This is a genomic window from Treponema sp. J25, from assembly GCF_004343725.1.
Taxonomy (GTDB): domain Bacteria; phylum Spirochaetota; class Spirochaetia; order Treponematales; family Breznakiellaceae; genus J25.
In genome coordinates, this window is the sequence record NZ_PTQW01000009.1 from 1 (window position 1) to 57671 (window position 57671).

Sequence of the window (57671 nt, forward strand, 5' to 3'; positions counted from 1 at the left end):
TGCCGTACACCCTCGCTCCCGGCTCCTATTAATCAGCCCCAACGGGGTCATGGCAGCGGGTACTCTGCAAAAGCTAAAGTGTTGTATTCCTGAAAGAGGAAGTAATTCTTCCGGAGAATATTCTTTTTTCATGAATACTCCTAGAGCCCCGCCTTTTGGCGGGGCTACTCCTTAAATCTTTTCAATGAGCTCTATGCCATTTGGTAAGCCGGAACGATTTACATTTATTTCATAGTCATTGAAATTTCTCGGGGGATTAATACCTTCCTTTTTCTTTACTGAGATAAGATCGAAAAGAATGTGGGCTGGTGCATTTCCTAATTCACTCTCATGTTTGAATACAAATAGTTTGCGGGTTGCCATTTTTCCCCGAGATGCAGACCTGTCATGTTCAAACATATTAATCAATGCTTCCCAGAAAAGTTCTAGGTCTTCTTCGGAAAAACCTGTCCCTTTGTTTGGGTCATTGGCAAGTCTTGCAGAGACATAACCTTCCACCCGGTATAATCCATAGGGGACGATGTGTTTACGTCCGATGGTTCGCTCCTTTTCAGCTTCTTCTTCACGGGTAACCGTTAGTCTTGTAATAGTAACTTCTTGTTGAACAATAGGATCAATGCTTCGTGAAAAATTTAATTGAACAGGGCCACGTACTTGTCCGCAGTTGTCTCCTACACTTAACACAGCACCAAAAGTACGAATATCATAAAAATTTCTGCACATCCATGTACGAGCTCGATTAATGCCATCGAGATCTGCTTTTTTACCAGGTTCAAGACCAACAGCTAGATATGCTTGTCTATGGTTTGTATTTAACGGAATGCCCTCTTTAATATAAATACGGTATCCTGTTGCATCTCTTCTTACCATTTCTACATAATTGCGAATTTTACGTTTTAAACACACATCGGTGACGATACCGTACCCTGTCTCAGGATCAATGCGCGGCATGTTTCCTGCATCTGGATCTCCGTTTGGATTGCCATTTTCTACATCATACAACAACACAAACTCATAGCGATTCCTCAAAATTCCCATAATACACTCCTTATATTCAATAAAATATGTGAATAAAACTATTCACTTACTCATTAAGATTACTGTTTGTTTTATAAAAGGCTGCCTTTTGGTGATAGTAACCCAGCACAAAAATGCCTTGTTCTTCTAGGTTAAGTCTGGCAGGGAAAGGTGCAGCATCCAACATATTTAGAAGCGTTTGGATCTTTCTGTCAGAAGCTCCTCCATATTCTGCTTTTGATGTCCAATAGTTTGAAAGACGTAATAAGGTAGGAAACACGCTAGCGGGAGTGGCACAAGCAGCAGTAAAATAACGATCTTTAATAGTAGCATTAATAGTATCGCCTATTGCTTCTTTCTGTACCTTTTCCAGTACTGCGAATAAGCGTCCTAATACATAGGGCGTATTCTTGTAAGATTCATTTAATGACATTTGTAACACCTCCTGGTATGGATTTTTGCCATAACGGCGATATTTACGGATTAAGTGGGCTTTTATATAGGCTGTACGAATATAGTTAATTTTTACACTACGAACTCTGTTATTTGCTGTTGTTTCCTCCCCATCGTGGCGTATACGATTTAAGATCGCGTTATACAAATTTTCAGGGTAGGGTGTACCCATGAGAATGGAACGCATAAAAGCTCCGCCTAACAAAGACCAGGATTTTTTTACCTCTTCATCACGCTGGGTTACTTTGGGCGAAACACATTCGGCAAGAATGCGGTAGGGTGAGATGTACGTCGGCTGGTTAGCGTATTCTTTTTCGATTTGAAGGTCCTCGTAATGTTGCATAATTCGTTCAGCAAATACCCCAAATGGCTCAGTAAGGAAGAATCGTACGGCGAGTCGTGAGGCATTTGGCGCTAGCCCAAGCACATAGAAACGTGTATTGTCATCCAAATCTTCGCGCAATTTAGCTAAGTCTATGGCTCTCCCCTGTTCTACCGATTTCGCCACTTCTCCTAGCATTTTTTCTGCATTGTTGGCACGCTTACGCTTGTTTTTATCATGGGCTTCTTCTGTTTTGCCTTCTTCTTGTTCCTGCTGATATTCTGGATTCAGAAACGAATAAAATGCACTGGCGTAACGTTTGTCAGGTGCGTCTGCCCAATAAACGACAGCGGTATCTCCGAGAAAAATGGGCTGGTTCGGATTTTGCCTTGAAAGCAAATAGTTTAGTGCAACGCCATAGCCAGAAGCTACACGCTGACTGATGGGTGAATTAGCCCCCTGTTCTTTCCCATAAGAAGTAAAGGCATCCAGGTTGAAGCTCACCAATGATGCACCTTTTGTTTGTGCTCCTGGAACTCCTTTAATGTCAGGATGCAACCGTGCAACAAGTTCCTTTTGTCCCGTGACCAAGCACTGCATTTCAGTAGTCTGTTGTCCTGTTCTGGAGTTTTCCCAAGCACGCCGAATTTCAGTGTCATCCAGTGCGTTTTTACCCTCTACCTGAAAGATGAGATTACCACCTTCCAATAATCCTTCCAGATGACGGGCAATCACAGAATGTTGAGAAGCCGTTTTGGGGTTATACTTTTGTAGAAATGCGATAACCGCGTGCGCCGCTGGAGAGTCGGCTTTCTGAAGAAGTTGGACGTTACGTTCTCGAAACGCCTCGAAACGCTTTTGGGCATAATCTGGGTCTTTGGCTTCTTTCCCCGTTAGCCCAAGTACGTAAGTTGCGTTGTCACACAAAAAATTGGCAGCGATGTTCACGCTGCGTTTGACCTGTTCAGGAACATTCATGCGCTTGGGGAGCTCCACGGTCTTCTTCCCTTGCTGAACAGGAACAAAGAGCGGGATAATGTCCAACAATTCGCCTTGTTCGGACAAATTGAGCGCATAACTGACCGGCGCATTGCTGTAGCCTGGTTCGGCAATCTCTACGCCCTCTGGCGGGTCGTTCAGCAAAATCTGGTAGTAGTTGTAAAGCGCCTGCAAAATCATCGCCGCACCTCCTCAGGTTTTGGCACGGTAATCTCGCCGTCTTCCATGACAGCGCGGAAGAACATCGGCTGAATGTCGCGCGGGTTGGAGAAATCCAGGTCGTAGAGCATGTAGCCCAAGTCACGTTTACCTGTCAGCGGGCTTGTGGGAATGCCGCCTTTGTCTTCGATGAGCATCACTCTGGCAGGGAACTCGCGCGTCCCCAGGCAGGGGGCGTGGAAATGCTGCCCGTTCCGCAGGCGGCGCAAGACCATGTTGTAGTGCTTCTCTTTCGTGTCATCTGGTCCCGCCTTTTCGGTCAACTCGAAGTGCGCCTCGATGACGTAATCCACATCCTTCAAGACCATCGCGGCGCGCTGCTGGCGGGCTTCGGTGGCGGCGATGTAGAGCGGCTTGTTTGCGCCCTTCATCACCTGCAAGGCGTTATCCACCGACGCCTTGTCGCTCACCTCGTTACGGCGGATGTTGGTGAACTGGATTTCCTTAAGGACGTGGATTTTCTCTATCACCCAGCGAATGGCGGGTTTCCAATAGACAGCCTCGATAATACCGCGCGCCGCCGACGGGGTGATAACATCATAGCTGACGCGCTCCACTTTCATTTCGGGACGGGTGAACAGGGCATAATCACCCTGTACTCGGATGGTAATACCATATCCCATTCTGTTGGGCCTCCTTTCAAAATGGGTAAAGCAAATCTCCGATTTGCTTGAATCCTGATCACATAACACAAACCTTAGGTTCGTGCTATTAAAACAACAACCCCTCGCCACCACCATTGTCAGGAACGAGTAGGCCACGCTGGGGATCATAAAAATCGTTCATTGCCTCTGGGTTAAGAAAGTGATACGTGTCTTCGATAGTCTGAATCACCCCTTTCGCACTGAGCCTGTCAAACTCATTCTCAAAAATTGAAACTGTGTAGGGCTGAAGTTTTCGTAATGTAGATAATGGATAATCGGTATATTTTAACTCATCGATGAGTATTTCTGCCTCCTTGTTATATGGAATGATTACTGTTACGGTTGGGTCCTCGATGATGTGGAACGCCTGTGCCGCCGTCTCGAACTTGAACCTGCCGTCTGTGTCATCGAAGCATTCCATGATGTGCTTGAAGTCAAATGCCTGCGGCTCTTGAAGGTTGTACAACTGTCCGAAAAACGCCTGAATAGCAGGAATAGAAATTGGCGCTTCTGCGTGTTCGCGTAAAACCATCCGGGCAACTTCGGCGGTTTGTTTCAGGAAAAAGGGCATTTTCTTGATAAGCTCCGACTTCGGTTCGAAGACGAACATCTCGCTCACGCTGCGCTTCATTTCGCGGTTGATGCGTCCTGCTGCCTGATTGATGGAATCCAGTCCCGTCAGGGCGCGGTATCCAACAGGGAAGTCTAGATCAATGCCCGCTTCCATAACCGTTGTCGATATGACACGACAGAGCTGCCCCTTTGCAAGTCGTTCTTTGATTTCTTCCAGTCTGATGCGACGATGGGCGGCACACATCAACGTTGAAAGATGATAGTTCCCCTCGCCCTGCAAACCGACGAACAGTCCGCTGGCGTGGCGGCGGGTGTTGACAATGCACAGAACTTGCTCGTGTTTGTTCAGACGAGTAAGCAGATCTCTATCGGTAAGCTCGCCGAGATGTTTTACTACCACGCGCTTGAAGAAATTGAACAACTGCTGCGGATTGGGTGCGAGTTCCTTAACTTCTGTCTTTTCGGGCAGGAAACGTTCCAGCCCTGGCTGAGTAGCCGTACAAAAGAGTACGCTTGCGCCGTAGTTGACCACCAATTCCCAAATCGCCGCCATCGACGGGCGCATGTACTCGCGGGGCAGCATTTGGGCTTCGTCAAAGATAATCACGCTTCTGGCAATGTTATGCAGTTTGCGGCAATGTGATGATTTGTTGGAAAATAACGACTCGAAGAATTGCACGTTGGTCGTAACCACGATAGGGATATCCCAGTTCTCCGTAGCCAGTTTTAGTTTGGTAAGTACGCTGTTTGTGCGGTCATCAGGATTGTCTTTCCTCTTACTTTCCCAGTCGAAGTGGGAGTGATGCTCCAGCACGTTCTCTTCCCCAAAGATATCTTTGAACACCCCGGCATTCTGTTCGATGATGGTCGTAAACGGGATAACATAGATGACGCGCTTTAAGCCATGTTCAGCGGCGTGATGGAGCGCAAACGCCATCGAAGCCAGTGTCTTGCCGCCACCTGTGGGTACAGTCAGCGAGAAAAAGCCCGGCGATTCGGTCTTACCTTTTTCAATGCAGGCATGGAGTATCTCATTGCGCTTGCGGTTGATCTCGCTGTTCGGATTTTCGAAGCGTTTCAGGTATTTGTCCAGTTTATCGCGCAAAACTGGGATGTTGTCATGTCCGCCGCGCGGCTTTGCGCCTTTCATGTAGGTTTCAGTTTCTTGAAAGTCGGCGTCTACCAGTGCAGAGTAAATCATGCGTGTCAGGAAAGAAAGCGAAAATCCGAGATAGTCTTTGGACTGTTTTTCATAAAAAACGGGTAGGCGCAAGGGGCGAATAGGCAAACGTTGCGGAAATTCCAAAGAAGACAAGTCCAACTCGCTTTGGTATTCGTTGTAATCAGAAATGTGGTTTTTTAGCCGCCCACAGACGGTACTGCTTTCCAAATCAGTTTCACTGCCATAATCGGGCAAGCCTGCATGATGTCCCAGAATGGGATATGCCAGTAGTTGAGCAAAGACTTGTTGGGGTGTGCCTTCGAGCAGCTTTTTGAGTTCCTTTGCCCCTGCTGTAGAATGGTCTACCCGTGGGCCTATACCTTCTAACCGCTTTTGAAACTCGGTGGAGTATTTGCCCAAATCGTGAACCAATCCCGCAATGTATGCTAACTCTGCGACGTTGGCGTCCGCCCCGAACTTTCGGGCAAGTTCAGCTGTGTTTCGCAAGTGTTCAATGAGTGGCTGCCAGTATTCGTGGACTTCCCCTTCGCGACGGTGAGCGAAGAAACGGGTTTGCGGTTCGTTGAGAACTGCTATCCCATACAGTTTTACTAGTCGCTTTGCCTCCTTCACCAGAACTTCACGCAGTTCTGGTGGTTCCAGTACTTCCACATCCGCTCCCCAGCCACGAATCCAGGGAAGCATTTCAGTAGTCTCAGCTATGTCTGCCTGCCATAAAAGATAACCATTTTCCTGTTCCTGAATTTTTTGGGATAGATGCCATCGGCTTTCTTTTACCCGTTGAGCGACTCTTGGATGAAATCGCAACACCACATGCTTTGGTTCTTCTTCGGTAGTCCAAATTGCCCAGGCATTTGCTAAATGTTCTCGTAGATTAAAATCTGTGGGAATAGTATACTTTTCTGTCGTTTTTTCAGCCCGTTCAATCCGTTCAATCTTGTAGGTACGAAGTGCTCCTGGAGGTTCACTAAAACATATAAGTTGGGTGGTTTGTCCTGTCGCGTATGGTTCAATAAAATAAGGACTTACAACGTAAACAAATACTTTATCCAACTTTTCACTTCGATGCCAAATTCTGACCTTTTGAAGGTTAGCCCAACCTTCTGTTAGGAGTTCTAAAATACGTAAATAATTGGGATCGTCTATTTGGATATCACTATCCATTATATCGGCTGCCACAAGAATTTGCTGACTGAGGCGGTCTGCCCAAAGTTTCATGGCCATACCAAGTTTTCTCAAGGCCGATGCTGCATGAGGGTTTTTCTTATCTGATCGTGTTGCAAGAAGTCTCGACGACAAATGCAGGGCCATCGCTTCATGGAGGTTTAACTGAAGATTGATTAGATCTGCCTTCCGATCTATTTTCAGCGTTCTATCATCATCTTCATAAATGTAAGAAGGAAGATCTGTGAGGTATCGATTGATAGTGGAGCGATCTACCTGTAATCGACGAGCTAGTTCTGCCTGGGAGAGTCCTTCGGGATGAGCTAGAAGGAGTGTTTCAATCTGTAATAAACGACTTGCCTTATTTTCCGCTCTGTTCATAGTACAATACCTTTGTTGAATGTAGTATACACTTACTTTGTTGCAGGTACTGCAACAAAGTAAAAAAAAATTAATTTTTATGTTAATTAACCGGGGGTCTATTTTATTTTGTTTCAGGTCGTCATAGAATATTATCTCCTGAAAGGATAGCGAGATGGTTTATTGTTTAGGAGAAACAGAATGAAGAAAGTATACCAGAATTGACACAGGAGATAAAAATAGAGGAGATACTGCAAGGCCCCCCTTACCACCTGTTATATACATGCTCGGTCATGCCGAGGGTGGGAGGGAGGTCTAGCCGTTCTCCTGAATCTAAAATGAGGGAACCAGAGAACTCGCCGAACACCTGGTGCTGGCGGGATTGCAGAACCCCAAAGTTGAAATTCGATTGTCGGTCAATACGGGGGTGGAGTGTTAGTTCTACCCTGCCATCGGAACTGGAGAAGTGCCAGCCTTCCATATGATTCTGGGGGTTAAAATGAAAGGTAACTTCTTCAAGCTTATGGATCCGGCCATCATACAGGATGGTGTTTTCCGAAGCAGGACTGCGGTCAGAAAAACCGTACCCTAAGTTAAAGCCTAAAGAGGTCCCCTTATATACGGTGGAAAGGGATGCCCAGTACCAGGTGTTTTTGTAGGTCCAGACCCCGCGGCCCCAATCAAGGCTTCCCCTGTCGGTTTCTGGGTTCAATGTATATGTGTGGTTTCCGATGCGAAGATTCCCCCGGGCGGGCATGCAGTTTACCTTTTGGTTATAGTAAAAGGCCCGCCGGTTTTCTTTCCAACTGGTGGCAATTACTGTACTTTCAAGGTTTTCAGGCTGTTCAAGTTCGATGGTCCCTTCAATTCCTCTGTTCCCCTGGGAGTCCTGGACCAGGGGACTTGCAAAGGCAATGGTCCGTTTGCCTCGCTGGTAGGTATACTTCAGGGAAAGCTTTCGAGAGGAAACATTGATTTCCCCTTCCTGGGTAGAGGACTCTGGAAGACCGAGGCGCCCTAAAGGAAGGATGCTAAGATTTTCTACTTGATGATAATAACCCTGCGTAAAATCTAAGAAACAAAGGGCCGCAAGACCCAGGTACCCCAAATCGCTCAAGGTAAAACTGATTCCCCACTGACCGTGGTGGGAAAAAACCATGTAATAATCCCATTCTTTGATGCGGAGGGAACTTGCCTTGATGTCATCCCGTCGATATTCCCAGTAGGGGAAGCGGGCCCAGCCTTCGCTGGTAAGGTGTCCCTCAGGGGTGAGGAGCCTCAGGGGCTCGGTTATTTCTCGTTGCATACCCTAAAGTATAGGCGGGGGTAGATGATTCTTCAATAAAAGACATGCCAGGGGATATAAAAAGCGAGCCCCAGCCAGGAGGAGGAGACCGGCTGGGGCTCAAGAAGGAAGCTTGTGAAAGCCGCACGCCCTCGTCACTAATAAAACAGAAACAACCATCAAAGGTTACATCGAAGAGGCATCGTATCGGCAATGGATGCGCCCCTCTCTTTGTGCTACGGACTTGGGGGCCGGGATGGGTGCCAGGGGCCTCCACCGAGGAGTCTCTTACTCACCCCTTGTGATTTCTTGCGCCTTTTGTCGAATGTTCTCCCGAATTGCCGTATCCCGAACCTCTATAGAACCCTTAAACGAAGCAGAACGGGACACCCGGTGTGCCTCTACAGCTTCCTGGATGGTTTCTACAAAGACTGAACCGGCTACCACCGCATGCACCAGCGGAGCCACGGCTCGGGCCTGGGTATGGGAACGAATTCCGAATCCCCCGAGAACCTTAGAACCGCCAGCGGCACAGGCCTTTAAGAATTGAAGGGTCCCTTCGCCGATAGTGGTGGTAGTTCCGGTAATCCCGGTACGGAGCGCCGCGTACAAGTAGGCGCGGCCTAAGTGGGCCATCCGTTCAAGCCGTTCGGAACGCATGGACGGGGCCGCCACGGGAATAGAAACAAGGCCCTGGTGTGCACAGGCCTCCGCAAGGCCTTCATCTCTGTCAAAGGGTAAATCCGGCACGATGAGCCCCATCACCCCTCGTTGAGCCATCATATGCACAAACTGTTCTACCCCCGGGGTTACCACGAGGCTTGCGTAGGCCATCACAAAAAGGGGCACCTGGGGAAAGTCCCTGTGAAGGGACTCAAGAAAATCCAGAGCCTGGCTCACCGAATACCCGTTGGCCAGGGCTGCAGCGCAGGCACTTTGAATAACCGGACCATCAGCGCTGGGGTCACTAAAGGGGATTTGTATTTCCAGGTAGGATGCTCCCCCTTCGATAAGCCCTTCGGCGGCGGCCCGGCAACCAGAGGCGTCAGGGAAGCCCGCCACAAGGTGGGCCATAAGGCGAATCTTATCCATGATGAACCTCCCGGGATGTGGGGGATGAGATGAGCTTCGAGGTAGTAGAGTGGGCGACCCCTCTGGCATTTTCAAGACCTGTTCCCGAGGAGGGGGGTGGGGCGATTCCGGAAGGGTGCGCCCTGAGGGCCGCGAGTTCCCGTTCCAGGAAGGCGGCCCACGCGGCGGGTCTGAAATAGGGGGCGGTGATAAAGAGGTCCTTGTCGCCCCGACCAGACATGTTTACCACCACCACCTTTCCTTTTGGAAGGGAACGGGCAAGATTGATAGCCACCGCTCCCGCATGGGCGCTTTCCAGGGCAAAGACTACCCCCTCGTGGCGGGCAAAGAATGTCAGGGCTTCCAGGGCCTCTTCGTCACTGGCCCGGCGAAATTCTAGGCGACCGCTGCGGCCCAGGGCCGCCAGCTGAGGTCCGATGCCAGGGTAATCCAACCCTGCCGAAATAGAATGGGTGGGGGCCACCTGGCCTTCTTCGGTTAAAAGGAAGCGGCTCTTGTACCCATGCACAATCCCGGTACGGGCCCCTTCTCCGGTCATGCGGGCCGCATGGTCCCCCAGGGAGGTTCCCCTTCCGCCGGCTTCTACTCCAATAAGGCGGGGCTTTTCTGCTTCAAGGTAGGGAGAAAAAAAGCCAATCGCATTTGAACCACCCCCTACACAGGCCACCAGGGCTTCTGGTTCAAGTCCCCGGGAAGCAAGCTGTTCTTTCACTTCCTTCCCAATCACGGATTGAAAGGTGCGAACCATATCGGGATAGGGGGCGGGTCCCAGGGCAGACCCGATAATGTAAAAGGTGTCCGCAAACGAAGCGGCCCAATCCCGGAATGCTTCGTTAATGGCATCTTTCAGGGTCTGGCTCCCCGCATAGACCGGCACCACCTGGGCGCCAAACAGTTCCATGGTGGCCACATTAGGCTGTTGCCGATCCACATCCACCGCCCCCATGTAGATGGTGCAGGAAAGCCCCAATTTGGCGCAGGCCGCGGCGGTGGCAAGACCATGCTGGCCCGCCCCCGTTTCGGCGATTACCCGGGTCTTCCCCATCCGCTTCGCCAGGAGGGCCTGACCCAGGGCGTTGTTTATCTTGTGGGCCCCCGTGTGGGCAAGACCTTCCATTTTTATGTAAATATCTGCGCCTCCCAGGAGGCGGCTGGAATTCTCTGCATATAACAGAGGCGTAGGTCGACCAATAAAGTCCCGCTGGAGCAGCGCCAATTCATCCTGAAATGCCCTATCGGTACAGGCTGCTTCAAAGGCTTCTTCTATTTCTTCAATGGCCCGCCCCAGAACCTCTGGGACGTAGCGTCCTCCATAGGGACCAAAGTAGCCCTTTTCACCCATGCTGGTACTCCTTGTGTTGATTGCTGGCCCTCGCCGGTGCTTCTTCTTTTCCGCCCTCGGGGTGCGCTATGGCAGCAAAAAAGGCCCGCAGTTTTTGCGGATCCTTTTTTCCCGGCTCGGATTCCAGGCGGCTTGAAGCATCTACCAATTCTACTGGATATCGAGATAGAAGAGAACCCACCGTCTCTGCCGAAAGGCCTCCGGCAATCCAAAGGGGAGAATAGAAAGAAGAGCCGGCAGGGCCCTGAGTAATGAGGGTATCCAGTACCTCATCTTGAATTGGTATTCCCGTTCCGCCGCTCTGGTTTCCCACCCGTCTGTCTAAAAGAATTCGCACCTCCCCGCGTTTTTGAAGAACCTGGTACGCCTCTCTGTCGGCGGGCTGACTTACCGGCAGTACCACATACCGCCCCACATCATCGGGTAGCTGAGCAAGGACCTCCTCATCCAGGGGGCCATGGTATTGGATACCATCCAGGAGTCCTTCCCGTACCAGCCGAAGAGCCTCCTGGGCCGCAGGACTCTGCACATCACTGATAACCCCGATGAAGAGGGGGTGGGGCACATCACGGGTATTGCCTTTCCCTTCGGGGAAATAGAACGAAGAAAGAAGGGCCCGGGCCTGGCGGACAAAGGCTACATCTGTTTTTCGGGGACTGGGGGCGAAGATAAAACCGAGGAGGTCCGCCCCTAATGTAAGGCAGTGCTGCACATCTTCGAGCCGGGTAAGTCCACAGATTTTAACAAGGGGCGGGGCGCCCAAGCGCCAATAGCGGTGAGACTCGATGGGCACCTGACTCTGACGATAGGCCCGCCGTTGGGCAAGGCGTCGCCACAGTTCTCCCGCCGCAGGAAGGGCGCTGTTTTCCTGTCTATTTCCTCGTCCCGTTCCGGGCCGGAGATCCCCCAATGAAGAACCAGAAATCCCTTCCTGTGGGCTTTCTCCGCTGAGTCCAGAAGACCCCTGAAGCTGATTTCTGGTTTGGGTAAAATGACGGATAAGCAGAGAAATCTGTTCCTTCTGGCGGACCGCCCCTTCTCCTACCAGGATGCCTGTGTATCCCAGGTGGGCCGCGTAGGAAGCCTGAAAGGGAGTCTGAACCCCCGATTCGTAGATGGCGGGGACGGGAAGTTCGGTGATTCTCAGGGCTGGGAGGAGGGGATCGATCGTAAAGGTTCGCAAATCCCGGCTATTGACCCCCGCAAGACAGGGAAGACGCTCCGCCACGAATCGTAGTTTGGGGAGGTCCTCCTCTTCCCGTACTTCGATAAGGGGCTTCATCCCAAAACGGACGGTCTGTTCGGCTAAGTGGAGAAGGGTGTCTGTATCAAAGAGGCGGGCGATTAACAGCACCCCATCCGCACCGGCCCGGTATGATACGGCGATATCATCATCGGTAAGGATAAAGTCCTTCCTCAAGAGGGGGTGATGAGGAAAGGCTTTCCCTACTTCGAGTAGGTCCTGCAGGTTCCCCTTGAAATAGTGTTCTTCCGTAAGGATGGAAATAGCCTTCGCTCCCGCCTCGATATAGGTTCTGGCGGTTTGTACCGCATCAAGGTCAAGCGCAATGGCCCCCCGGGAAGGGGAGGCCCGTTTTATTTCGAGGATTACCCCCCCCGCGGACAGGAAGGGGTTCACCGGTCGTTGCCGCTCCAGAGGAACGGGATAGCCCAGGGCTGGCCCCCTGCGGGCAAGGTCCTCCCGGCGTTGCTGGACAATCCGCTGAAGAATGTCATCCATGGGAAGCTCCCACCGCTTCGGTAATATCCTTGCCTACGGAGATGATTTCCTCCAGTTTTTTGCTGGCCTTTCCGCTGGCAAGACAATCCGCGGCGATACGGGCCCCCTCGCTTACCGAAGCCGCCCGGCCGGATACATACAGGGCGGCCCCCGCATTAAAGGCCACCGCCGCTTCAATGGCCGGTCGACCGGCCCCGGCCAGTAGGTCCCGGGCAAGGCGCACATTTTCCTGGGCCGTACCACCGGCGAGTTCTTCCCGGGAATAAAGGCCAAACCCTTCTTTTACGGGATCAAAGGTAAGATGGGTAAGGTTCCCCTTTTCATCGATTTCTACCATGTCAGTAGGAGCCGCGGGGGAAATTTCATCAAAGCCGTCGTGGCTATGAACCGTAAGCACCCGCTGTACTCCCAGGAGATGGGCCGCCCGGGCCACCACTTCCAGAAGGTCCCTATCGTATACGCCGATGACCTGATAGGTCGCATTGGCGGGGTTTGAGAGGGGCCCCACCAGGTTCATGATGGTCTTTATACCCAGGGCTTTTCGGGCCGGGGCCGCATGTTTCATTGCGCCGTGATAGAGGGGCGCAAAAAGAAAGACAAAGCCCGTGGTTTCAAGGAGCTTGGCCGCCTGCGAAGGATGAAGGTTGATGGGAATCCCCAGGGCTTCGTAGAAGTCGGCGCTCCCGGCCTTGCTGGAAACGGCCCGGTTCCCGTGTTTTGCGATGGGAAGCCCGCAGGCGCTTGCCACCAGGGCAGCCATGGAACTGATATTGAAGGAACCCTGCCCATCTCCACCGGTGCCGCAGGTGTCGGCCAGGGGTATGGGAGTTCCCAGAGGGAATGGCGTTTTTTTCCGTCGGAGAACCGCGGCGCACCCGGCGATTTCTTCGGGGGCGGGCTTTTTTATGGCCAGGGCGGTGAGAAAGGCCGCTACCTGGGCCGTTTCCATGGTACCGTCGGTAAGTTCCTCCATAAACGCTTCGGCTTCTTCCTGTTTCAGGTGAATTCCCTGGATAGCCTTTTCAAAGGTCTTTTTAAAGGGGAAAGGTTCCCGACGATACTGAAGAAAGGATCGAATAAGGGCTTCCCCTTCGGTACTGGCGATCGATTCAGGATGAAACTGAATCCCTTCTATTAGATAGTGTTTGTGGCGTACTCCCATGATGTCCCCATCGGAACTCCGGGCGGTAATCTCCAGTTCTGCTGGAAGGGTCTTTTCATTGATTACAAGGCTATGGTAACGGGTAAAGGTTCCTTTTGTTCCAATAGTCCTGAACATGCCCCGGCCGTCCAGGGTAATTTCCTGGGCCTCCCCATGACAAATCCGCTTTGCCTGGACAATGGCCGCCCCGAAGGCGTAGCCAATGGCCTGATGACCGAGACAAATCCCGAGGAGGGGGATTTGTCCTGCAAAGTGGCGAATTACCTCCACCGTAATCCCCGCATCCTCTGGACGGCCGGGGCCGGGAGAAAGGATAATCCGACTGGGGGCAAGCCGTTCTATATCCTGTATCGAAATCGCATCGTTGCGGACGACCCGCACTTCTTCGGCCGAAAGCCGGCTTACCATCTGATACACGTTGTAGGTAAAGGAATCGTAATTATCAATAATAAGGATCATGATCGACCTCCTGAAATAGTCTCTGCCACTCCTTTCACAGGGCTGGTAGCGGTCCCCTGCAGGGCCTGGCGGAGGGCCGCCAGTTTTTCGTTGGTTTCTTCCCACTCCCGTTCCGGCCGGGATGCGTAGACTATCCCGGCCCCCGATTGCAGGTACCAATAACCATCTTTTACCAGGGCGGATCGAATGGTAATGCAGGTGTCGAAACCGCCATGCACATCCAGATATCCTACCGCACCGGCGTAGAAACTCCGGCGATACCGTTCCTGTTGGGAGACGAGTTCAATAGCCCGAAGTTTCGGCGCCCCCGAAACCGTGCCCGCAGGAAACGCCGCCCGAAGCACCTGGGTGTAGGGAATCGCCGGATTGGGCTTTCCTTCCACCTCTGAAACGATATGCATCACGTGGCTAAAGTGTTCTATTTCCATGTTGCGGGTTACCTGAACTGACCCGGCAAGGCACACCCGCCCCAGGTCGTTCCGGGCTAAATCTACCAGCATTAGGTGTTCCGCCCGTTCCTTGGGGTCCGCCAGCAGTTCCGCCTCTAAGGCCCGGTCTTCATCGGCGGTTCTTCCCCGTCGCCGGGTCCCCGCAATGGGACGAATAGAGGCTACCCCATCCCGTAGTCGGACAAGACTTTCCGGCGAAGCCCCTATCAGGGCGTAGGATCCAAAATTGATATAGAACATGTAAGGGGAAGGACTGGTGGAACGGAGCCGTCGGTAGCCTTCCAGGGCATCCAATTCAGAACGGCAGACCAGACGACGGGAAAGGACTCCCTGAATGATATCTCCTGCAACGATGTGCCGTTGTAATTTTTCTACCCCTTCACAGAAGATGAGTTTGTCCGCCCCTTCGTCACTCATGATTTCCAGGGGAACCGCCGCAGCCGGTGGTGCCAGGTAGGTAAAATCCAGGTCATCCAGCCGTTGTCGAACCTGATGAATAGCCTTTTCCAGATCGATCTGGTGTTGTTCGTAGTTAAGGCCCACCAGGTGCAACATATCCGTGTAGTGGTCCACGATAAGATACAGGTGCCCAACGATGAATTCCGCTTCGGGAATACCAAGGGGGTCCTCTCCGGGACTCAGGGTTACCGTATCGCAGCGTCGCACAAATTCGTATCCTAAAAAGCCAATCCCCGCACCGGGGACCGGTAAATGGGGGACGGCGGCGCTATTTTGCCCTGCAATTGTAGCAAGGGCGTCCAGGATATCCCAGCCTTTTCCCGAAGGCGCTTCATGAGCAGGACCTGGCCATGACCAGCGGTGGCGTTTCCCATCTATTTCCAGGATGACATCATTCTCTTCCTGGATGACGCGAAAGGCCTCGTCCAGAAGAAGGATAGAGTACCGTTCCCGTCCTTTTTTAAACGAGGCCGATTCCAGAATGGCCCGGGCCCCCAGTTTCTTAGCCAGCGTAAAGGGGGTAAATCGTTCTCCCGGAATGGAAAGGATAAGGCATCGGTCGCCGCTGGATTTCATGGTCCCTCCTGTATGATTCCAGGGCCTTCGAAAACCTGTCCCTGGAGTATCGTCGAGTCCCGCCCCCATCGGCGAGCGGTGTATCTATACATAGAAACACTCGACAGGGCTTACTATATCCGGCGTGTATGTTTCTGTCAATAGAAACAACGGGGAATTTTTCAAAATTTTATCAAAAAAATAAAAAAATTCCTTTGCAGGTCTGGGGGCTAAAAATCTTTTTCTGTAGTGTTGAAAATCAGGAAAAATAGCCGGGGAAAAGAACTTTTGCCGGCGATCGGACTTGAACCGATACGACCTTGCGGTCAGTAGATTTTGAGTCTACCGTGTCTGCCATTTCACCACGCCGGCAATCAAACAATCACCATTGAAGAAGTTTTTTAATTTATCGTGGACCCAGAAAAAACCCCGGCGACCCTCTTTTGAACAGCCAGGACTTTGCTCCGGGGCCCACTATATCAGAAAAGTCTGCGGCATTCAAGATAGAAACGCTTTTCTATCCCCTCTCCCATGGAAAAACTTTTGCGGGGAAGGGGCCCGGAACGGGCGACGGTGGCAAACAGATTCTCCTTCCCCAGGGGCGGTAAAATAATACCGATGGGCTGGGAAAGGGATTTCTGCTGGCTTCCAGAGGACGGGCCTTCCTGTCGAGAGGAATTCTGTACAATCCGCAGCACCTCATCACTGCCGTGGATGTAGTCGAGGGTGGCCCCCGTCTCTTTACAGAGGCGGTCCAGGGCCTCCTGGAGGGGAACCGTGGCAATCCCTTCAAAATCGATGGAAAGGATGAACTGTTCCCTCCCGTACACTATCCCATACCGGGTTTTCCCTGGCACGCCTTGCCCTATCCACTCTTCGAGGCTGGAACCGGGAGGAAGGCTCTGCAGGGTTGCTCCCGGCAGTTCCCGCAGGTACTGGAACAGGCTTTCCCGGGAACCTCCAAAAACCAGACGATGGATGGGTTCAAACTGGATTCCTTCATCGTAGAGGTTTTCAATTTCTACCAGGGCGTAGCGGGCAGGGTGCTGCATCAACCCCGGTTCTCCCTGATGCTGGGCCTTGTATTCTTCCCACACCGCCTTGGCGGTGGCAAGGGAGTGATTCCCATCCCCTACCGCAAATAAGAAGGGCTCTTCCTGGGCGCTCAAGGGGCCATATTTAGTCCTGGCCTCGGTGTAGAGTTCCCCTAAGGTGGTAATGACAAATTGCCAGTGCTCTTCCTGGTCCAGTTTCCAGCCCGTGACGGCCCCCGCCCCCAGCATGAGTTCTGTGTGATAGGTGGGATTCTGTCGCGGTATCATACCTTCCAGGCCTTCCACAAGTCGGCGTTTTTCATCATCAATCAAAATGATGATATGGGGAGCTTCGAGGGGGGCCCCCCGTCGGATGGCAATGCGGGGAGGGAGCCGCTCTGCCACGGTTCCCTCGGTGGCCCGAATAAGGGGGCGCGCCTGGGGATGCCAATCGTAGCGTTCTAGGTCAAGGGCAAGGATGAGCCCCCGGCGTCTGGGGTGGTAGGGGGTTTCCCGTTCGATGTACATCATACCCCGAAATTCGGTAAGAAGTCGTTGTGCCAGGGTTTCCTCCATGGCCCTGCGAATAGCCTTGATGCGGGTCTCCTGAACGGTCCCTTCCAGGTACACCTCCGGGTAGATAAGGGAAAGCATGCTGGGACTTTCCCCCACGTACTGGGCAACCCTTTCCCAATAGGAGGGGTCCTGGGTAAATTGATCGCAGGCAATAACGGCCCAGCGAGAAAGGTCTATATCCGCCCGGGGAAGGGCAATGGTGGGAATGTGAATCCCCAGGGTAGCGCATTGGGTTTCCAGATCCGTCATGGAGACTCCTTATCGTCTTTTGGGGGAATATAGCCTGGAAAGAGGGTGTGCTGCAACACCAAAAGGATCCCTATTATTGACAAATCGCCATGATACCGCAATAGTTAAAGAAGAGGAGTAGGCCGTGCAGGTTCAGCGACCGGGAATAATTCAAGAACAACGATTAAAAATGAATCCCCAGCTCTTTCAGTCGATCAAGCTGATGGCCCTGCCGGTGGTGGAACTGCGGGAACGGATAGCAGAAGAGCTGGAACGGAATCCGGCCTTAGAGGTTATCGAAGATAAAAGTACCCTTTCGTTAGAAGCCGCTTCGGATTCTCCAAAAGAAGAGGACGAATATTTTGAGGCCACCTCTGATGCGGGTTTTACCCGTCGGGGGACCGACGAAGATTCGGATGAACAGCGAAAATTTATCGAAGGAGCCCTTTCCCGGCCCGAATCTCTGCAGGAACACCTGTTGTGGCAACTTCGCCTGCAACCCATCGATGAGGAAGTGCGGAGCATTGGGGAACTCATTATACAGAATCTTAATTCCGACGGGTTCCACATCGAACCGATAGAAACCCTCTGTAAGGACCGGGATCCCCAGAAAGTAGAGGCCGCCCTCGCTGTCATTCGTCGCCTTGACCCTCCTGGGTGTGCCACCCGGGACTACCGGGAATCCCTGCGGGTCCAGGCGGAACTATTACCGGATGCCCCCGAGGGGATGCTGGACGTACTGGATCACCTGGATCTCGTAGAAAAAGGGAAGGTGGCTGAACTGGCCCGTAAGGTAAAACGGAGCGAAGCGGAAGTTAAAGAGATCATCGAACGTATCAAAGAACTTTCTCCCTTTCCGGGGCGGCAGTACGATGTGCAGGAGGTCCGGTATGTGGTCCCCGATGTGCAGGTGTTACGCCAGGAGGGGGACTTTGTTATTATATTGAACGATGAGGAAATCCCCGTATTGGGGATTAACCCCTTCTTTATGAAGCTTTCCCGGGAGAAGCAAGGAGAAAAGCCCCTGCGAGACTTTGTGCGGGAAAACATTAAAGAGGCCCGCTGGTTCATTCATTCGATAAATCAGCGGAACCACACCCTTTTAAAGGTGATGCGGGCCATTGTGGAGTTACAGCGCTCATTCTTCGCTAACGGGCCCAAGTACCTTTCTCCCCTTACCTTACGGGATGTGGCCCGGGAAGTGGGGGTCCATGAGACCACCGTTTCCCGGATTGCCAACGGGAAATATGTGCAAACCGAATGGGGAATCTTTGAGATTCGCCATTTCTTTACCAATTCGATAAGCGGGGCGGGGTCTTCCGGTTCCCGTTTTTCCAAGGAGGGGGTAAAGGAAATTATCAAGGAAATCATTCAGAACGAAGAGGGACACCTTTCGGATCAGGCTATTGCAGATATCCTGGCCCGTCGTGGGATTCCGCTCGCCCGCCGGACGGTGGCCAAGTACCGGAAGGAACTGGATTTAGGGCCGTCCTATTCCCGGTAAAGTCTTCCGGTTACCCCAGACGGTGGAGCGATCGCCATAGAGCGGTTTCAATATAGCCACAGGAGGCACCTATGAACATCGAGGTTAAGGCGGTTCATTTTTCCCTTTGGGATGGTACGCGGGAGTATCTGGAAAAGAAAATTGCCCGGATCCCCAATGCGGAAAACATGATCGTGGATTTGCTGTTTACCCTGACTAAAGAAAAGGATTTTTCGGCCGAGGCAACGGTGAATTTCCGGTGGGGCCATTCCATTCATGTAAAAGAACATGATTTTGAGCTGAATGCGGCCATTGATAAAATGATGGATAAACTGGAAGCGCGGATCATTAAAGAAAAAGAAAAGATTCAGGAGAAACACGCCTAGGTTCTGCTACCCTGGCGCAAGGGTGCCGGACTGACAACAGAAGAAAAAAGAAAAGGGGCTGCCTCAGAGGGAGGAGAGCCCCTTTTTATTGGGGACCTTCAGAGGGATCCCTTTGCGGCAAGGGAACTCGGTAAGCCGCCCTGATTGTTAGCGTGAAGTATCAGAACAGGATTCTTCCACTTTGGTAAGCCAGTGTCGGTTCATCCCGTATCGGAATACGACCTCCAATTTTTCGATGACCTCGGGGGTAGGGAAAATAATGGTAAATATCCCCTGTTCCCGAACCTGGGTAGAAGAAGGGGTGCCAATCACTTTTTTAAGGAACTGCACGGGGATGCCCTGGGTCTTACACAAGGCAAGGCTCTCTTCGCAGGTATCCTCTTTTTTGCGCTGGACCACAAAGGTCCGAAAACGAAAATCCACGTGGTTTTTTTGAGCCGTTTCGTTCCATATCCGCAGGTCCTCTGGATACCAGCGGCTTGCCAGGGGGAACATGTCGCTCCCCAGAATATGGGTAAGTTCCAGGGGATAGCCTGCAAACAGTCGGATCAGGGTGTCGATGATACCGATGGTGTCTTTCCCTTCGCCAATGTTCAGAGGAACGATAAAAGGGAAAAAGACCCGTTCAATCTGACGGCGGAGAATATCGAACCGGTAGGCATACTCTGAGCGGTTGGGTTTTAAGGTGCTTTCCCCGCCCTCGGGGATCACAAACAGGATATCCGCCGGCGGTGTACCCCGGGCCATAAAAAGGAAGGCCGTCTCTAAATGGGTCATCTGGAAGGGATCGAAGGAGCCGATAAATACCCCCACGCGAATCATCTTACGGCGAAACACAAGACAATGGGTAGGAGTCTTTCGTGGTCGACCCCGGCCTGTAGGGGGCTGACTAAGTTCGTCTTGAATCAGGGTTAGTTCCTTTTTGGTCCAGGGCTCTATAAGCCCTTGTTGGATTCGCTCATCAATGCGCTTCAGGGCCGAAAGAAATAATCGTTTAAAGTAGCCAAATTCCTTTCGGTCCGCAGGTCGGAGAAACTTCATCTGGGCGAGGCCCGAATAAATAGTGGTAATTTCCTTTGCAATACGGAGGGTATCTTTACTCTCGTACTGCTGTTCTAGTTCTGTTCGCATAGGCTATTTCTTCTTAGGGTACAGAAACCGCTTAATCTTTTGGGTTGCGGTCTTTTCAAAGGGTTCTTCCTGAATTTCAACCCGGTGAATCCTGGAAAAGGCCGCAAGCTGTTTATTGGTAAAATTCTTGATTTCCTGGAGGAGGTATTCGGCCCCCTGCATAGCCGAATGGCCTGTCTCCTGGATGATATCCCCCGCGGCGGCAAGCATGGTCCGGGCCTTTTCGTTAAGATAGACCAGGGCGATCAGGTTCCCCTTTTCGTCGGCATACACCAGGGCATCATCCACATACCCCGACGCATTGATAAGGCTCTCTATTTCTTCGGGATAGATGTTTTCTCCCGCCGGCCCCAGAATAAGGGCCTTGAGGCGCCCCCGGATGTACAGGTTCCCCCGGGCGTCCATACAGCCCAGGTCTCCCGTCTTAAACCAGCCGTCGCCGGTGAAGGCCTCTCGGGTCCGTTCTGGATCCCGATAGTAGCCCTTCATGACATTGGGCCCCCGGGCCTGAATTTCCCCTTCGGGAGATGATTCGCCCTTCCCTCTTTTTCTTCTTTTGGGCGAACCGGCAGGGGCCTGGGTTCCCCGTGATGAATCTCTGGGGGCCCCAACAGGGGTTTCCGGTGAGGAATCCCCGGGGACTCCGGCAAGGGTCTTGCTCCCTTGCGAAGGGGCTCCACCGGAGGATCCCGCACCGACCCCCGCCACCACCCTTCCGGTGTGGTCTACGATCCGCAGTTCTACCCCCTTGAGGGCGGGACCCGTCGAACGCAGGACCTGCCGACGAGGATGGGCCCCCGCCAGGAGGGGGGCCGTTTCAGTAAGGCCGTAGCCTATTGCGTAGGGGAAACGGGCGCGGTACAGGAATTCTTCCACATCCGCTGCCAGGGGAGCGCCGCCAATCCCAAAGAACCGGATAGCTCCTCCAAAGGTTTTAAGGAGGCGGAGCCCCGCTATCCGAATTGCCAGGGGGCGGGTGAATCTGTTCTTGTACAGAGGATGGGTTTCCAGGGTGGGCTGGATGCGGGATCGGTAGGTTTTTTCGATGATGAGGGGCACGGTGAGCATGATGGTGGGACGAATCTTTTGCATGGCCGGCAGCAATACCGACGGAGTAGGGGGCCGCCCAAGGTAGGTAGTGCAGGCCCCATTCAGAACGGCGATGAGCATCCCGATGGTACACTCATAGGTGTGGGCCAGGGGAAGAATCGAAAGAAAGCGATCCCGGGAATAGATTTTGATGATGGAACGACAGGCGGTGGCTTCAAAAATGAGATTGCCGTGGGTGAGCATTACTCCCTTGCTATTCCCCGTTGTTCCGGAGGTGTAAATGATCGTCGCTACCTCATCGGCGGTAGGGGGGGGTACGGTATCTGTGGGGACCGGTAATTCTGACCAGGCATACCATCGGCGGTCTTTCCCCTGTTGAATCTGTACTCCCTCCGTGGTCATGGTGTCGATATATATCCAGGGAAAGGCCTCGCAATAGGGGGAGCCGGCCAGTTTAGGTGTCATCCGTTCGGTAACACAGAGGGCCCGTACCTGGGCATGTTCCGCAATGGTGGCGATCTGCTCGTTAATAAAGTCGGTAAGGACCGGGACGATGATGGCTCCGGCGACGGAAATACCGAAGTAGCTGATAGGCCACTCGGGCCGGTTTTCCGAAAGAAGGAGTACCCGATCCCCTGGCGCACAGCCCAGGGTTCCTAAAAGACGGGCAAGCCTGTGGCTCAATTCCCGGAATTCCTGGTAGGTAATAGGGTTCACGAGGTTCCCTTCTGAAAAAAGTTGAAACGCCCGGCGACGGGGAAACGCCGCTGCGGCTGTTTCAAGTACCGCCGGTAGGGTAAAATCCGTAAGATGTATCATGGGTTCCCTCTTGTGTTACAGGTAATACTCTCGGTACAGTATGGATATGAAATGGAATTTTGGAAAGTCCCTCCACCTACTCCTTTGGGGGAGTTTTTTGTTCGGAAGTGTGGTAAACCTCTCTGCGCAGCAGGGGACAACCCAGGAAGGGAACTCCCCAAAAGGAAAGGACGCCCGGGGGACCGCTGTGGTCTCTAAGGAGGTTGGGGGCTTAGACAGTCAAACGATGCCCCTTAATCTGGAAGACCTCGTGGGTATCGACTTAAAGGAAGCCTTTAATCGCTTCGGGGTGCCCCTTTCGGTGTATCCTGTCCGGGGCCCCGAAAGCTGGCAGGATGATGTGGTGTTTTCCTATGGGGGCTTTGACCTGTACTGGTATAAAGACCGGGTGTGGCAGGTAGGGACGAGCCGGGCCTATGGAATTCAAAAGGGAGATACGAAAGAACGGGTCCTGGCCCTGTTAGGCGAACCGATCATAATTATGGATAATGCCCTGGTGTATGCCCTTACTCCCAAGGCCTGGCCCCTCCGACTTCGCGTTGGGTTTTCTGCCCAGAACCAGGTGGAAAGTATCTATATCTACCGTCCCGATTTTTAGGGGTGTCTATGGCAAAGGTCTGTATCTGTCTTACGGGAAAAACGATCGCCCAGAACCTGGAAATCCTTGAAGCTTACCGGCCCTACATCGATGTGGCGGAACTCCGGGTGGATTGCCTCGAACCGGATGAACGTTTTTTTATCCGTCGCTTCCCTTCCCTCGCGGGGGTTCCCACCATTCTTACGGTTCGCCGAAAAATAGATGGGGGCTTTTTTACCGAAGGGGAAGGGGCTCGGATCGTTTTGCTGGCGGCGGGGCTCGCCTTTGCCGATGCGGACCGGCGGAACAACTTTGCCTATGTGGATCTGGAAGAGGACCTTAACGTTCCCAGTCTGGAAGAAGCGGCCCGGACCTTTGGTACCCGGATTATCCGGTCCTACCATAATTTCCAGGGGGTGGACGAAAATTTGCCGGAAAAAATCCGGGCATTACGGCGTCATGGGGATGAGATTGCAAAGGTGGCGGTGATGCCCCAAAACCTCCAGGATGTGGCCCGGATTTTTGTAGCTGCCGAAGAAACTCAGGATGTGGAAAAAATTCTCTTGGGAATGGGACCCCACGGGGTTTGTACCCGTATCCTGGCAGAAAAAATGGGCTCCTACCTTACCTTTGCTTCCCCCCGCCTTGATCCCACTCTGCCTATTGCGGGACCTGGTCAGTTAGACCCTAAACAGCTAGTGAACCTGTATCGATTCCGGGATATCACGAAGACCACGAAGGTATACGGAATCGTAGGATATCCGCTTACTGCCACTTCGAGTCCGGAAATTCATAATCGGGGATTTAAGAACATTAAGTTTGATGGGGTGTATATTCCCTTTCCGGCGGATACACTGGCCTCTTTTTTAGAACTGGCGGAGGTGCTGCAGATAGAGGGGGCCTCGGTAACGGTTCCGTATAAAGAGGCTATCCTTGCTCGACTTGTGGGAGCCTCGCCGGAGGTCCAAAAAATCGGTTCCTGTAACACCATCCTCAGAACACCCCGGGGCTGGTTTGGGTACAATACGGATGCCCGGGGCTTTTCGGATTCCCTTTTAACGTTTATCGGGAAAAAAGACCTTAAATGGAAGCGATGCACCATTGTCGGCGCCGGCGGTGTGGCCCGGGCGGTGGCCTACGAGATTCATCGGTTAGGGGGACGGGCCTGCGTGGTCAATCGAACGGTGCCTAAGGCAAAAGAACTGGCCGAACCCTTCGGTTTTGCCTGGGGAGGGCTCGATAGCCGGGGTATGGAACTGGTTGAAAAATATCGGGATATCATCATTCAAACCACCAGCGTGGGCATGGAAGGTCCCGATGTAGACAAGGATCCCCTGGAACAGTACCGTTTTACGGGCAAAGAGATGGTGATGGATCTGATCTATAAACCAGAGATTACGCGGCTTTTGGAGCGGGCAAGTAGGGCCGGCTGTCGGGTTCTGAACGGATACGACATGCTGTACCGACAGGCCAAGCTTCAGTTTAAGCTCTTTACCGGCCAGGAATACCCAGAGTAAAAGCTGTTTGTCCTCTATGCTTCAATGGCTTCTATCATAAGGGCGCTGATGTCGTCACTGAGTTGTCCGAAGGGATTGCGACTTTTAAGGGTCTCGTAGAGGCTTTCCAGATCCCGTCCACCGTCGGCGAAAAATCCCGTCACCCCTTCGATGCCGAAGGGCATGCCATTACTGTCTTCCGCTTCGTAGATACCGTCGGAGGCAATGAAAAGAATATCCCCCGGGTCAAGGCCGAAGGGAATCTCCTGGTAGTGGGCCCCTTCGACCATCCCTATCATGAAAGACCGTTCCCGGATAGGTTCAGGGACCAGCACTTCATGGCGCTTGCGGAAGATGATGGCCATGGGGTGTCCTGCACTGGCAAAATACCCTGTTCCCGAATGGGGATCCATCACCAGAATAGAGGCGGTAAGGTAGTACCCTTCGATCGTGATGGTGCGGATAAAATCATTATTGATGGTGCTGAGCATCTTCGCCGGAGAGTAGGTGTCCTTCAGGGTACCATGGAAAAGGGTCTTATAAATCATGGCAAAGAGGGCCGCCGAAATACCGTGGCCCGTGGCATCCGCACTGGAGGCCACGAGTATTCCCGTATCGGTGACAAAGGCTTCCACATAATCGCCACCGGTCACTTCCAAAGGATGAAAGAGGGTGCTCACCCGCAGTTTCTCCGCCGTAAAAGGGACGGTGGTCACCATGTGTTTCTGGATTTCACTGGCCAGTTTAAGCTGGGCGTACTCTTCTTGCATGTCCCGAAACATGGCGATTCCCCCGACCACTTCTCCCCGATTGTTCCTGAGGGGGTTAATGGTAAGACTGACGGGAATCTCCTGACCACTGGCGGACCGCATAAAGACATACTGGGCGTATTTCCCCCGATACCCCCCTGATATGGCCAGAGCGAGGGGACAGAGTCCCTCGCCACACAGGAAGGTGCCGGAAGAATCCCGTTTGCAGAGGGGGCCCAGGGTCATGCAGGACCAGCCACAGACTTCCCGGGCAGGGTACCCCAGGATTCGCTCCGCTGCGGGATTCCAGTAACGGATAATATACTCCCTATCTATGATAAAGATTCCCTCTTCTATCTGTTCCAGGACATCGTAATATGAGGTAGATTCCAGTAAAAAATCGTTGCAGCTCTCCACATGATAGAGTATAGTCCATAGATAGGCGTTTTACACAAGAGCGGGGATAGAAAAAGGTCCCTTTTTATAAACCCTTGAGTAAGGCAGGAAACACATGGAGCAACAGAGGCTTAAAGAACTGGTAGGACAAACTGCGGTAGATCAATTGGTTCGCAGTGGAATGAAGGTAGGCCTGGGTACGGGGTCTACTGCCATGCCGGCGGTGCGCCGTATCGGTGAATTATTACAAAAAGGGGTTTTAAAGGATATTAAAGCGGTTTCTACGAGTTTTCAAACCACCGTAGCCTGTGAAGAGTTAGGTATCCCCTTGTATACCCTGAACTCCCGGGAAATTGGGGGCGAGCTTGATCTTACCATCGATGGGGCCGACGAGGTAGATCCGGACAACAATCTTATAAAAGGCGGTGGCGGGGCCTTGCTGTTAGAAAAAATTGTGGCCTACGCTTCAAAAAACTATGCTATAGTGGTAGATGAATCAAAGCTGGTAGAACACCTGGGGCTGGCCTTCCCGGTCCCGGTGGAGGTAATCCCTGAAGCCCGAGAAACGGTCCGTCGGGCCCTTGAAAAACTCGGCGCCCGGGTTACCCTTCGTCAGGCGGTGCGGAAGGCGGGGCCGGTGGTAACCGACAAGGGGAACCTCCTCTTAGATATTTTGTTTTCCCAGCCGGTAGATGCTCGTCTCCTGGAAGCCGAAATTAATCAGATCCCCGGGGTGGTGGAGAATGGTTTTTTTACCCGGAAACGTCCCCAGGTGTTTATTGCCCGTTCGACGGGGATAGTGGAAGTTCGACCGTAAAGAAAGGGGGAAGAGAAAAGGGGCCCCTGTGTTTTGAAAAATCCCCTTTCAGGAAGTATTCAATGGCGGTGGATAAACATATTAACTATTTTGAACTCGAAAAGGCCTGCCAAAAGCCGGGCTGTCCCCTGTGCCGGATTATCCGGGATCGGAGCTGGCGATATTTAGATAACATGCTTTTTGAGCATGTGTCAGACCGGGGCTTCCGGGCTCTCCATCGTCAGGCCGGGGGATTTTGCCCTGAACATTCGGCAAAACTGGTAAACTTTCGGGATGGCCTTGCGGTGGCTATCCTGGGGCGGGATATCCTGGAAGACAGGATACGGCATTTTAAAAGCCGAAAACCCTGGCGCCCCAGGGGAACCTGCCCCATTTGTCTGGAACGAAAACGGATAGAGCAGGAATACCTTTCGTTCCTGTTAGAAGTAGGGGAAGAACGGCCGGACGATCGGGCCCTTATCCAGTGGTTTACCGCCTCTGAAGGGCTCTGCGCACCCCACTATGGGATGCTCCTTGAACTAAAAAAGCGTCCCCCCCGTTGGCTTGTCCAGTTCCAGGAAGACAAATTCTCCCGCCTCATGGAACGGGTTAATCGATTCATAGAACTTTCTGCCTATGGCAGGCAGCAGGAATTTGCGGCCCTCCCCGAAGCAGATAAGCTTGTATGGAAAGAATTGGCCCGGACGTTACGAGGTTCGGGAGATGCGGAAAAGGAGGAATAAGAACGATGGCCCAGATACGGCGAGAAATTGGCCTACGGGTAAAGGAACTCCGGGAAATTCAGGGGATCTCTGCGGAATCCCTGGCAAAGTATCTTATGGTGGATCGAGAGACCTATCTTGCCTGGGAAGAGGGACGGGATGACTTCCCGGTGGGGGTGCTCTACGAAATCGCCGGTCGCTTTCAGGTGGATTTAAGCGAGCTTATCACCGGCGAGGCGCCTAAACTGAGAACCTATTGTCTAACCCGTAAAGGGCGAGGTCCTGAGGTGTATCGGCGCAGTTCCTACCGTTACTGGAGCCTGGCTGCCAATTTTCAACATAGAAAGGCAGAACCCTTCCTGGTGGAAATCCCCGCCGAATCGGAACAGCATCCCATCGCCCTTAATAGCCATCCCGGCCAGGAATTCGACTATGTGCTCGAAGGAACCATGCGGATTACCATTGGGAGCCACGAAATGGACCTCGAGGCGGGAGACGCGGTGTATTTTGATTCTTCTGAGCCCCATGGTATGAAGGCCCTGGGAGGAAAGGCAGTCCGTTTCCTCGCGGTGATTCTTTAGTCTAAAGGAGCTGGCCATGTTGACGAAATATCTATCTACCCTCGAATTTTCCTCCTACGAAGATTTTGTTCAGAATTTTTCTGTCCGGGTTCCTGAAAATTTTAACTTTGCCTATGATGTGATGGACGAACTTGCCCGAAAACGTCCCGATGAACGGGCCCTGGTATGGTGCGATGAAAAGGGGGCTTTTGCGGAGTTTACCTACGGAGAATTGCAACAACGAACAAACCAAACGGCCAATGCCCTTGCTTCCCTCGGAATTAGAAAAGGGACGCCCGTCATGCTTATTTTGAAGCGACGTCACGAATATTGGCCAACCCTCTTGGCGTTGCATAAACTAGGAGCTATTGCTATTCCCGCCACCCATCTTCTTACCCCTAAGGATATCGTGTATCGCTGTAAAGCCGCTGACATCGAAGCCATTGTGGCAGTTGATGAGCCTGCCGTTATGGACCATGTGGACGAAGCGGAACATCAATCTCCTTCCCTGAAGCGTAAACTTTTTGTGCGCTCAGTGCATACCCCCGCTACGGCGGACCCGGCGGCAGGAAGAAAGAACTGGCTTGATCTTAAAGAACTTGTGGCAGGACAGAGCCCGGAGTTCCTCCGTCCTACGGGTAAAGAGGCAACCCAGAACAGTGATATAATGCTCCTCTATTTTACTAGCGGAACCACGGGGATGCCTAAGATGGTGCAGCACGATTTTACCTATCCCCTTGGGCATATCATTACCGCCCGGTACTGGCAAAATGTTCGTCCCGGGGGGCTCCATCTTACCGTGGCCGATACGGGATGGGCAAAGGCGGCCTGGGGTAAGATCTATGGCCAGTGGCTCAGCGAGTGTGCGGTTTTTGTCTATGATTACGAGCGCTTTGTGCCTTCCGCAATGCTCGAGGTAATTAGTCGCTATGGGGTTACCTCCTTTTGTGCTCCTCCCACGGTATACCGCTTCTTTATAAAAGAGGACCTCCGGCGTTACGATTTTTCGCGGCTCGAACACTGTTCGGTCGCAGGCGAACCCCTCAATCCCGAAGTGTACGAACAGTTCCTGGCTGCCACGGGGATCAAATTGATGGAAGGCTATGGTCAGACCGAATTAACCCTTACGGTAGGAACCTTCCCCTGGATGGAACCAAAACCTGGTTCTATGGGACGGCCTGCCCCCGGCTATGATATCGATCTTGTTCGGGAAGATGGTTCTTCCTGTGAAGTAGGAGAAGAAGGGCAGATCGTGGTTCGGACGGATCGCCGCATCCCGGTGGGTATGTTCGGTGGGTACTATCGGGATCCCGAACTTACCCAAAAGGTATGGCACGATGGGGTCTATTATACCGGTGATATGGCATGGAAAGATGAGGATGGCTACTTCTGGTTTGTAGGGCGTGCCGATGATGTCATAAAGAGTTCGGGCTATCGGATCGGTCCTTTTGAAGTAGAAAGTGCCCTCCTCGAGCATCCGGCGGTACTGGAATGTGCGGTCACGGGGGTCCCCGATCCGGACCGGGGACAGGTGGTAAAGGCGACGGTAGTGCTTGCCAAAGGATGGACCGCGAGTGACGAACTTGCCCGGGAACTACAGGAGCATGTCAAGGAAACCACCGCTCCCTACAAGTATCCCCGGATCATCGAGTTCGTGTCGGAACTTCCCAAAACGATTAGCGGAAAGATCCGACGCGTCCAGATTCGGGAACAGGACGGGCAGAGTTCCTCGAAAAACACCGAGTAGGGGGACTTTTTTCCCCTTATATCCGAAGACTCTCCTGGAGTTTCCAGAGGTCCTCCAGAACGAGGGCCGTCATGGCTTCTACCACCGGTACGAGCCGGGGGAGAATGCAGGTATCGTGGCGGCCTTCGGTGCGAATTTCCGTTTCCTTCCCATCGATGGTGATGGTCCGCTGGGGTTTTGCGATAGATGACACGGGCTTTACGGCAATGCGGAATACCAGTTCTGCCCCCGTGCTGATACCTCCGAGGACTCCCCCCGCATGATTGGAACGGAATCCCGCCGCATCCATCCAGTCGTTGTGTTCGCTTCCCCGTAAATCCACCCCGGCAAAGCCATCCCCAAACTCGATGCCCTTGACGGCCCCCAGGGACAGCATGGCATGGGCCAGCAGGGCATCCAGTTTGTCAAAAACCGGTTCTCCGAGCCCCACCGGAAGCCCCCGGACCCGGCATTCGATGATGCCGCCGGCGCTGTCCTGTTCTTCCTGAAGCTGCTGGAGCCGTTGCACCATGGCAGCGGCGGCCTCCAGGTCGCAGGCCCGCAGAGGGTTCTGTTCTATCACCGATTCATCCCGTTTTTGACATTGGATGCCCGCCGCCCGTAGGGTGTAAGCCACAATGTGGACCCCCCGCTGAGAAAGGAGCTTTTTAGCCACCGCGCCGGCGGCGACGCGAGCGGCGGTCTCCCGCCCCGACGCCCGCCCCGAGCCCCGGTAGTCCCGGATGCCGAATTTCTTAAAAAAGGTATAATCCGCATGGCCGGGGCGAAATTTGTCTTTTATGTCGTTATATGCCTCGGGGCGGGCGTCGGTGTTGTACAGCAACAAAAGAAGGGGAGTCCCCGTGGTTTTCCCTTCGAAAATTCCTGAAAGAATGTGAACCCGGTCGCTTTCTTGCCGTGGGGTGGTGATAAAATTCTGTCCTGGCTTTCGTCGGTCCAGTTCTTTCTGGATATCCTGCTCATCGAGTTCCAGGTTCGGTGGAACCCCGTCGATGACAACTCCCACAGCGCCGCCATGGGACTCTCCAAAGGTGGTTATTTTAAACAGGGTTCCAAAACTATTGCCCGCCATACCTCTCCCCTTATATAGGTCATCCTATTTGACGCCGACCTCTGGTCGCTCACGATAGGGCGCTAATTACCCGCAGACCGGCTCTTTTTGTACCTTAGCGATTTTACTATTTCTATGCAATAAGAAAATCTCCTTTCGGGAAGGTAATATTTTGTTGATTCTTACCTTTTCTTACTTTTGTAGAGCCCCCATATTTGATAATCTATGGATATGCAGCGACTCGTACTGGTGTTTCTCTGGTTTTTTGTTAGTATGCCGCCGGATTATCTTCTGGGAGCTCAAAAACTGTCTAATGAATCAATGAGCGTCAGGGGCATCTATTTTACCGAAACGGGCTGTTCCCATTGTGATGCTTTTTTGCTTTTTGAAAAACCCCGGCTTGAAAAAGCTACGGGGCTCAGCCTGGAACTCGAACTTCATGATATTTTAAGCCCTAAGGGCTATGAACTCTGTGTCGCCATGCTTGCCGAGCGGGGCCTTGTGTTTACCGCCTTCCCGGTTTTGTTTTTAGGGAACAATGTGTACCAGGGGAGCACGGCTGTAGAAGCGGGGGGCCGGGCTGAACTAGAATATTGGCTAAAATATGGGCAGTGGCGGCCCGCGGAGGGGCCTGAGGGACCCCAAAAGCCTCCACAAGGGGCTTCAAAAACAGTTCTGGAGGATATATCCTCTTTAAAGGGCCAAACCCTTTCTGTCCTTTCGATTTTTTTAGCGGGCCTCCTGGATGGTATCAATCCCTGTGCCTTTTCTACCCTTTTGTTTTTTCTTTCCTTCCTCGGTTTACGCAGACAGGACCACAAAAAGCGCTTCTGGACCGGCATAAGTTTTATTGGGGGCATCTTTGTGGCCTATGTTGCCCTGGGGCTTGGGATTTTTTCGGGCCTCCGCTACTTTTTTTCTCGCCTTGGGGTCTCCTGGTTTGTGAAGGGCGCGGTGAGCCTTCTGGGGGGCATCCTTGCGGTGGCGAGCTGCTACGATGCCTTTCTTGCCCTTCGGGGGAGGGCCGGCGAATCGATACTGCAACTGCCCCTTTTTTTAAAACAGGCAAGCCATCGGCTTATCAGAAAGGGAACCAACGTCTCCTTGTATATGCTCGCTGCCTTTGGTTCGGGGCTTTTGGTGTCCTGCATTGAACTGGCCTGTACAGGCCAGGTGTATTTTCCTACCCTGGCATACCTGGCCCAGCGCTCTGAAAGGGTATTTCCCCTTCTCTTACTGTACAATCTGGCCTTTATCACCCCCCTCTTGGTTGTGTTTGTGGTGGTACATCGGGGTGCCGCTCAGGAAGGCCTTCGACGGTGGTACGAAGGGCACCTGGTTCTTGTACGGTTCCTCACGGCCTTGTTTTTTGGGAGCCTCGCGGTGCTTGTGTGGCAGTGAGAGGGGAAGGCCTTCTTCACAGTAGGGGCGCTCCGGGCTGGTACGGTGAGGGGCGCTATCTCATCCTATGGCGATTGGCACTCATCAACTTCTAACATTTTCTAAGTATTGCAATAAAATCGAGAGCTCGATACTATGGGTACGGTGATGAGGATGGGGACCCTTCTTTTTGTGGCCCGTACCTTTGCAAAAAGAAGGAACAGCCTTGTTCTTCCCCTGGTTCGTCATCCTCAGAAGAGTTGGACGCCAGGCAAAGCCTGAGGCATCCCCGGAGGCCTTCCAAAGGGGGCAACAAGTTTTGTCAGGAAATAAGAAAAAGGACGGCCCGCCGAATTGTCCCGTACGGGAAAGGAAGCCGAAACCCAGAAAAATGGGGGGAACTTCGGCCCTGCAAAGTACGGACCGCCATAGTTTTTAAGAAAGGTAGAGGTAGCATATGCGTTCATTAGGAATCAACATTGGGTCCACCAGTCTAAAAATGGTGCTCTCGGAACATCAGCAGGTTCTCTGGCAAGAATCGATCCCCCATGAGGGTGATTTTTATGCGGTGGTTCGCCGGCTCTGCGCCGATGGCCATATTGAGCCGGGGATACCGGCCCTGGTCACGGGGAATGAGGGGCGCTTTATGTTCAATGTGGCGGGAACCCTGGAGCCCCTCTGTGTGGAAGCGGCCTTGAAGGCCCTGAACCTTAAACCCCGGGCCGTGGTTAGCATGGGGGGCGAAGACCTGGTGGTGTATTCCTTAGACGAAAACGGGAAGATCATCAATAATTTTTCAGGTAGTAAATGTGCCTCCGGCACGGGGGAATTCTTAAAACAACAGCTTGCCCGGATGAACATGACCCTGCAGGACGTGAACGCCGTTCCCGATACGGCCCAGGTGCTCACCCTTTCTTCTCGGTGTTCCGTATTCATGAAGAGTGACTGTACCCATCGCTTGAATAAGCGGGAAGCTACAAAGGAAGATATCGTCCTTTCACTTTCCAATGTGATGGCCATGAAGGTTCTGGACTTTCTTAAGCGGGCAAAACTTTCCAGTGGCCAGGTGGTCCTTGCGGGGGGCGTTACTTTAAACCGTCATATCATTCGATTCTTAAAAGAGGGGGCCCCAAATATCGAATTTGTTATCCCCGACATCGCCCCCGTGTTCGAAGCTTTTGGAGCTTCTATCCTGGCAAAGGACATGGGCAGTCCCCTGCCGGCGGTGGATAAGCTTCTTAAACCCAACACGGTTCGCTTTGGGACCCTGGGAAACCTGAATCACTGGCGAAATAAGGTTCGTTTCTTTGAGAAATCCCTGGGAAAGGTTCAAAAGGGGCGTTCCTATATCCTCGGTGTCGATGGAGGCTCTACCACCACCAAGGCCTGCCTGGTGGACATGGAAACCGACGAGATTGTGGCAAGCCACTATGGCCGGACCCATGGGGACCCGGTGCGGGCGGTAAAGGAATGCCTTAAGGTTATCCAGGATAAGGTTGTGGCCGATACGGGGAGCAAAGAAGTAGACATTCGCCTTGTGGCCACCACCGGTTCATCCCGGGAAATCCTGGGGGTGTTCCTCGAGACCCCCGGGGTATACAATGAAATCATAGCCCACTCGGTGGGTACCACCTATTTTGATAAAGAAGTGGAAACCATCTTTGAAATTGGCGGTCAGGATGCAAAATACGTGCTACTTAAAAACGGGGTTCCCATCGATTACGCCATGAATGAGGCCTGCTCTGCGGGGACCGGTTCTTTCCTGGAAGAGTCCGCCGCGGGGGACCTTTCCATCCATCGGGCAGAGGATATAGCTCCCATTGCCCTTAAGGCCGATGCTCCCTTAAAATTTGGAGAACACTGTTCTGCCTTCATCAATTCAGATATCCGCAAGGCGGTACAGCAGGGGGCAAGCCGGGAGAATATTACCGCCGGTATCGTCTGTTCCATCGTAGCCAACTACCTGAACCGGGTGGTGGGGAATCGCACCATTGGGGGTAAAATCTTTTTACAGGGTGGGGTCGCCAAAAACGAAGCAGTCCCCCTGGCCTTTGCGATGCTCCTGGATAAGGAGATCCTCGTACCTCCGTCACCAGAACTTATGGGGTGTTTTGGGGTAGCCCTTCTGGCAAAACGAAAGCAGGCAGAAGGCCTCCTGGGGGAGGTTCGCATCGATATTGATGAGGTGCTCCAGCGGGAAATTGGGTACGAACGGGTGTTTAAGTGCCAGACCTGTGACAATTACTGTCCTATCCAGGTGCTGAAAGTTAACGGCCACACCTACATGTTTGGGGGACGCTGTAACAAGTACACCAACATGCGCAAGGCCGTAAAGGATGTGCCCGTCCTTGACTATGTGAGCCGCCGCAACAAGCTCCTGTTCGAAGAGTTTGTCCCCTCAAAGGAAAGCTTTGTGGCAAAACGGAACTACACGGTGGGAATTCCCCGGGCCTTTTCGGTCCACACCCTGTACCCGCTGTATACCTGGTTCTTCCATGAATTGGGAATCCGTACCATCCTCTCCGATACGGTGGACCACGAAGGGGTGGCCCGGGCGGAAAGCGCCTACTGCTTCCCTGCGGAAATTGCCCACGGGGCGGTGGCGGACTGCCTTAAGAAGGGGGCCGACTACGTGTTGCTCCCCCATTTCCGGGATATGCCCAGCTACGAGACCTCGGTCCATGCTAATTTCTGTCCCATTACCCAGAGTTTCCCCTATTACATCACGAAGGCCTTTTCCGATGTGGACCCCCAGCGCTTTTTGCCCCTGGTGGTAAGCTTTAAGTTCGGGGAGAAAAAGGCCCTGGAACTTTTTACGGTGATGACCAGTCGCCTTGGTATTAGCGAAGAAGAAACCCGCCGGGCCTTTGAAAAGGCTCTGGCCAAGCAAAAAGAATATTTTGAAGCGGCCCGAAAATTGGGACTTGAAGCCCTGGAGGAGGCCCGGCGTTCCAACCGGCCCGTCATCGCCATTCTGGGGCGGCCCTACAACGCCTTTACCGCAGAGGCAAACATGGGAATCCCCCGAAAGTTTACCAGCCGGGGCTATTCGGTGATTCCCTTCGATATCCTTCCCCTCGAAGAACAGCCTAACCAGTTCCCCAACATGTACTGGTACTATGGCCAGCAGGATATGCGGGCCGCCCAGCTTCTGAAAAACGAAGAAAACGTCTACGTGACCTGGATCACCAACTTTTCCTGTGCCCCCGATTCATTCATGCTCCACTATTTAAAATGGATCATGGGACAAAAGCCTTTCTTGGTGCTCGAACTCGATTCCCATTCGGCCGATGCGGGAATCGATACCCGGGTGGAGGCCTTCCTTGATATCATCGATGGCTATCGGTCCAAGAAGCTAGAGGTAGAACAGGAACGGTACGATAATGGCTGGAAGTTTGAATACGGTGGTGGCGAGGACCTCCGGGTGGTCAATCATAAGACGGGCCAGAAGGTGCCGGTTCGGAATAATCCCAGGGTAAAGATACTCCTTTCTAACATGGGGAATGTGTCCACCGAATTTATGGCGGCCATGCTCCGGGGCGTGGGCCTGAATGCGGAGGCCCTGCCGGTGGCGGACTTTAAGACCATCCAGATTGCCCGGGCCCACGCGTCGGGGAAAGAATGTGTGCCGAGTCACCTGGTGCTGGGAAGTGCCCTGAAGTACTTTGCCAGCGATAAGTACCGGAAGGATGAACTGTACCTGCTTTTTGTGCCCATTACCACCGGTCCCTGCCGGACGGGCCAGTATTTTGTGTACTACGAGAATCTCTTCAGGGACCTCCGGCTCGAAAATGTGGTGGTCTTTACCCTTTCGGCGGATAATTCCTACACCGAACTGGGACCTGATTTTGCAAAGGACATGTGGAAGGGCCTGGTGGTGACGGATTACCTTAAGGACATTCAGACCGCTTTGAAAGCCACTGCCCGGGATCCCGAAAGGGCGGTGGCCGATTTTGAAGCTTCCTGGAAAAAAATGATGGGGGTCATCGAAAAAGATCCCCGGCTCCTGTGGAAGGAACTGCGACGTATCGCCGAGGACGTGAAGCGCATACCTTTAAAAAGAGCGCTTACCGAATGTCCCCGGGTGCTTATCGTCGGGGAAATTTACGTGCGGCGGGATGACTTCGCGGTGGGCGAACTGATTGACCTGATGAGTGAACGGGGTATTGTGGTAAAAGTCTCAGGCATCGCCGAATGGATCCATTACCTGGATTTTGTGCGTGAATACGCCCTTAAGAAGCTTATTCGGCTTCAGGCTCCCTGGAAGCGACCCTTCTGTAAACCCCAGCGGGATCTTATCAAACTGTATGTTGAAGAGTGGTGGAAACACCATATCGAAAAAAAGGTCCTTTCGATTCTGGAACCTACCGGTCTTATCCCGGAGACCCCCCACGACATGCACCTTATCATGAAGAACACCCAGGAACACTTTGTGAACCTGGAGCTAAACTCGGAAATCGCGGTTTCCAGTGGGGTGGCCGCTACTGCCATGGAACATGGCTATTCGGGGGTGGTAAATATTTCGCCCTTTGCCTGTCTTATTGGGCGGGTTATTGAAGGGCTCTTTACCCCCTGGGCCCGAGAACGGAACTATCCCACGATTTCGGTGGAAGTGGATGGAAACCTCCTGCCCCCCAGCATCATCAATAAGCTTAATATCTTCATGGTAAATGTGCTTCGATTTAAAGGCAATGATGATGTATCGAGCCTGGTCGATCGGGCTGGTGCGACGGGAGTGGCGGTGACAGGACACCTGGCGGGAACGAGCACCGAGATGTCCGGGGGTGCACCCCCCCTCGGTGGCGGAACAGAGGAGAACCGGCGGGTTATTACGGCGGTACCCCTGGTAAGCCCTTCCCCCAACCCTGAGGATGTGGCTGGGGGAGTGCTCCGGGAAGAGGGCCTCGCGCCGCTTGGAAGTTCCATGCCGAACCAAAGTCGGAGCATCCACGACAGGGGGGAAGCCGACCCAAATCGAGAAGAACCCTGTACAGGATGTGGTGGTTGTAGTAAATAAAAATTATGGCATATGATCGGAAGCTTCCCTGGGCCCTGGTGCTCTCGGGGGGAGGAGCGAAAGGGCTTGCCCATGTGGGGGTCTTAAAGGTTCTTGAAGCTATGGATGTGCCGTCCCCCTCGCTTATTGTGGGAACCTCCATGGGGGCTATTGTAGGGGGGCTCTATGCCTGTGGGTATCGGGCTACAGAACTAGAAGAAATCGCCTTTCGCTTTGATATTCGGGACTATCTTGATAGCAAGGTGTTCCGTATGGAAGGGCCCCTGGGGAAGCTTATGCAAACGGGCCAGATTATTGGCCGGCTTGCCACAAAACCCGGGATCGATTCGGGGAAGGCGATTTTTTCTTATCTTGAAAAACTTACCGAGGGGCGTGGGGTGGAAGAGACCCGTATCCCCTTTCGCTGTAACGCGGTGGATCTGGTATCGGGTCGGGAAATCGTTTTTTCCCGGGGACCCCTTGCTCTGGCGCTGCGGGCATCTATGGCCTTTCCGACCTTCTTTGATCCGGTCTACATGGACGACATGGTGCTGGTAGATGGGGGGCTTGTGAATAACCTGGCTATCTCCGTGGCTCGAAGGCGGGGCTTTACCCATATTCTTGCGGTGGATGTGGGTATGTTTACCCTTTCCCAGGCTACCAAGCTCCAGACCGGTCCCCAGATCCTCTATCGGTGCCTCGAAGTAGTAGGGCATCATATCTATCGGGGAGACATGGATCGGGCAAGCCTTACCCTTCAGCCCCGGGATGATACGAGCCCCTTTGCCTTTGCGCGGGCTGCCCATCTTATTCGGTTAGGAGAGCAAACTACCCTGGCCCAGCGGGAACTTCTCGAGCGCTTCTTTACGCCAGGGTGGCTCAAGCGGCTTACCCTTCAACGTCAGGTGCAACGGGTGGGGAAAATGGTCCCCGCCGGGGAGTGATGTATGATTGAACGCCTTGCTTCGCCCATAGCCAGCATTGTCTCAAGCTATGATACCTACGGTCTTATTAACCATACCTCTGGAAATAACCTGCCTTCCCGGGAAAGCATCCAGCAGATCCTCCGGGATATCCAGGGCCTTCTGTTTCCCGGCTTTGGAGAGAGTGAACTGATCGATCCGGAGAATCTCCATTTAAAGACGGCCGAACGGGTGTACCGGCTTGCCCAGGCCCTGGTAGCAGAAATAGAAAAGAGCCTTTCTTTTACCTGCAGAACGGGTACTTTCTCCTGCGATGGCAGTGCCTGCCGAGAAATGGCGGAAACTATCACCGTGGAGTTTTTTTCCGCCCTTCCTGAGATTCGGCGACTCCTTTCCCTGGACGTGGAAGCGGCCTTTCAGGGGGATCCGGCTGCGAAGAGCATCGAAGAAGTGATTGTGGCCTATCCGGGGTTACGGGCCATTGCGACCCATCGGGTGGCCCATTTCTTCTGGAATCGCCAGGTTCCCCTGATCCCCCGTATCATGAGCGAGATAATCCATGGCGAAACGGGGATTGATATTCATCCCGGAGCTACCATAGGTGAATCCTTTTTTATTGATCACGGAACGGGGGTGGTAATCGGTGAAACCACGGTTATCGGGAGGAATGTCAAAATATACCAGGGGGTAACCCTGGGGGCCCTTTCGGTGGACAAGTCCCAGGGAAACACCAAGCGCCATCCTACCATAGAGGACGATGTGACTATCTATGCGGGGGCCACCATTCTTGGGGGAGAAACCACTATCGGCGAAGGGTGTATCATCGGTGGTAATGTGTGGCTCACCGAATCGGTCCCTCCCCATCGGGTGGTATACGTAAAAACGGGGGAACACATTATCAAACCCAGAAAAAAGTAAGGCTTCTTACTTTTTCCCGAGTCGTTTCTTAAGTTGTTCCTGGATCCACTCAGGGAAGGCCTGGAGATTAGGAAGCACGAGCCGTTTAAGGCTCGGGAAAGCGTTGAGGGGTTTAAGAATCCGCCGAATTTCCAGAGGAAGCCGCCGGCGGGCCTCTTCAGAATGGGAAATAAGGTTCCCCAAAGAGAAAAAGCTGCCCCCCCTGGAAACCGCTTCCTGAAGGTCTGCCACAAAACTTTTTACGTAGAATACCAGCTTGCTCGAGTGGACGATATCGATAATGAGTACTCCGCTCAGGAATCCCGAAAGGTAAATGGCCAGGTTGGGATGCAGGGCCTGAATCTGAGAAAGGAGCAGGGGTTCAAGGATCAATTTGAAGCCCACCGCCAGAATAGCCCAATAAAGGGAAAAGCGGAGGCAGATTCTCCCCTGGAGGTTGAATTTTTGGTCCCGGTAGTCCCAGAGGGTAAGCCCAAAAAAGCGCTCTAAAAGCCAGGCTCCCACATACTCGACAATGGTAGGAGCAAGCATGATGGTCCCCCACAGGAGAGCCGGGTGGGCGTTCCGCAACCCATAACTTAAAGCCGCAATAGAAAGGGCCCCAAACCCATAAATAGGAACAAAGGGTCCGGTGAGAAATCCCGCATTAACAAACCGTTTTTCCTGAAAGGAACGGAAGATGGATTCCACAATCCAGCCGAGGAATGCGGCATAGCAGAAATAGAGAAAATACTGGACCAGGCTTAGCCATAGGTCGTTCATAGATTTCCCCCTATCGTAATTTCTTTTTCTTTATTATATTACGGATATGACATCAATTACGCAGCATAGCACGAACGAAATCAAGAAAAAAGTGGCCTTTTTGGCCCTGGTTGGCCGGCCTTCTGCCGGTAAAAGCACCCTACTCAACACTCTCTGTGGGTATAAGGTAGCTATCGTGAGCCCCATTCCTCAAACTACTCGCCATGCGGTCCGGGGCATCCTGACCCGACAGGAAGGACAGTTGATTTTCGTAGATACCCCGGGGCTCCATCTTTCAGAGAAGAAAATGAATGTCAAATTAATTGAAGTGGCCGAGCGCACCCTGGAAGAGTCAGACCTGGTGTTGTATGTGATTGATGCAAGCCGTGAACCGGGACCGGAAGAATCCTTTGTGGTGCAAAAAATACAGGAAAAGATCCCATTCTGCGAGCAAAAAATGGTGGTGGCCATCAATAAGGTTGATGCGGAGGGGGCAAAGCCCGAACGGTGCCGCTCCTTTATTCAAACGAAATTTCCCGCCCTTCCGGAGGACCGGTTTTGTTCCATTTCTGCTTTGAGGGGGGATGGCGTTGCGGAACTTACGGACCGTCTTTTTGCCCTTGCCCCCGAGGGAGAACTCCTGTATCCCGAGGACACCTACACTGACCAGGATGTGCCCTTTCGTATCGCCGAGATTATCCGGGAACAGGCCATACTGCGGCTCAGGCAGGAAATTCCCCATTGTATTTTTGTAGAGGTGGCCGATGTGGAATTGCGGGAAGAGGGTACCCAGTTGTGGATTCGGGCCTTTATTCTGGTAGAGCGGGAATCGCAGAAGGGTATTGTGGTAGGTAAGGGCGGAAGACTTATAAAGGAAATACGCCAGGCAAGTCAACGGGAACTCCAGAAAATCTTTGATTGGAAGATTTACCTGGATCTCCGGGTAAAAACAGCCCCCGATTGGCGTCGAGACGATAAGGTCTTGAAAAAATTACTGGATCGGTAAAAAGTGTGCTATTATTTTCACCATGCACGGAAATAAAAAAGGCGGTGGATGGAAAGGGGTTTTTGGGATTCTCATGGCCCTTATTGTAGGGCTGGACTTTTTTGCGGTGCAAAAAGATTTGCTTTCACCGGCAAAACTGAAAGTGGTGGTGCCGCAGGAAGGGGACCGCTATACAAAGACGGTTCCCCTCTATGGTCAGGGATGGAACCGTGATGGGATTCGTCGCTTCTTTCTTGAAATATATTCTCTCCAACAAAAGGATGCGGTTCTTTGGAAAAGAGTAACCCTCCTTCCAGAAAAAACCAAAAAACCCGATGGCTCCATTCTTGAATTGAGCACCTTCCGGGATTCGATCGAGGTACCCCAGGAGGGGGCTTATCGATTTTCTTTTATCCTAGAGGATGATAAAAATCGAGTATTGGATCGAACGGATCGGATTATCCAGGTGACTGATTCTTATCGGCCCCATCCCTTTGTTCTGTTTGGTCCAATTCATCTCGCGAGCCTTTTCATAGTCCTCCTAGGTGCAGGGGGAATTCCCTGGTTGGTGCATACTATTTCGTGGGTACGCCCCCATCAAAAAACGATTGCCCGGATACTCGCCTTCCTGATGCTCCTTAATGAAGTGATCTATCATGTGTATTGGCAACAATTGGGAGCCTGGTCTGTTTCCACCGCCTTGATGTTTCACATGTGTGGAATTTCCATAATGCTCTTGCCCTGGCTCTTTGAGCTTCCCCGGGGACGGGTGCAACAGTATCTCTTTGAACTGGTATATTTTTGGGGGATTGGTGGGGCCCTGCAGGCATTGTTGACGCCAGATATTGGGTATCTGGGGTTCCCGTCCTATAAGTTTTTTTCTTTTTTTATTTCCCATGGGCTTATTGTTACCCTTTCTCTATATGCGGCGGTCTTTTTACCCTACTGTATTCGACTTTCCTCTGTGGGAAGGGTTTTATTAATCAGCAATGTCATAGTCCTCGGGATTTACGGCCTTAATTACCTCTTGCAATCTTTGCCTCCCTACGAATTGGGGAACTATTTTGTCTTGAGTTATCCCCCGCCTACCGGTTCTGTGATCGATCTTTTTGAGCGCTGGTTTGGTCCCTCTCCTCGCTATATTCTTGGCCTTGAACTCATGGGGCTTGTCGTGTTTCTTCTTATGGTCCTTCCCTGGCGTTGGGTAAAAAAAGAGTCGCCGATACATCAAATTCATAAATAGGTTCTTGAACACTTCTCTATTGAGAAGCAGGGAGAAAATAAAAAGGCTGGCGCCTTCCGACGCCAGCCTTTCGTTGTGCAAAAGAACGGAGTGATTAATAATCCATACCACCCATACCACCGGCGGGAGCGGGATTCTCTTTCTTTTCAGGCAGTTCGGTGATGGCACACTCGGTGGTAAGCAGGAGGCTTGCGATAGAAGCCGCATTCTGCAGGGCTGAACGGGTTACCTTTGCCGGATCGATGATACCGGCCTTCATCATGTCTACCCATTCCATCTTGGCTGCATCAAAGCCAACGCCCTTCTTCTCGTTCTTAGCCCGATCGGCGATAACCGCCCCGTCGAGGCCAGCGTTTTCGGCGATCTGCCGGATGGGTTCTTCCAGGGCCCGCTTCACAATCTTGAAGCCCACCTTTTCGTCATCCGTAAGATTGGAGATATCTGCCTTTTCCAGAGCCAGGGCGGCCTGAATCAGGGCGAGCCCACCACCGGGAACGATACCTTCTTCGATAGCGGCCCGGGTTGCCGAGAGGGCGTCTTCTACCCGGTGTTTCTTTTCTTTCAGTTCCACTTCGGTAGCAGCTCCAACGTTGATCACTGCCACGCCACCGGCCAGTTTGGCAAGCCGCTCTTGCAGTTTTTCCCGGTCATAATCAGAGGTGGTTTCTTCAATCTGGGCCTTAATCTGGGCAATGCGGTCCTGAATATCCTTCTGCTTACCGGCCCCATTGATGATGGTGGTATTGTCCTTGTCGACTTTTACAGTCTTGGCCCGGCCAAGCTGGGAAATGTCGGTGTTTTCAAGTTTAAGTCCAAGCTCTTCGGAGATGAGTTCCCCGCCGGTGAGGATAGCGATATCCTCGAGCATGGCCTTGCGGCGATCGCCGAAACCAGGGGCTTTCACGGCGCAGGCCTTGAGGGTTCCCCGCAGGCTGTTTACTACCAGCGTAGAAAGGGCTTCCCCATCTACATCTTCAGCAATGATAAGGAGGGGCTTCCCGCTCTGGGCTACCTTCTCAAGGAGGGGCAGTACATCCTTCATGGAGGAGATCTTCTTGTCGTGGATCAGGATGTAGCAGTCCTCGAAGGTACAGGTCATGGTATCCCGATCGGTGACAAAGTAGGCAGAAATGTAACCCCGATCGAACTGCATCCCTTCCACATATTCGATGGTGGTTTCCATGGTTTTGGATTCTTCGACGGTAATAACCCCGTCTTTCCCCACCTTTTCCATGGCATCGGCAATGGTGTTTCCGATTTCGGAATCGTTATTGGCGGAAACACTTGCGACGTGGGAAATTTCTTCTTTATCTTTAATCTCTTTGGCGTTTTTCTTAATTTCCTCAACCGCCAGTTCTACTGCCTTATCGATACCCCGCTTCAGTTCAATGGGAGTCATACCGGCAGCTACGGCCTTAAGTCCTTCTTTTACCAGCGAATAGGCGAGAACCGTTGCAGTGGTGGTTCCATCCCCGGCCACATCGTTGGTCTTCGTGGCCACCTCTTTGAGGAGCTGGGCACCCATGTTTTCATAGGGATCGGCCAGTTCCACTTCCTTTGCCACAGAAACACCGTCTTTGGTTACCGTAGGAGCGCCGAATTTTTTGTCCAAGAGTACATTGCGCCCCTTGGGCCCAAGGGTAACCTTTACGGCCTTGGAAATTTGCTCTACCCCGGAAAGCAGCTTACGACGGGCCTCTTCATTGAACATCAACTGTTTCGCCATACTGTGTATCTCCTCTTTTTCTTACCGATTTCCACGCACAGGACACAGAAGGCTTTTCCTTGTCTGCGGGAAAACGGCATAGGTTGGTATTGGGAATTAGGCCTTCCATGAACAAAGGCTCGACCATAAGATACTAAAAAAGGAGGGCAAAAGGCAAGAAAAAAGTGATAGATAGACCTGTTTTTATGCATTTCCCTTCGTTTTCTGGCTTTTTACAGTCCGGTTCACCCACGTTCCAGGGCCTTCACGTGACGATACCAGAAAAGGAGGTCTAGGAAACTACGCTCGGTAAGGGGATTGGTAGGAAAGTAATAAAGATGGCTGTCGCAACTACAGTCTGAACAGCCAAAGCGAGGAATAGGCCTTCCACCGATACGCTCCAGGTCAGCCGCCAGGGCGCATTCTAGATTGCGGTAGGATGCGATGGGCAGGCCCATGATGCGGGCCGCCACCGACGTAAGATAATCGATGTGCCAGTGAGGGTTTTTGTGCACCTTCCGCAGGTGGTGGGCGATGCGCTGGGAAAGATTTTTTTGGGCCGAACCGGTGTATACATACCAACCGGCGTCCAGTGCAAGGGTGCCCAGGGCGCCTACGGTAAGTACCTTCGGTTGATTCAATTCCATAAGGATGAGGTAACTTCCTCGGTTTTCTTCGGCCAGAGTCCCATGGTCAAACACAAGGGGAAGATTAAAATTGATGATCCTCCCAGAACCATCTTCCTGGGCTTCGAGAACCGCCGCATGGAACTGGATCACCTCGTTGTATCGGGATACCGCTGCTGCAAAAGAAGGGTCAGTATGAAGGTTGGGGACAAAGTACTGAGGTTTTCCGTGGACCACTAGAAATAACACATGGCACTGAAACCCTGATTGAGATAAGGCCGCCAGTTCTTCCAGGTGTTTGGTGGCCCGTTCACTGGGGGCATCGGGAAACATGGCCACATCGTGTTCGACAAGGGAACAGGCCTTTACTTCTATCAAATGACGAGATCCTGTGGCGTCCTCTACCAGAAAATCAAAACGGGAGTTCCCCTGGCTGTATTCGGCCTGGATGTGCCGGGCCTCCGGGAAAAGGACCGGCAGCACCGCCTGCTGGACCACCGAGTTTGCCCGGGCGGAGAAAAGAGGAACTATGCGCTCCCCGTAACGCACCGCCACCGCGGTCCATGCTGTTTTTGCAGCCGCAAGGCGTCGCTCAAGAATCAACTCGGTGCCGGGGATCACAAACTCAAGGAGCCGCCCTGGGTTAGGACAGTGGCAGGGTATTTCTTCCCCTCTTTCAGGGTCCTCTGCGATGATAAGGAAACGATTGGGCCTTTTTAGAAACCGGGCTTCCCGGTCCGGGGAAAAGAGCCTGCAACGATATTCTTCCATATCGATAAGGTAGTGTTTCCGTGATTCTTGCGCCAAGAAAAAACGAGAAAAAACGATGGTATTCGGCAAAAAAGCGGGCCCCCTTTCTTTTTATAGGACCGTGAAAAGCCATCCCCCTCTTTCCTGAAGGGGAGCCCTCAACCGCACCGTTATATGGATAGGATCTGCTGGGTTTTTATGGCTCTGTGGCTCTGCCTTAATCTGGGGAATGTGGGACCTCGAAGGGAAAAACTTCCTTCCGAGGCCCTCTTTTAATCGGGTACCTTATTATTCGTGCCGTTTTGGCAAGGCCTCGATACAACAAGGCCCATTGTGAAAATTAGGGGAGCCGCAACATTCTTCGAAATGCCCGCATAAGGTTTCGGAAGAATGAATTAATCGTGAGGCGGAAAGAAAATTTTACCCGGTTTGTGGCTTCTTGAACAGGATCGGGGGATCTCGATAATGACATGAAAACCTCCTTTTGTGTTTGTTTGCAGCGCCTGGCGCACTATGATATATCATTTTTATAAAAGAGATTTGTTGCTTACACAAGGGACTCTTAAGTTTTTGTAAAATGATTGTTGGGGTTTGTTTTTAGGGGTTTGGCTGATTTCTTATATGTTTCCTTGCCCCATATTGACCCAAGCTAAATGTAATGTGTACAAAAATTATTTTCTCTTTTGAAAAGAAAAACATCCTATGCTATATTTAAACCAAGTTTTTCCCTGCAGGTGAAGCACCTTATCATTCTGTTTTAAAATAAGCTCTCAAACAAAAGGAGGTTTTTCATGATGAATAACCGGGGCTTGCGGAGAAGGACCCTCTCGGTGACTGTCTTTTTTTCAGCGGTCATGCTGGCATTTATGAGTTGTAGCCCAGGGGAGCCTGCCGATTTTTCAGGGCTCTGGGGATGGGAAGAAGGTTCCGATTATTTCTTTATCGACCTTCGACAAGAAGAACAATCGGTGATAGGATTTCATTCCGCTGTGGGTGGGGGTGGATCGGTTTTCGATGAGATGCTTGCGGAAACTCCTTCCCTCGAGGGTACTGTAAAGGGAAAGACCCTCAGCGGAACTATTACGGACGCCACCAACGGTGTAGAACTCCCCTTTAAGCTTTCGTATCTTGATGCGGATAGGCTCCAGTGGGAAATAACCAAAAAAACGGATAACGCTCCTTTCCCTCAAAAGGTGGTTCTACAAAAAGTTACGGATATGTTGACCTTTTACTCCAAATTTCAGCGGCCCGACGGTTCTATTGATTATAAGAAATACCGGAACTATGTAAAAATTATGGTGGATGACATAGAAGAAACAACGGCGGACCTCATGGAAGCAGGGTATTACCCAGAAACAACGGCCCCCTGGAAACACATGGATGAATTTTCAGCGGAAGAATGGGACAGACTTTCAACGGCAGTGTATGTTAAAAAGAGCGATGGAGTGCTTTACAAGGTGAACCGATTCCTTAATGAGGGGGGTGCCCTCTGGGAGGAATACTATTTTGATTACCAGCATGACGGAAAGCTCTTCTATGTAAAGCGTTATTTTGATAGCGAACCTGAAGATATCACAGAACTCTATTTCTATAACGGAAAATTCCTTTTTATGGTGGAAAGTGACGACCCTGAAGAGGAACTTGAAGAAGATGCTTCGATGTATATCAGCCGGCTTGTGGATGAGGTAAGCTCTTTTGTCGCCGAAGTTCTGCGTCGAAACAAAAATAAAGAGATATAAGCCCCCGGAGATCCGAAAGGGATGCCGCGTTTTTAAGCCGTGGGACCAGGGGATGGTGAACCCTTTTCCCGTATCAGGTCCCACTGGCTTGCAAGCATCCCCGCAAACATCAGGGCTGAGCCGGAAAAATTCCGGATTCCAAAGGGTTCCCCTAAAAGGAGGATGCCCCCCAGGGTTGCAAAGGCCCCTTCAAGGCAGAGGATGATTGCCGCGTGGGCGGGGGGAGCGTCTTTCTGGGCTACCACTTGTAGGGTGTAGGCGATCCCTACCGACCCTATACCCCCATATAAAAGGGGAAGCCAGCCTGCAGAAAGGGCAGACCACCGGGGCGTTTCCCACAGAAAAGCGGCCCCCAGAGAAAAGAGGGCGCACCACAGGAACTGCCCCGCCGCCAAGAGGAGGGGAGCGCAGCGCTTCGAAAACCGATCAATATAGAGCACGTGGGTCGTCCAGAAAAGGGCGCTGGCTATTACCAAAAGATCCCCGGGATTCATCCGGCCAAGCTCGTCGGGGGCGCTCAAGATGTACATACCTACCGTCGCAAGGCCTGCCCCCACCCAGGTAGCAGGTCCCGTATGGTGCCTTAAAAAAATCCCCCCTATGGGTACGAGGACCACATACAAGCCGGTAAGGAAGCCCGCTTTACCCGCCGTGGTATACACGATCCCAATCTGCTGAAGATTCGCGCCAAAGAAAAGCACTACCCCTGCCCCCAGGCTTGTGAAAACCAGGAAGAGCCAGTCTTTTTTCTGCATTGCCCTGAGATAGGATCGGGTAGACACTCCAAGAAGAGGGAAGAGGGAAAGGGCGCCCAGGGCAAAACGAACGCCGTTAAACGTAAAGGGGCCCATGTAGGACATTCCATTTCGCTGGGCCACGAAGGCAAAGCCCCAGATGGCGGCGGTAAGGAGGAGCAGCCCATCCGCCCGAAGTGCTTTTTTATTCATTTCTATCTATTATGCAAGAATGTCGATAGTGGTTCCCAACTGTGGGTCTTGAATCACCGCTGGAGAGGCGCTTTCAAGCAGGGTCCCCAGGGCCTGGGCCTGTTCGTTTCCCTTGCCCAGGGCCATACGGAGGACCGCCATTCCTACCTGTTCGGATAATTGCCCCTGGGCCATATCCATGGAAAGTTTTTGAATGTCCATGCTGTCACCTTATCCTGATTTCCTATGGCGGTCAAGGGGCTTTCTCCGGGGTATCGCCGTTAGAACGTATACTTCATGCCGAGGGTAAGATAATCGTTTTTATCATACTGGCCCACGAGGCCCGCCGAATCGCCTCCAAAGATACCTCCCTGGGCAAAAATTTCTCCATCACCGATGGCCCAGGAGATCTTGGGAATGATAAGGTAGTCCTTATCCTGGATGCCCCAGAGGATAGTGCATTCCCATTTCAGGGTGTCCTGGAAAAGGTTCTGGCTGATGCGGGTCGTAAGCCGATCCGTGAACGCCTTGGTTCCCGCTTCTATGTCGAAAGGCGTGGTCCCTACCTTATCGTCCATGAGGCGGTAGGTCCCATTGTATTGGACGTTCAGGTTGATTCCCGCCACCACATCCCGATCGAAGCCAAGAGAGAAGGCCAGGTGAGGATTATACACCGCCGGGTCGTCCCCCGAGGTATCTTCGGTGATGTTGGCGGCCCCTTCAAAGCGGAGATTAAAGCCCCCGAGCACTGTGGCGGCGTCGAGGCCTGCCTGATGGTAGCGATTATACGCAAGGCTCTGGAGCACGGGGTATAAAGTGGGGAAGGTTCCTGCCAGGACGATCTTTGCTGCCGGATTCGGGAGATAGCCGTAGAAATACTGGATACCCCAATCGACGGAGCCTGTGGTGGTGGTAAAGCGCAGTCCCCCCTGGCTGTGGTCGAGGCCTCGGTCGGCCTGAAGGGCGGCACTGAGGATATTGAGAATTTGTTCCGCCGTTTGAGAACTCTGGGTAGAAATGGCAACCAGGCTTCCCAGTTGGTCCGGTTGCCATCGTCCAGAAAGATCGTACTGGTTTCCCTGGAAGCCGATGACACCGATACCTTCCAGTTTGGTAAAGTCCCCTATGTTCCAGGATAGCCGGATCATCGGTTGGGCGATTTTCCGTTCCTTGCTATCGGTGACGGTAAAATCCGTGTAGTCCAGGGGATTAAGCACATCCAGAGATCCCTGGCTATCGGCCTTGCCCCAGGTAACCTTCATGAATCCCCCATCCAGAGTAAGGGGTCCTGCAAAAAGCCGTACCCAGGCTTCGTCCAGAATCCGGGATGAGGCTGTTTCAAGATAGGAAGGACGAAGGTTGAATGCCAGGTAGGTTTCAACCTTGCTTCCCCGGGCCTCGAGGGTTAATTTGGGATACACCAGGTCGCCCAGGCTTTGGTCCCACAGCGCTTCCGGTTCCCCCACAAAGAGGTTCCCCTGGATGGTGGCGGTACCGGAAATGGTAAGGGCCGGGCCGGTTCCTGCGGCGCCGACGGCACTTCCACTTGCGGCCTGGCTGGCCTCTGTAGCATCGGCCGGACCAAAGCCAAAGTCCTGGGCAGAAAGCCTGGCCGGCCCGAGACCCAGGGTGCTAAGCCCCAGGGCTAAGAGGGCAAGTAATGCCTTCCAAAGAGTTCTTGGCGCGATAAAAGCTGTGCCCAGGCTGCCGAATCTAGAAATTCCCGTATGGTTAGTTCGTGGGTGTTTCATCGCTGTACCCCCTTTCGTGACTGTATGCGGGCTTCCGGCCTCTGAAAGAGGCCGGCCCCTCCCTTGGATAAACTGCTTCATTTAGGGCCTCCCCGTTTCCAGGAAGCGGGTCGTAAAGACCCCCTCAGGGATGGGATCATCATACTTGATGATGTCCACGTAAATGGTGGTGCTGGTTCCTTTCTGCAAGGATGTCATCCGGCTTTCCACAGGGGTAAGCCGGCCCTGCTTATCCTCTACCTTGAGGACTTCGAACAGTTTGATCGGCTTATCCGACTTCTTGTCGTACAGTTCCATCTTGTGGGCGATGAAAGTTTCTGTATCGATCCAGGAGATGATTTTGGCGTACTGGTAGGAAGGATCGATGGGGCGGGACTCTATCACGTAGCAGGGCCGCCCGTTATAGGTCTCTTGCCGCAGGAGTTGGTGGGTATCCTTATCGGCTTTTCGGTCCGCCGAGGAAATATCATCGTAGGAAAAATCGGTGCCTACAAAGCTGCCTGAACCTTCACTCCCGGCGATACGGCGGACCTTTCCTAAGGAAGGAAGGAAAATCCAGCGATCCTCTTCTTTTCCGGGATTTTCGATGGTAAGAAAGCGGGTTCCCGCTACGCTGGCCGGTTTCTGAAAGATAACCACCGTTCTGCTGCGACCGCCGGTATAACTGGAGTACTGATCCACGAGGCGTTCGGTGGTACTGCCGTCTTTGGCGGTAATCACCATCCGGGCCCGGGTGGAAACGGTTTCTCGCTGGATCCGATTCCGGGATTTTTCGATGATCTGCGTTGCCGTAAGATTACTTGTCTGCGCACTTATAAAAGCTGCCCAGAACAAGCCAAGACTGCCCAAAAGGCTCAGCCTTTTCAACATACCTGTATTCATAGGTACCTCCACTATTCTTCATCCCACCGCAGTGGGCGGGTTATAAAGGCGGGTTTAAAGATTTGCAAGAGTACTGGCAGCACCGTAAGGGCCGCAAAGGCACTGGTGGCCATGGTAAGGGCATACAGGAGTCCCAGGTCTGCCAGAATATTAAATTGAGAGAGTATGAGGACCGCAAAACCGGCCCCTACCGATGCGGCGTTAAAAATGATGGCCTTGCCGGAAGAAAGGAAGGTCCGGCGGAGAAAGTCTGGATCCCCTCCGTGGCGGAGCCATTCGTGGTGATACGCCGCGAGGTAGTGAATCGTGTAATCGATACCGATTCCCACGCTGACGCTGGCCACCAGGGCGGTGGCTATGTTGAGTTTAATACCAAAAAAACTCATGAAAGCAAAGTTGATGAGGCTCGAGATGCTTAAGGGCACAAGGCCAATAAGTCCCGCAATGGCCGATCGATAGTAAAACGTAAGAATTCCAAATACCAGAAGTAATGACACGGCGATGGAAACTAACTGGGACTGAACCACTAGGTTATTCAGGGATCCTTCGATAAGGGCGGTACCCCCTACTTCGATGGTTACATCCGTGGGGAACCGGTCGTGGCAATATTCTTTGATGGCCCTGATGGCCCGATTCGTATCGATTTGTCCCACCGTTCGTAAGAGGATATTCAGTCGAACGGCGGTAGGCTCCAGGGGGTCGTTGGCATAGGAACTGATGTCCCCAGAAAGGAGTACCAGGTAGTTGGCAACAAGTCCCTGGAGTTCGTCCTGGCTGGTTTTCCCATACCGCGCCGGATCCTGGGGAATTTCGTAGTACCCATACCCCTGATAGTTAAGCTCCCGATATACCGCTTTAATAAGGTCATCCGCTGTCTTAAGAGAGCCCCGGCTCCCTGCCCGGGCCCGGCTCAGGAGGGCGGCAACATCCTGCGGTATAGAAGAACCGTTGGCGGTGTTGCGACCGTCGGCAGAACTGGTTTTTTCAGGAGCGGCAGTTCCCTGCGTGGCTGAAAGGGGGGCTCTGGACTTTGCATTTGTTTCGCCTGTTCCTGAAGAGGGAGAGCTTTTTTCTGGCGTTGTTTCAAAGCCAAACCCAAAAGCCGGTTCCTCAGAAACAGCAAAACCGAAGGCCGGTTCGCCGGCATTCTCCGGCATAGCTCCAGCACTTTGAGTCAAGGTCGCCACTCCACCGGAGGAGACAGCCCACGGAGACATCTCTTCTAGGGTTGTTTCCGCATGGAATACCTGGTTAATCCGCTTTACCAGGTCCGGAAAGCCCATCACTTTACCTACTTCTGGAACTGACTCAGATACATAGCGGGAAAGCCCATCCAGGGGAACCAGTACATCCGGGTGGAGTACCCGCCCCGGGGTGGGAGAAGAAACCACCACACTGACCACCTTGGATCCGCCAAAGTGCTCCCGGATAAATACGTCAGAACGGACCACATCAGTGGTAGCTCGGAAATATTCCACCAGAACATTATCCACAATAAGGGAACGAAGGCTTATAAGGGAAAATACCACAATAAGGGTGGCCAGACCTAAGACGGTTTTCTTTTTTCTGGTGATGGCAAGGAACAGGTTTGCTACGATAGTGCTAAAGCGATCCTCTGATTGGTTGTTCCGCTCTTTGGACGAAGCCCCCGAGGCCTTTTGAGTTTCACTGAGACTCGAAGAAGTCTCGCTTGAGAGCTCTTCTTTAGAGGTGGAACGGGGCGCTTCGGCCTGATATCCCCCCTCGGGCCCGCGGATTAAATAGAGGGCCGGAATGAGGGTAACCGAAACGCCGAGGGCAACCAGAACCCCAAAGCTTGAAAAAATCCCAAATTCAAAGATGGGAACCACGGGGGTAAAACAGAAGGAGACAAAACCCGCAAAGGTCGTAAGGGCCGCCAGGAGCACCGGTCTTCCCACCCGCCGCAGGAGATTATAGATGGCTTCCCGATAGGTTTCTCTGGTAAAGGGGCCTTTTTTATCAATCTCGTCGTAGTAGTGATTCACAATGTGGATCCCGTAGGCACTCCCTACGGCCACGAGGATAACGGGCAGGACCGTCGAAAGAATAGAAAGCTTGATGTGTAAAAGGGGCATGGCCCCCATGGCCCATATGGTGGAGATAAGAACGGTGAGTAAGGGAAGCAGCACCCCGCCCAATCGACGGAAGGAAAGGAACAGGACCGTGATTACAACGATAACTACCAGGGGTATCAGGGTGATAAGGTCCTTGTGGACCGCATTGTTTATTTCCACACTCAGGACGGGAATGCCCGCAAAATAGATATTCGTGTCTTTGAATCCTGCCTCGTGGGCAAGCTTTTTAATTCGGTTGTAGGTGTCGATAATCTCCTGAGAGCCCGCATCTTCGGCGGTTACCTTAAGGGTGATGAGCACCTCCGTGGACCGAAAATCCTCTGAAACGAGGGAGCGAGAATAAAGATCCCAGCTTAAGAGCCGTTCCTTAAGGGCCTGAACTTCTGCGGGCGTTCCCGTAAAATCTTTGGGTACTAAGGGTTCTACCTTAATGGTATCGGCGGTCCCGGTGATATAATCGGTGGACATCAGGGACTGGACCGAATCAACCTTGGGAAGCTGTTCTACCTGATCAATGTAGGTCCTCAGGGTGGCAAGGAATTCCTTTTCCAGCACCGAGTCATATTTTCGTTCTAACCCAACAAGGATAAAAACCTGACTTCCGAAGGTATCATCAATCTTTTTAGAAAGGAGCCGCTCCGGGTCTTTTTCCGGTACAAAGCGGAAGTTGTTATTATCCAGCTGAGCCCGGGGAAGCTGGAGGGCAAAGAACACCGTGATACACCCTATCACGGTCACGATAAGCCAGGGATGTTTAAACAATCGTTTCATAAGACACTCCTCTTGTTACGCAAGCTGTTCCACCACGGATGTTTCTAATGAAAGGACCTGCGGATCCGTATTGGGTGCCGCAAGGCCCCGGAGAATAAGCTCAAAAATGGTTTTCATTTCTTGAATGATCAGTTTATTGTCCCGTTTTATGCGGGGAAGCCGGGCTACGTATTCAATCAGGGATGAACCAATAAGAAAGACGCTCTTCGCAATCCGCTCGGGTTCCACGGTTTTCTGGAGGGTCCCATCCTGGTACCCCCGTTCCAGGATGGCCGTCAGCAGGGCACACAACCGGTAATGGGGAAACTCATTCGTATCTGTTTCCTGGTCGTGAAAGAAGAAAGGGAAGACCGGATCGATAAGACTTTTAATGCCCGTAAAGATGAACACTTCCTGGAATTTCCCAAAAATTTCTATATAAGACCTCCAGAGGGTGTGGAGGGCTTCGATTCCCGTCATGGTAGGGGTAATGCGGCTGCGTACATAGTCTTCGAAACGGTTTACCGCATCTTCCAGGATTTCTTTTAGGATCGCCTCTTTGTTTTGAAAGTACAGGTACAGAGTAGCCTTTGAAAGCTCTGTGGCATCCGCCACATCCTGCATACTAAAACCACTGAGACCCCGTTCGAGGATAAGTTCCTTGGTTTTTTCAAAGATGAGCCGTCGTCGTTCATCCTTTTCTCGTTGCTTTCGTTCTACGATTCCCACTGTTTCCCCCTGACGGTTAGGTTTGTTCCCCGTTATCTCATGGGGAACGGAACTTTTTTAATTTTTATTCTTTTTCATAATCTTTATTTTATGTTGGTTAGATTGCTGTTTATCATATAACCTTTGGTATAAAAAACTAACTATAGTTATAAAATAACCATCGGTCAGCACAAAGTCAATATCGTACAAAGAAGGCCATGATAGGCTATACTAGAAGATACTACACAGGAGGTGTGTATGACGCGATTACGGATGGGTGTACTTGGTTGTTCGGCCCACTACGCAAAACGGGTAGCTGTGCCTTTGCGGGAGTCCCTGCTCATTGAACCCTACGGGGTTGCCTCCCGGGACCTCTCAAAGGCGCAGGAATATGCCAAGCGCTGGGGCTTTGCAAAGGCCTATGGGTCCTATGAGGCGCTTCTCGCGGACAAGGACATCGATTTTGTGTATATTCCCCTGCCTAATCATATGCATCTGGAATATATCAAGAAGGCCGCCGATGCGGGTAAACCTGTTCTGTGCGAAAAACCCCTTACCTTGAATGCCCTGGAGGCCCGGGAAGTGGTGGACTATTGTACCAAGAAAGGGATTCCCCTTATGGAGGCCTTCATGTATCGCTTCCATCCCCAGTGGCAGCGGGCCCGGGAATTGGTTCAGGCGGGAGAGGTGGGGCAGGTGCAAACGATGCATACCATGTTCTGCTATAACAATCGGGACCCTCGCAATATTCGGAATATTGCCGAATATGGGGGCGGGGCCCTGTTGGATATAGGGTGTTATGCCGTTTCCTCTGCCCGTTTCCTCATGGGAGCCCAGCCCATACGGGTGGTAGCCCAACTCCTTGAAGATCCGGATTTTAAGACCGATATCCTTGTCTCAGGAATCCTTGATTTTGGAGAAGGCCGCCGATCGACGTTCACGGTAGGAACCCAGCTCTTCTCGATGCAGAAGGTTGATATTTACGGGACGGGGGGCAGCATGAGTATCGAGGTGCCCTTTAATATGTATGGGGATGTGCCCGGCCGCATTTTTGTGGCCACCGATGTGGGCCGACGGGTGATAGAAACAGAAGTGGCCGATCAATATCTCCTGGAATTTGACGCCTTCGCCCGGGCACTCATAGAAAAAATCGAGGTTCCCACCCCCCCAATCGATGCGATTGAGAACATGGCGGTGCTGGATGCCCTGGCCCGTTCGGCCCGGAGCGGTACCTGGGAAGCGGTGTAAACCAGCGGGGCTTGCTCTTTTTTCCCCTGAAATAGGGGAACAGGGGCTTTTTTATTTTGGCGGAAGGGTAGGGGCTTCTTCGGAAGGGCGGACTGCAATTTCCCATCCATCCCGCTCTTTGTGGGGCCCATCACCGGGGAGGGGGAGGGCGAAGACATTCGACCGAATCGAAAGGGGTGTTTCTTCTCCCTCTGGATGCAGATACGAAAGAAAAGCCCCTGGATGGACTTCCTGGAGCACGTCGGCCAGGGCGTTAATAGCGATAAGTTCCTGTTCCAGGGGAGAAAAGGCCCGGCAGGTGGGACAGGCACACCACTGGTGACCCTCTCCCTGGTCGGGCCAGAGATGGAATACCCGGGTTTCTGGTCTGAGTTGAAAAAAGCGCCGTCCTTCCCGGGCAAGGATCGCCAGGGTCTCCGGGTTGGTAGGACAGAAATTGCGCTCCCGTACCCGTTTGCCGCTTTCCATGCGGAATAGTTCCTTGTTGGTCCGAAAGAGCCGACGGGGAACCAGGCGGGAAAGGCAGTATCCCCCTTCTTCTATGGTAATCCCATAAAAACTGGCCGCTTCGAGCAGTTTTTTCCGCCGGCCCGAAAACTGTTCCCCCACCGTTTCAAGGGAAAATAGTTCCTCTTCGGGGTAGATGATGAGGCTTTCAAAACCTTCCCATGCGGCCCAGGCAATCCATTCAAGGCCTTCCCGGTCGTACTCCACATTCCCCAGAAAGAGTCGTTTTTTCTGCCGGGGGTCAGTGGTGCCCCCTTCATGATACGAAGAAAGCCCTGAACCACTACTTTTTCGATACAGTCTGAGGTTCCCACCCGATCCGGGGCGATCAAGATGATACCCCTGACTCCTGAGAAAGTGGTAAATCCCCCGACTCAGTCCGACCGGCGAGGTCCCGTGAATTTCTATTCGCTCTTTTCCTATTCGCCAGGAAAATCCATGCCGTTCATCCTCTGAGTCGTTGTTCCAATCAAGAAGGATAAGGCCGCCTGCGGGGGGTATGTCCGCAGGCCCATAGACAAGGGGATGTGTCTGATGGCGGTACTTTTTTGCGTCTGAGACAGGAAAGCCCGCGGAAGGAGATGTCAGGGCCTGGGAGAGAATTTCCAAGGCCCGCTGGAGGCTCCCTTCCGGTACCGGGGGAGTCACAATATGCCAGGGAAGGGAAGGATTAAAGGATGCCATGGGCCCATTGTACCATACAGAGGGTGGGTGTGACAAAGCCTGGAGAATAGGGAGCTTGTTCTGTAAACCGATATGCCCCCCCTGAGCCTCCCCCCGGGAAAAAGCCAGTAGCTCAGAAGCCGCTCGGCCGTTTAAATTTTACAAGGTTCTGGTGTTTTCGTGGTATACTAAAAGGGTTCATAGGCAAAGGTCTTTTAGGGAAAATATTGGGAAATCCCTTGGGGCCCAATACTTCTTTTTATGTAGAGAATAATGGGGTGGACCGTATGGTAAAAACGCCTTCTCCTTGCCTGAATCCCTCCGCACAGGGGACGCCTTCCTATGATGTGGTAATCATCGGATGCGGGGTTTCGGGGGCTAACATTGCTCGTCGTTTATCGGCCTATCGTCTGCGGGTGGCGGTGGTGGAAAAGGCTGCAGATGTGTCCTTCGGGACTAGTAAAGCCAATTCGGGTATTATCCATGGGGGCTTCCATCACCCTAAGAAATACCTGAAAAGTCGTCTCGAAATTCAAGGCAACTGGATGTTTGATCGGCTTCATCAAGAACTGGGCTTCCCTTTTAAGCGGTGTGGAATTATCGTGGCGGCTCTCCATGAAGACGAGATGAAGGCGGTGGAACACCTCTACTGGCAGGGGAGAGAAAACGGGGCCCTGGGGCTTGAGCTTTGCTCCCGGGAACGGCTTCTTTCCCTGGAACCTCAGCTTTCGCCGGAAGTGGTGGGTGGGCTCTACGCCCCTGCGGGGGGCATTATCGAGCCCTATCGCTTCGTGTTTGCCCTGGTGGAATCGGCCCTTACCAATGGGGTCCATCTGTATACAAACTGGAAGGTTGTTGATGCTCACTGGAATACGGAGAAAAAGGAGTGGCGCCTTGTTAATCAAGAAGGAGGGTCCCTGTCGGCCCGTTTTGTGGTGAATGCCGCAGGACTCTACGCTGACGAGGTTTCTCGCCTTTTTGGGGCCGAAGAATACATTATCACCCCCCGAAAGGGGGAATATTTCCTTTTGGATCGACTCACGCCGGTGCGGCCAGAACGGGTGGTATTCCCTGTGCCGAGTGCTCTTTCCAAGGGAATGCTCGTTATTCCCACGGTGGAGGGAACGGTCCTCGTGGGGCCTACCGCCGATCCGGCATTGTCAAAAGAAGACGTGGCCACTACCGCCGAGCACCTGGATATTATTCTTGAAGCTGGAAAACGCCTTGTGCCAGGACTTAACCGGAACGATGTGATTACCACCTTTGCGGGGCTCCGGCCTGTGCTGGGAGAAGATTTTTACATCGAGCCCTCCACTAAGGTTCCCTCCCTTATTCATGTGGCGGGGATTCAATCGCCGGGACTTACCGCTTCTCCTGCCATTGGGGAGTATGTGAAGGATCTCCTGAAAGCGGCGGGTCTTGAATTGACGGAGAAACCTGATTGGAATCCCTGTTTGCCCCCTCGTCCTCAGGCCCGGAACCTTTCTCCCTATGAATGGGACGATTTGGTACAGAATGATCCCGCCTGGGGACACCTGGTGTGTCGATGCGAAACGGTAACAGAAGCGGAAATTGTGGAGGCTATCCGCCAGGGGCATACCACCCTGGATGGCATAAAGTACTTTACCCGAGCCCAGATGGGGCGCTGTCAGGGAGCCTTTTGTACGTATAAGATCATCAAGATCCTTATGCGAGAGACCGGCATGAGCTACGAAGAAATTACGAAGCATGGGGAAACAAGCCAGATACTCCGGGGGGCCCTATGAAAGACCTGTATTATGATGCGGTAGTTATCGGAGGTGGTGCCGCCGGTATGGCCGCTGCCCTGGAGATAGAACGGGGTGGCCATGGGGTG

General features: G+C 52.5%; 44 protein-coding genes and 1 tRNA gene (1 of these 45 running past the window's edge). 18 read left to right on the forward strand and 27 right to left on the reverse strand.

The window, feature by feature from the left end; genetic code table 11:
• Positions 1-171 precede the first annotated feature (171 nt).
• From cas7c to C5O22_RS02485, 12 genes are all read right to left on the reverse strand, one after another.
• Positions 172-1038 carry a type I-C CRISPR-associated protein Cas7/Csd2 gene (cas7c, locus tag C5O22_RS02430; protein WP_132779609.1) on the reverse strand — a complete coding sequence of 289 codons (867 nt, stop codon included), beginning with the start codon at positions 1036-1038 and terminating at the stop codon, positions 172-174.
• Between the two features lie 46 nt (positions 1039-1084).
• Positions 1085-2971 carry a type I-C CRISPR-associated protein Cas8c/Csd1 gene (cas8c, locus tag C5O22_RS02435; protein ID WP_132779610.1) on the reverse strand — a complete coding sequence of 629 codons (1887 nt, stop codon included), beginning with the start codon at positions 2969-2971 and terminating at the stop codon, positions 1085-1087.
• Positions 2968-3633, reverse strand: a complete 666-nt coding sequence (cas5c, locus tag C5O22_RS02440) for a type I-C CRISPR-associated protein Cas5c (RefSeq protein ID WP_132779611.1) — start codon at positions 3631-3633, stop codon at positions 2968-2970. Before cas5c ends, cas8c begins: the two co-directional genes overlap by 4 nt.
• Before the next feature lie 88 nt (positions 3634-3721).
• Entirely contained in the window at positions 3722-6955 is a 3234-nt protein-coding gene (gene cas3 / locus C5O22_RS02445) for a CRISPR-associated helicase Cas3' (protein WP_132779612.1), read from the reverse strand.
• Positions 6956-7199: 244 nt separating this feature from the next.
• Positions 7200-8240 carry a DUF2804 domain-containing protein gene (locus tag C5O22_RS02450; RefSeq protein WP_132779613.1) on the reverse strand — a complete coding sequence of 347 codons (1041 nt, stop codon included), beginning with the start codon at positions 8238-8240 and terminating at the stop codon, positions 7200-7202.
• A 267-nt stretch (positions 8241-8507) separates the two neighbouring features.
• On the reverse strand, positions 8508-9311 hold the full coding sequence (gene trpA / locus C5O22_RS02455; protein WP_132779614.1) for a tryptophan synthase subunit alpha: 804 nt from the start codon (positions 9309-9311) through the stop codon (positions 8508-8510).
• The gene (trpB, locus tag C5O22_RS02460; RefSeq protein ID WP_132779615.1) at positions 9304-10653 is read right to left on the reverse strand and encodes a tryptophan synthase subunit beta; all 1350 of its coding nucleotides are present in this window, start codon (positions 10651-10653) and stop codon (positions 9304-9306) included. The genes trpA and trpB overlap by 8 nt, the downstream gene beginning before the upstream one ends.
• Positions 10646-12394, reverse strand: coding sequence for a bifunctional indole-3-glycerol phosphate synthase/phosphoribosylanthranilate isomerase (gene trpF, locus C5O22_RS02465; RefSeq protein ID WP_132779616.1), 1749 nt, complete (start codon positions 12392-12394; stop codon positions 10646-10648). The genes trpB and trpF overlap by 8 nt, the downstream gene beginning before the upstream one ends.
• Positions 12387-14015, reverse strand: a complete 1629-nt coding sequence (locus C5O22_RS02470; RefSeq protein ID WP_132779617.1) for a bifunctional anthranilate synthase component II/anthranilate phosphoribosyltransferase — start codon at positions 14013-14015, stop codon at positions 12387-12389. The genes trpF and C5O22_RS02470 overlap by 8 nt, the downstream gene beginning before the upstream one ends.
• Positions 14012-15499: a chorismate-binding protein gene (locus C5O22_RS02475; protein WP_132779618.1), complete on the reverse strand. Its 1488-nt coding sequence runs from the start codon at positions 15497-15499 to the stop codon at positions 14012-14014. The genes C5O22_RS02470 and C5O22_RS02475 overlap by 4 nt, the downstream gene beginning before the upstream one ends.
• Positions 15500-15767: 268 nt before the next feature.
• Positions 15768-15850, reverse strand: a tRNA-Leu gene (locus tag C5O22_RS02480).
• Positions 15851-15957: 107 nt separating this feature from the next.
• Positions 15958-17337 carry a DUF1015 domain-containing protein gene (locus C5O22_RS02485; RefSeq protein WP_132779619.1) on the reverse strand — a complete coding sequence of 460 codons (1380 nt, stop codon included), beginning with the start codon at positions 17335-17337 and terminating at the stop codon, positions 15958-15960.
• A 124-nt stretch (positions 17338-17461) separates the two neighbouring features.
• Between C5O22_RS02485 and rpoN the strand changes: the two genes are divergently transcribed.
• Entirely contained in the window at positions 17462-18820 is a 1359-nt protein-coding gene (gene rpoN, locus C5O22_RS02490) for an RNA polymerase factor sigma-54 (protein ID WP_132779620.1), read from the forward strand.
• A 71-nt stretch (positions 18821-18891) separates the two neighbouring features.
• Complete coding sequence (gene hpf / locus C5O22_RS02495) at positions 18892-19185, forward strand: ribosome hibernation-promoting factor, HPF/YfiA family (RefSeq protein ID WP_132779621.1); 294 nt, start codon at positions 18892-18894, stop codon at positions 19183-19185.
• A gap of 147 nt (positions 19186-19332) precedes the next feature.
• On the opposite strand, the gene C5O22_RS02500 is transcribed toward hpf, so the two are convergent.
• Positions 19333-20316, reverse strand: a complete 984-nt coding sequence (locus C5O22_RS02500) for a hypothetical protein (protein WP_132779622.1) — start codon at positions 20314-20316, stop codon at positions 19333-19335.
• A 3-nt stretch (positions 20317-20319) separates the two neighbouring features.
• Positions 20320-22185: an AMP-binding protein gene (locus C5O22_RS02505; RefSeq protein ID WP_132779623.1), complete on the reverse strand. Its 1866-nt coding sequence runs from the start codon at positions 22183-22185 to the stop codon at positions 20320-20322.
• Between the two features lie 46 nt (positions 22186-22231).
• Between C5O22_RS02505 and C5O22_RS02510 the strand changes: the two genes are divergently transcribed.
• Positions 22232-22783, forward strand: coding sequence for a hypothetical protein (locus C5O22_RS02510; protein ID WP_132779624.1), 552 nt, complete (start codon positions 22232-22234; stop codon positions 22781-22783).
• Between the two features lie 8 nt (positions 22784-22791).
• On the forward strand, positions 22792-24279 hold the full coding sequence (locus C5O22_RS02515) for a type I 3-dehydroquinate dehydratase (RefSeq protein WP_132779625.1): 1488 nt from the start codon (positions 22792-22794) through the stop codon (positions 24277-24279).
• Between the two features lie 14 nt (positions 24280-24293).
• Here the strand turns inward: C5O22_RS02515 and C5O22_RS02520 are convergent, their stop codons facing one another.
• Complete coding sequence (locus tag C5O22_RS02520) at positions 24294-25424, reverse strand: SpoIIE family protein phosphatase (RefSeq protein ID WP_132779626.1); 1131 nt, start codon at positions 25422-25424, stop codon at positions 24294-24296.
• Positions 25425-25518: 94 nt separating this feature from the next.
• Here C5O22_RS02520 and rpiA point away from each other — a divergent pair, with 94 nt between their 5' ends.
• The 4 genes from rpiA to C5O22_RS02540 all read left to right on the forward strand — a co-directional run bounded on the left by rpiA (position 25519) and on the right by C5O22_RS02540 (position 29228).
• Complete coding sequence (gene rpiA / locus C5O22_RS02525) at positions 25519-26220, forward strand: ribose-5-phosphate isomerase RpiA (protein WP_132779627.1); 702 nt, start codon at positions 25519-25521, stop codon at positions 26218-26220.
• A gap of 62 nt (positions 26221-26282) precedes the next feature.
• On the forward strand, positions 26283-26942 hold the full coding sequence (locus tag C5O22_RS02530; RefSeq protein WP_132779628.1) for a DUF6062 family protein: 660 nt from the start codon (positions 26283-26285) through the stop codon (positions 26940-26942).
• 5 nt (positions 26943-26947) lie between these two features.
• Positions 26948-27502 carry a helix-turn-helix domain-containing protein gene (locus C5O22_RS02535; protein WP_132779629.1) on the forward strand — a complete coding sequence of 185 codons (555 nt, stop codon included), beginning with the start codon at positions 26948-26950 and terminating at the stop codon, positions 27500-27502.
• A 16-nt stretch (positions 27503-27518) separates the two neighbouring features.
• The gene (locus C5O22_RS02540) at positions 27519-29228 is read left to right on the forward strand and encodes an AMP-binding protein (RefSeq protein WP_132779630.1); all 1710 of its coding nucleotides are present in this window, start codon (positions 27519-27521) and stop codon (positions 29226-29228) included.
• Between the two features lie 16 nt (positions 29229-29244).
• Here the strand turns inward: C5O22_RS02540 and aroC are convergent, their stop codons facing one another.
• Positions 29245-30300: a chorismate synthase gene (gene aroC, locus C5O22_RS02545; RefSeq protein ID WP_132779631.1), complete on the reverse strand. Its 1056-nt coding sequence runs from the start codon at positions 30298-30300 to the stop codon at positions 29245-29247.
• A gap of 210 nt (positions 30301-30510) precedes the next feature.
• Here aroC and C5O22_RS02550 point away from each other — a divergent pair, with 210 nt between their 5' ends.
• From C5O22_RS02550 to epsC, 4 genes are all read left to right on the forward strand, one after another.
• Positions 30511-31680, forward strand: coding sequence for a cytochrome c biogenesis CcdA family protein (locus tag C5O22_RS02550; protein WP_165910371.1), 1170 nt, complete (start codon positions 30511-30513; stop codon positions 31678-31680).
• 436 nt (positions 31681-32116) lie between these two features.
• Entirely contained in the window at positions 32117-36676 is a 4560-nt protein-coding gene (locus tag C5O22_RS02555; RefSeq protein ID WP_243692852.1) for an acyl-CoA dehydratase activase, read from the forward strand.
• Positions 36677-36681: 5 nt separating this feature from the next.
• Positions 36682-37599, forward strand: coding sequence for a patatin-like phospholipase family protein (locus C5O22_RS02560; RefSeq protein WP_132779633.1), 918 nt, complete (start codon positions 36682-36684; stop codon positions 37597-37599).
• Between the two features lie 3 nt (positions 37600-37602).
• Entirely contained in the window at positions 37603-38496 is an 894-nt protein-coding gene (gene epsC / locus C5O22_RS02565; RefSeq protein WP_132779634.1) for a serine O-acetyltransferase EpsC, read from the forward strand.
• 6 nt (positions 38497-38502) lie between these two features.
• Here the strand turns inward: epsC and C5O22_RS02570 are convergent, their stop codons facing one another.
• Positions 38503-39258 carry a putative ABC transporter permease gene (locus C5O22_RS02570; RefSeq protein ID WP_132779635.1) on the reverse strand — a complete coding sequence of 252 codons (756 nt, stop codon included), beginning with the start codon at positions 39256-39258 and terminating at the stop codon, positions 38503-38505.
• A 46-nt stretch (positions 39259-39304) separates the two neighbouring features.
• Here C5O22_RS02570 and era point away from each other — a divergent pair, with 46 nt between their 5' ends.
• Together era and C5O22_RS02580 are read left to right on the forward strand one after the other, a co-directional pair.
• Complete coding sequence (gene era / locus C5O22_RS02575) at positions 39305-40243, forward strand: GTPase Era (protein WP_207895335.1); 939 nt, start codon at positions 39305-39307, stop codon at positions 40241-40243.
• Between the two features lie 22 nt (positions 40244-40265).
• Positions 40266-41465 (forward strand): YwaF family protein, encoded by a 1200-nt coding sequence (locus tag C5O22_RS02580; RefSeq protein ID WP_132779636.1) that lies wholly within the window; start codon positions 40266-40268, stop codon positions 41463-41465.
• 94 nt (positions 41466-41559) lie between these two features.
• On the opposite strand, the gene groL is transcribed toward C5O22_RS02580, so the two are convergent.
• The 3 genes from groL to C5O22_RS13715 form a co-directional block, all read right to left on the reverse strand.
• Complete coding sequence (gene groL / locus C5O22_RS02585; protein WP_132779637.1) at positions 41560-43191, reverse strand: chaperonin GroEL; 1632 nt, start codon at positions 43189-43191, stop codon at positions 41560-41562.
• A 224-nt stretch (positions 43192-43415) separates the two neighbouring features.
• Entirely contained in the window at positions 43416-44636 is a 1221-nt protein-coding gene (locus C5O22_RS02590) for a DNA/RNA nuclease SfsA (RefSeq protein WP_243692853.1), read from the reverse strand.
• Positions 44637-44886: 250 nt separating this feature from the next.
• Positions 44887-45018 (reverse strand): hypothetical protein, encoded by a 132-nt coding sequence (locus C5O22_RS13715; RefSeq protein WP_279432184.1) that lies wholly within the window; start codon positions 45016-45018, stop codon positions 44887-44889.
• A 319-nt stretch (positions 45019-45337) separates the two neighbouring features.
• Here C5O22_RS13715 and C5O22_RS02595 point away from each other — a divergent pair, with 319 nt between their 5' ends.
• On the forward strand, positions 45338-46285 hold the full coding sequence (locus tag C5O22_RS02595; RefSeq protein WP_132779639.1) for a hypothetical protein: 948 nt from the start codon (positions 45338-45340) through the stop codon (positions 46283-46285).
• Positions 46286-46317: 32 nt separating this feature from the next.
• Here the strand turns inward: C5O22_RS02595 and C5O22_RS02600 are convergent, their stop codons facing one another.
• The 6 genes from C5O22_RS02600 to C5O22_RS02625 all read right to left on the reverse strand — a co-directional run bounded on the left by C5O22_RS02600 (position 46318) and on the right by C5O22_RS02625 (position 53419).
• Positions 46318-47232: a DMT family transporter gene (locus C5O22_RS02600; RefSeq protein WP_132779640.1), complete on the reverse strand. Its 915-nt coding sequence runs from the start codon at positions 47230-47232 to the stop codon at positions 46318-46320.
• 9 nt (positions 47233-47241) lie between these two features.
• Entirely contained in the window at positions 47242-47433 is a 192-nt protein-coding gene (locus C5O22_RS02605) for a YjfB family protein (protein ID WP_132779641.1), read from the reverse strand.
• A gap of 59 nt (positions 47434-47492) precedes the next feature.
• Positions 47493-48962, reverse strand: coding sequence for a DUF1302 family protein (locus C5O22_RS02610; RefSeq protein WP_132779642.1), 1470 nt, complete (start codon positions 48960-48962; stop codon positions 47493-47495).
• 81 nt (positions 48963-49043) lie between these two features.
• On the reverse strand, positions 49044-49844 hold the full coding sequence (locus tag C5O22_RS02615) for an outer membrane lipoprotein-sorting protein (protein ID WP_243692854.1): 801 nt from the start codon (positions 49842-49844) through the stop codon (positions 49044-49046).
• 11 nt (positions 49845-49855) lie between these two features.
• Entirely contained in the window at positions 49856-52711 is a 2856-nt protein-coding gene (locus tag C5O22_RS02620) for an efflux RND transporter permease subunit (protein ID WP_132779643.1), read from the reverse strand.
• Between the two features lie 15 nt (positions 52712-52726).
• The gene (locus tag C5O22_RS02625; RefSeq protein WP_165910372.1) at positions 52727-53419 is read right to left on the reverse strand and encodes a TetR/AcrR family transcriptional regulator; all 693 of its coding nucleotides are present in this window, start codon (positions 53417-53419) and stop codon (positions 52727-52729) included.
• Between the two features lie 237 nt (positions 53420-53656).
• On the opposite strand from C5O22_RS02625, the gene C5O22_RS02630 reads away from it, so the two are divergent.
• On the forward strand, positions 53657-54646 hold the full coding sequence (locus tag C5O22_RS02630; RefSeq protein WP_132779645.1) for a Gfo/Idh/MocA family protein: 990 nt from the start codon (positions 53657-53659) through the stop codon (positions 54644-54646).
• 51 nt (positions 54647-54697) lie between these two features.
• Here C5O22_RS02630 and C5O22_RS02635 read toward each other — a convergent pair whose 3' ends face one another.
• Entirely contained in the window at positions 54698-55837 is a 1140-nt protein-coding gene (locus C5O22_RS02635) for a DUF4838 domain-containing protein (RefSeq protein ID WP_132779646.1), read from the reverse strand.
• 266 nt (positions 55838-56103) lie between these two features.
• Between C5O22_RS02635 and C5O22_RS02640 the strand changes: the two genes are divergently transcribed.
• Both C5O22_RS02640 and C5O22_RS02645 read left to right on the forward strand, forming a co-directional pair.
• On the forward strand, positions 56104-57582 hold the full coding sequence (locus C5O22_RS02640; RefSeq protein WP_132779647.1) for an NAD(P)/FAD-dependent oxidoreductase: 1479 nt from the start codon (positions 56104-56106) through the stop codon (positions 57580-57582).
• Positions 57579-57671: the 5' portion of an NAD(P)/FAD-dependent oxidoreductase gene (locus tag C5O22_RS02645; RefSeq protein ID WP_132779648.1), read on the forward strand. It continues 1230 nt past the right edge of the window; 93 of the gene's 1323 nt are visible here — the first part of the coding sequence; its start codon is at positions 57579-57581; its stop codon lies beyond the right edge, outside the window. The genes C5O22_RS02640 and C5O22_RS02645 overlap by 4 nt, the downstream gene beginning before the upstream one ends.

What these genes read in the sequence shown, in the direction of transcription:
- cas7c (WP_132779609.1), bottom strand. Translation starts at nt 1,038, where the DNA reads ATGGGAATTTTGAGGAATCGCTATGAGTTTGTGTTGTTGTATGATGTA.
- cas8c (WP_132779610.1), bottom strand. Translation starts at nt 2,971, where the DNA reads ATGATTTTGCAGGCGCTTTACAACTACTACCAGATTTTGCTGAACGAC.
- cas5c (WP_132779611.1), bottom strand. Translation starts at nt 3,633, where the DNA reads ATGGGATATGGTATTACCATCCGAGTACAGGGTGATTATGCCCTGTTC.
- cas3 (WP_132779612.1), bottom strand. Translation starts at nt 6,955, where the DNA reads ATGAACAGAGCGGAAAATAAGGCAAGTCGTTTATTACAGATTGAAACA.
- C5O22_RS02450 (WP_132779613.1), bottom strand. Translation starts at nt 8,240, where the DNA reads ATGCAACGAGAAATAACCGAGCCCCTGAGGCTCCTCACCCCTGAGGGA.
- trpA (WP_132779614.1), bottom strand. Translation starts at nt 9,311, where the DNA reads ATGGATAAGATTCGCCTTATGGCCCACCTTGTGGCGGGCTTCCCTGAC.
- trpB (WP_132779615.1), bottom strand. Translation starts at nt 10,653, where the DNA reads ATGGGTGAAAAGGGCTACTTTGGTCCCTATGGAGGACGCTACGTCCCA.
- trpF (WP_132779616.1), bottom strand. Translation starts at nt 12,394, where the DNA reads ATGGATGACATTCTTCAGCGGATTGTCCAGCAACGCCGGGAGGACCTT.
- C5O22_RS02470 (WP_132779617.1), bottom strand. Translation starts at nt 14,015, where the DNA reads ATGATCCTTATTATTGATAATTACGATTCCTTTACCTACAACGTGTAT.
- C5O22_RS02475 (WP_132779618.1), bottom strand. Translation starts at nt 15,499, where the DNA reads ATGAAATCCAGCGGCGACCGATGCCTTATCCTTTCCATTCCGGGAGAA.
- C5O22_RS02485 (WP_132779619.1), bottom strand. Translation starts at nt 17,337, where the DNA reads ATGACGGATCTGGAAACCCAATGCGCTACCCTGGGGATTCACATTCCC.
- hpf (WP_132779621.1), top strand. Translation starts at nt 18,892, where the DNA reads ATGAACATCGAGGTTAAGGCGGTTCATTTTTCCCTTTGGGATGGTACG.
- C5O22_RS02500 (WP_132779622.1), bottom strand. Translation starts at nt 20,316, where the DNA reads ATGCGAACAGAACTAGAACAGCAGTACGAGAGTAAAGATACCCTCCGT.
- C5O22_RS02505 (WP_132779623.1), bottom strand. Translation starts at nt 22,185, where the DNA reads ATGATACATCTTACGGATTTTACCCTACCGGCGGTACTTGAAACAGCC.
- C5O22_RS02510 (WP_132779624.1), top strand. Translation starts at nt 22,232, where the DNA reads ATGAAATGGAATTTTGGAAAGTCCCTCCACCTACTCCTTTGGGGGAGT.
- C5O22_RS02515 (WP_132779625.1), top strand. Translation starts at nt 22,792, where the DNA reads ATGGCAAAGGTCTGTATCTGTCTTACGGGAAAAACGATCGCCCAGAAC.
- rpiA (WP_132779627.1), top strand. Translation starts at nt 25,519, where the DNA reads ATGGAGCAACAGAGGCTTAAAGAACTGGTAGGACAAACTGCGGTAGAT.
- C5O22_RS02530 (WP_132779628.1), top strand. Translation starts at nt 26,283, where the DNA reads ATGGCGGTGGATAAACATATTAACTATTTTGAACTCGAAAAGGCCTGC.
- C5O22_RS02535 (WP_132779629.1), top strand. Translation starts at nt 26,948, where the DNA reads ATGGCCCAGATACGGCGAGAAATTGGCCTACGGGTAAAGGAACTCCGG.
- C5O22_RS02540 (WP_132779630.1), top strand. Translation starts at nt 27,519, where the DNA reads ATGTTGACGAAATATCTATCTACCCTCGAATTTTCCTCCTACGAAGAT.
- aroC (WP_132779631.1), bottom strand. Translation starts at nt 30,300, where the DNA reads ATGGCGGGCAATAGTTTTGGAACCCTGTTTAAAATAACCACCTTTGGA.
- C5O22_RS02550 (WP_165910371.1), top strand. Translation starts at nt 30,511, where the DNA reads ATGCAGCGACTCGTACTGGTGTTTCTCTGGTTTTTTGTTAGTATGCCG.
- C5O22_RS02555 (WP_243692852.1), top strand. Translation starts at nt 32,117, where the DNA reads ATGCGTTCATTAGGAATCAACATTGGGTCCACCAGTCTAAAAATGGTG.
- C5O22_RS02560 (WP_132779633.1), top strand. Translation starts at nt 36,682, where the DNA reads ATGGCATATGATCGGAAGCTTCCCTGGGCCCTGGTGCTCTCGGGGGGA.
- epsC (WP_132779634.1), top strand. Translation starts at nt 37,603, where the DNA reads ATGATTGAACGCCTTGCTTCGCCCATAGCCAGCATTGTCTCAAGCTAT.
- C5O22_RS02570 (WP_132779635.1), bottom strand. Translation starts at nt 39,258, where the DNA reads ATGAACGACCTATGGCTAAGCCTGGTCCAGTATTTTCTCTATTTCTGC.
- era (WP_207895335.1), top strand. Translation starts at nt 39,305, where the DNA reads ATGACATCAATTACGCAGCATAGCACGAACGAAATCAAGAAAAAAGTG.
- C5O22_RS02580 (WP_132779636.1), top strand. Translation starts at nt 40,266, where the DNA reads ATGCACGGAAATAAAAAAGGCGGTGGATGGAAAGGGGTTTTTGGGATT.
- groL (WP_132779637.1), bottom strand. Translation starts at nt 43,191, where the DNA reads ATGGCGAAACAGTTGATGTTCAATGAAGAGGCCCGTCGTAAGCTGCTT.
- C5O22_RS13715 (WP_279432184.1), bottom strand. Translation starts at nt 45,018, where the DNA reads ATGTCATTATCGAGATCCCCCGATCCTGTTCAAGAAGCCACAAACCGG.
- C5O22_RS02595 (WP_132779639.1), top strand. Translation starts at nt 45,338, where the DNA reads ATGATGAATAACCGGGGCTTGCGGAGAAGGACCCTCTCGGTGACTGTC.
- C5O22_RS02600 (WP_132779640.1), bottom strand. Translation starts at nt 47,232, where the DNA reads ATGAATAAAAAAGCACTTCGGGCGGATGGGCTGCTCCTCCTTACCGCC.
- C5O22_RS02605 (WP_132779641.1), bottom strand. Translation starts at nt 47,433, where the DNA reads ATGGACATTCAAAAACTTTCCATGGATATGGCCCAGGGGCAATTATCC.
- C5O22_RS02610 (WP_132779642.1), bottom strand. Translation starts at nt 48,962, where the DNA reads ATGAAACACCCACGAACTAACCATACGGGAATTTCTAGATTCGGCAGC.
- C5O22_RS02615 (WP_243692854.1), bottom strand. Translation starts at nt 49,844, where the DNA reads ATGAATACAGGTATGTTGAAAAGGCTGAGCCTTTTGGGCAGTCTTGGC.
- C5O22_RS02620 (WP_132779643.1), bottom strand. Translation starts at nt 52,711, where the DNA reads ATGAAACGATTGTTTAAACATCCCTGGCTTATCGTGACCGTGATAGGG.
- C5O22_RS02630 (WP_132779645.1), top strand. Translation starts at nt 53,657, where the DNA reads ATGACGCGATTACGGATGGGTGTACTTGGTTGTTCGGCCCACTACGCA.
- C5O22_RS02635 (WP_132779646.1), bottom strand. Translation starts at nt 55,837, where the DNA reads ATGGCATCCTTTAATCCTTCCCTTCCCTGGCATATTGTGACTCCCCCG.
- C5O22_RS02640 (WP_132779647.1), top strand. Translation starts at nt 56,104, where the DNA reads ATGGTAAAAACGCCTTCTCCTTGCCTGAATCCCTCCGCACAGGGGACG.